A 57,671-nucleotide genomic window follows, 5' to 3' on the forward strand; every position below is an offset into this window, starting at 1 on the left:
TGATCCCTCGGCATGGGCAGCCCCATTATTCGCCATTGTATTAAAACCCTCTGCATGGGATGCAGCTCCGCTAGCTGTTGCTTCTGATCCCTCAGCATGTGAAGCAGGTCCGCTAGCTGTTGTATTAAAACCTTCCGCATGGGATGCAGCTCCACCGACTGTTGTATTTGTAGCAACTCCTTCGGCATGCGAAAAATCTCCTAACGCCTGTGGAGCTGGAAATAAAGTAATATCTGGAGTTCCTCCCTCAGCATGAGAAGCGATTCCATTAGCAACAGTTTGCCTTCCTTCCGCATGGGAACATTCTCCATTTGCGCTGGAATTACATCCTTCAGCATGTGAGGCAAATCCATTTGCAATAGTATTACTTCCTTCAGCTACAGAACATCCATTATTCGGGTCAGTTATAATACAGCTTATTCCTGTTGGACCAGTTGCTCCTGTTGTTCCTGTTGTTCCTGTTGGACCGGTTACTCCCGTTTCACCTGTTGCTCCTGTTTCTCCTGTCGGGCCCGTTGGACCTGTCGCTCCCGTTTCTCCTGTCAGTCCCGTTGAACCAGTCGCTCCCGTTTCTCCTGTCAGTCCCGTTGAACCAGTCGCTCCCGTTTCTCCTGTCAGTCCCGTTGGACCTGTCGAGCCCGTTTCTCCTGTCAGTCCCGTTGGACCTGTTGCTCCCGTTTCTCCTGTCGCTCCCGTTGGACCAGTTGCTCCCGTTTCTCCTGTCAGTCCCGTTGGACCAGTTGCTCCTGTTTCACCTGTCAGGCCCGTTGCACCGGTTTCACCTGTTGCTCCCGTTTCTCCTGTCGGACCTGTTGCTCCCGTTGCTCCCGTCGGGCCCGTTTCACCTGTTGCTCCCGTTTCTCCTGTCGGGCCCGTTTCACCTGTTATTCCTGTTGGGCCTGTTGACCCAATCGGACCAGTTTCACCTGTCGGTCCAGTTCCACCTGTTGCTCCCGTTTCACCTGTCAGTCCCGTTGGACCAGTTATTCCTGTTAGGCCTGTCGCCCCCATCGGGCCAGTTTCACCTGTCGGGCCCGTTGGACCAGTTATTCCTGTTGGGCCTGTAGGGACCGTGAATGGTGGAACTGGAGGTAAAGTAGGACCAATCGAACTTGGATCTAATGCAGCAGCACGTAGAATTTCATTTTCTTCTGACATACATCACCTCCAAAAAGCACTTATCATATTAAATAAATGCGTTACGGAAACATTTATGACAGATTTGGCTCTTTTTCACATTCAATCTGATGAATTGAAGCTTAGAATATTTCCCTTATAAAAAATAAAAAAATTCTTCTATAACTTTCCTAATACAGTCGTAGCTTGATAGCGATGTGACGCTATCCCTAAAAAGGTGATGGTTTCTATGCTTCGCTTTATAATAGTCAGTTTGAAGGTGCGGATGCTTCGTGAGATTAAATAGAAGAAGCTTTCTCAAAGGGTCGTTGCATAACGACCTTTTGGAGAAAGCTTCTTTTGCATGAATAGGTTACTTTTTAGTTTTGAAATTTCTTCATAAATTATACTGTCATCGTATAGAGATATAAAACAAACAATATTCTCTTTCTAGATAACGGTCTTTTCTTCCATACCTGTATCTCTATTTACTAAATTCAAGTAGAAATGCGATACTGTCGTCATGTAATATGGATAGATCCAAAGAAACGGGATACTAAATGTGAAAATTCCTATAATAGCCCCTAAAATAAACCATCCGATAAAACTTAAAGATAGTATGAATAAATCTAATTTATGTCCTTTCATCATTTTTTGGCTCTTTTTAAGCGCTTCACTCGCCGTATATTCTGGATGATCTAACATGATATAGTAAGCCATAGAATAAGAGAAACATTTTATAATACCGGGAACAATTAGCAATAAACTCCATAAAAATACGTATACACCCATTAAGACAGCTAGCTTTATAGATTTAAATACATTCTTTTTTCGAAACCCTTCAAATAAATGATCAATTGTAGTAGATTCTTTTTTCGCTAAACGTAATGTAACATTAAAATACCCATAAGTCATAATGCTTTGTACACCTATTAAAACAATACATATAATAGCGAAAGTAAATAAATAAGAAACAGCGCCTACTGCATTTAACGTCTCTTCTCCTGTAATCGAAGCACTAGCATTCATTGTTTCACTTAATAAGATGCCCAGTAGAAAAAGTGGAAATCCTATAATAAACATAGCAATACCAGACATAGCATAATACAGAAACGATGCCCCTGCTCCCAATCCCCATCTACCTTTTAATGAAGATAAGGCCGCTTTTTTAAAGTCACTGATCATTTTAATCACACCCTTCAATTTATTTGTTATTATTTATATGAATAACAATATTACATAGAGAATAATAGCATTTTTTAACAAGACTAACATTATATATATTTATTTTTATTAATATCCAAATAAAAAAACAGAGCTGTTCCCAAAGTTTTGCTATTCATGCCGAATAAATACCTCTTTCTCTATTCATCTTTACAAACTAAAAGGCCAAAATAAAGGACTAGGTTAATTACAACCCAGTCCCTAACACTACTTGTTCTTACTGTTTTCTATTACGCGACAAACATTTTTCAACAACATGAAACTACTAGCATTCTAGTAGTTTGTTAGTTCTGTCTTTAATTTTTTCTAATTCCGATATAAGCTTTTTCTATATATATTAATCGTATCCTCAATTACTTTTTATTTACCATACAATTCTTCTAACTTAACTAAGCTCTTTTTATGGTTTGATAAACCAACTGTGAAACTATTCGGTTTCATTTCGATTATCCCTTTGTCCTCTTTTAACTTTACAGTGACATTGGATTTAAGGATACCTCTCTTTACACTTACTTTCTCTACTTCATCTAAGTCTAAGTGAGCAATATTTCCAGTAGCATTACCAGTTGCAGGACTTAACTCTATTAGCAAGATTCTCTTATTTGTGAACCCTGCAAGGCAATGTGAATTTGAGCCAATTGCACCAAAACCGTAAGCTAAGTATTCAGAGGGAGATGCCATTTTCATAACGTAAAAGTAATGAACATAAGTCTCACCTTCTATCATTAGTTTGTCGAATATCTTGTCTGCATTTGTATTAGTTAACATCTTTTTATTCTCCTTATATTTTACAAATTTATATGTCAATTTGAACATGCACTCTTTCGCTTGTTTAAGGATGTACAAAATTACTCATTTTCTTATTATCAAGTACATAATTCGAAAGAGAAAACGTTTTATATTACGGCTAGTGATGCGTATGTAACTGTGCATTAATACGAAAAGACCGCCTATTATGGGCGGTCGATTTTTACTAAGTATTTTTTAATGCTTTTTTTAACGTTTTAACTGTTTGTTCAAGCCATTCTAATGGTGTTATTTCTAATCCTTCAAAATATATCCCATCTGCAGAATATCGTATGTACTCATTTTTTTCTTTATTACTATAATCGCTTTGAATAAATTCAGTTAAAAAAATAATAGCATCTTGCAAATACTCTTTTGGTGCCTCTTCTAGTAATTCTTGAAGTGCTTCTTCATAAAATGTGTCTTGATGGAAGGTTCCTGCTAAGAACTGAAAAACTGGATCTTCTGGATTATTTTTTAATAGCATATATTTATTTTCTCCTTTTATTAAAATCTGTTGATAAGGCTCTATCTACATTGTCTTTTTTCTTTAAGTCTAAAACGTTTTGTAAGTCTCTATTTACTATTTCTGTTGGACTTTTTGACAAAATAGATACTTCATTGTGAAATAATGAAGAAAAGCCGATTCCTGACGAGGAGTCGGCTTTAATAAATACCTTACACTAGTTGGAATTACGGTTTTGTAAGTAATTTTCATACTCTGCTAACCATACTAACATCAAGTTCTTTAATTCAATCGTTTCAATTTCGCAAGTATTCTCTTCATCTTCCACATACCGGTGGGTAATTTTTGTGAAATCTGGTTTAACTTCCAAATCACAAGAGTTTCCTCCAAATTCTAGAGAATTCACTTCACCACTCAAAACTTTATTAAGTTCTTCTATCCACTCTTTACCATGAACATCATTCTCTAATAACTCTGAAACTATTTCGATTTCTTTTGGGAGTTTAATCATTAGGACATTAAAAGGTCCTTTAAAAAATTCATATGTATATTTCATAAAAAAAACTATCCTTTCATTTATTAATATTTTGGAAAAGCAGAAATAATACGACCATTTGAGTCAATAAACATTGTAATTTTCATACCGTTTGATGTTGTACCAATATAACTATTTTTTCTTCCTGTATATACTTTATTGTTATAAGCTTCTTTAATTGCTTGTAAGACTTCTACTCTACTCCACTCGTCTGGAAAAAACGTGGAAGTTGGTACTTTTACTACTCCATTCACCGTAACCTTCGCTTCATATACACCATATTTATTAGGTTGTTTTGTGATATTTAAAATTTCTCCTTCACCCATCATACTCACATGATGATAACCACCAGCGCTCCCTTTGCTATTTATATTCCCATGAAAGATATGTTCAACGGTACCATTATTTTTATAAATAGAATTAGGATGGGACTTATATTTATCGAAGAATAAAAAAGTATCCTTTACTTCGTTAAAAGTAGAATAATCAAAAGACCTTAAGTTAAGTCCGTTGGTATCAGCAAAAGCAAGTCGATTTTCTATGTTTAAATCATTAGTTAAACTTGTAAAAGTTTGGTGTAAGCGTGGTGCAGTGATTTCAGTTACCTTTGTGAAATTTGTACCTTTTACTAGCGTAGAGACCTTACTAGCGCCTTTATCCCCCATCCATCCTAATCCAAGTCCCATAAAATTATACGTTATCCATCTTGTACAACTCTCAGCATCACCATTGATTACATCATTAATAAATGAATCTGATAAGGCATTCCACATAGTAGAAACCGTCTCTATGGGGTGACCTATAGCATACTTAATGTTCTCTTTTGTTACTGTATCGTCTAGTGATTTGAATCCTTCTACAATATCCCCAACAGCTTGTCCTGCACCATCCCAAATACCATCACCGATTTTCTCTAATAGGGATTTTTCAGAATTACTATCACTCATTTCAGTTTTAAGTTTCTCAGCTTCACGAGCTTTATTTTCTATAATTTCTTGAATAGGCGCCGTCCAATCCATATTCAATTCTTGTACGCTAAATGTACCGCTTGCGGCATTAAAACCTTTCCCACTTTGAACTTCCGCAAGACCTGTAGCGATGCTGGCAGCTAGTTGGAGTGCTGTATCATAATTACTACTAGAAGTATAATTGAATTCATGCAGATGTTCTAACTTTTCTTGAAGCTTTCGTTTCATCGCATCAAAAATATTCACCATAACTTGCATGCCTGGAAGGGTGCTACTAATTACTTCAATACCTGCTTTCGTTCGCTCAATCTCTCGAATTTGTTCTAGTATTTCTTGTTCAATAACATCTGTTGAAGCTACTTGTGATTGAAAATCATTTGGAAAGGCATTATTTTGACGAATTAATTCTTCACACAAGTAAATAATCCCTTGCGCTAAGGGACGGAAGGTTTGTGCAAAGAATGTTTTTGCACTGTCATAAGTTTGCCCTTGAAGAACTGCATCGCCAACAAAAGCGTCAATCGAATTGATGGCTTGTTCCATTCCTTGAATAGTGGCAACGCAAAAAGCATTCATACTTTGCGATTGGGTTCGCACTTCCCCTAGATACATATTTAAACTCATGACTTCACCTCCTGTGCTAATTTTTGGCGTTGGTGGTAAAGGTCATTTTCTAAATTACTCAGGCTTCGTTTCTCATTTAGCAACGTCTCTTTTTGGTCCTCCAATTCGTGAGTAAGCTTTCGTTCAACTTGTTGTGCATCTTGACGCAGATTATGAAAGAATTGTCCTAGTTCTCTATCGTTATGCCAAGTTTCTAATATACGGTCAAATAGACGATAGCTCTGACCTTTCCATTCATAAAAATCTGCTTCCGTTTGTTCTTGTTTTTGAATAGCGTGTTGATTTTGAGATTGTTCTTCAGATAGACTTCTTAATTTGTAATTCAGTTGATTGATTTGTTTTTCGATATCTTGACTCATCTTTACCCTCCTACTTTTTCGCGTTCGCGTAGGTTGTCATATCGGCTAAAGGGTCTTTCATAAAAGGAGAACCATTAAAATTCTTTTGAAGTTCGTTATCCATACGCTCAAACTCTTGGGCTACAGAATGAATGTTGTTAACCCCTTGTTGAAAGGCGGCATAAAATTGTTTGGTTAAATCTAAAGTTTGTTGATTGGCTTCTTGTGCTTTGGAGTTGACAGATAACGTTGTACGTTCCGACTTGGTTATGGATCTATTTGTCGCACTTTGAATCGTATCAGCAGCTGTCCCCATTTGCGTCGCGATTTGTTCTGCCGTTTGAAAATTACTTTGAAATTGTCCCATCGCTTGGATCCTCTCTATACTTTTCTGTCCAGTCTCTCAGAGTTTGTTCAAAAGTTTGTGGACTTCTTCATTACTTACTAAACTATGAAAATTATACCATATGAAAAAATGAGGGTTTCACAAAAAAACTCCAATTATTGTATATTATTTTTTCTTTTTTGTACCTCCTCAAAGCACTTAACTGTGTTACATATGATAGTTTCCCCGTCCTCTACACAGTCTCTCTGTTGTAGCCTGTCACCATCTCCGCCAAACGCCTCGGCAATGGATAAATAACTCATTGCATAGTTTTAGAGGCTGGATATATTTTCAACTTTAATAGATCTCTTTCTGTGGAGTTCTTATTGTTTAATAATAAAGATTTACGATGATATCATTTCATTGGCTTGTATCATACTTTAAATATGATGGCCGCGCTATCCCTTTGGTGTGCTTATACAAAAAGAGATAGCGTTTTTAAGAACAGAGCATTCTAAGGCTTGAATTATTATGACATAGATGTAGCTTTGAATTAAAATCTGACTGAAAATAGTTTATAAATCCTTATTTTATAACACATAAAAAGAATCCATTTTGAAAAAAGATTAATCAAAATGGATTCTTCTACAACAGATTAAGATATATTTTTTATATAAAAGTTTGCTTAAAAATTATGTAGAAGTCTTGTTTTTATGTATGTAAAATATTTTATGTTTTTAATCGTGTACTTGCATACTAAAAAAATAAATGCCCCTATTCGTTTTAAACATATATTCTTCATAACAGCATGCATAATAATTTTCTGTATCTAATTTAACCCAATAAACTTCTTCTATTTCTTGTTCGAATTCATTCAATAACTGTTCTATTATATATTCCTTCGATGTCAATCCATTTAAATCATATCCATGTGGTATTGTTCCAAACCAAACTGCTTCCCCATCAGGGTATTGGCAAATAAGGAAATCTTTTTCCCATTCTTTCAACTGTATGAGTTCTATTGTGTCATTATTAGTAGCGTGTGTAGCCTTTTCTGCAAGTTCATATATACCTTCCTGCTTATTTTCTGATAAAAGAATAAGCTCATAATAATTACTCACTTGTTGTCCCGCATTAACTTTAGCAAAATCGCTTAAAATTTTATTTATCATTTCCATATTTAAATCTCCTTAAATTTAAAGATTCTTCAGCTAAATGTTAACATATATCTTTGATAGCTAGTTAGACTTGCCCGTTAGTGCAATAAGAAAAAACAAAGTGTAGATAATGCCGATTCATCTTTTTTATAAACGGTTAAACTTTTTTCAAAACGGTACGACTTTGTTTCAAATCGACAGTAGAATAGTATTCTGCGTCATTTTATATCTCTGTTTTATAAAAAATATAAAATAATAAGTGGAAATCTCAAAAAAGAAACCGCCATTGCAGACGGTTTTACTTTACTTATACGTTTACTTTCTCTAACTCCATTGCCATGTCATTTAATACGTTTTCTTAAAAAAAAAGAAACGCTGCTTGCTCTTCTTTCGTCATACCACGAAAATCATGTATTCCATCTAGCAATAACCAACTCGCATCAGCTATGATATTCCGATACCGCTTCCGTTCTATCTCGTTAGGTATTGTTGTGAGCATTTTCTCGACACTAGCGATTGAGAATCTACGCTTTGCCCTATCGATAAAATATACCGAAATGTAATCAATCGCTTTATTAATTTCGAAATAATATGTATTATGACCACGCTTCACTTCTGCAATATGCTGTATTAACTCCTGTCCTTCTGATACAGATATTTTACACTTCGCCAACTGCTTCATTTTCTTCTCTCCTTTACTGTAGCCCCTCTATTACATGTAAAATTTTAGCACTTTAAATTTAACGAAATGTAAATATAGTATAAATTTCCCATTAACAATAATTAAATTTACTTTTTATGTATTGTCAAATGGAAAATAAACAAAATTACTCCTTCTAAAAGAACATAAGTTCGTATATAATAAGAACAAACGTTCTTTTTCTTAGGAGTGATTGCTTTGTATGACTATTCTCTTTTACCAAAACGGAACATCTTATGTGTAGACCTCCGAAGTTTTTACGCTAGCGTTTCCTGCATCAAAATGGGTTTCGATCCGCTGCGTACAAAACTAGCTGTTGTTGGCGATGTGAATAGGCAAGGGTCGATTGTGTTAGCTGCAACCCCTCCTCTCAAAAAAATAGGGGTTAAAAAGATGAGTCGTTTATATGAGATTCCACGGCGGTACGACGTGCTTATTGTCAATCCACAAATGGATACTTATATAAGGTGTTCGAATTACATAACCAAATTAGCTCTACAATACGTTACTTTTGAAGATTTTCACCAATATTCTATTGATGAATTCTTTATGGATGTTACAGCAAGTTTACATCTGTTCGCACGAACTCCATACGAATTTGCTATGAAGTTCAAAAGAGAAATATATCATAAGACACGTATTGATAGCACAATTGGAATCGGTCCTAATGTATTAATGAGTAAAGTTGCTCTTGATGTGGAAGCGAAAAAGAACACTGACGGGATCGCATATTGGAGTTATGACGATGTGCCGGAAAAGCTATGGCCAATCCGTCCACTCAGCAAATTTTGGGGAATATCGAGTAAAACAGAAGCGAAGTTAAATCGAAAAGGTATACATACAATCGGTGATCTGGCCCATTATCCTATCAAGTACCTAAAGGAATCATTCGGTATCATTGGAGAAGAACTTCATTTACATAGTAATGGCATTGATTTTAGTCTAATTTCTGAAAAATATATACCGAATGAGACTTCAATCGGTAAAAGTCAAATACTCATGCGAGATTATAAAATAGATGAAGTTCAGCCAGTTCTCTTAGAACATACCGAAGAAGTTTGTTATAGATTGAGGAGAAAAGGAAAATTAGCAAGGACTATACAGTTTTCCATTGGCTATAGCAAAGACTATCTAGGCGGATTCAAAAAGTCTTGTACATTAGAACGACCTACAAATTTAACTTTAGAAATATACCGTGTTTGTTTAATGTTTTTAAAGCAACTCCATACAGGGGAACCAATTCGTACAATAAGCATTGCACTAACTAATTTAGTGAACGAAGGTGAAGAACAAATTAGTCTTTTTGACGACATACGAATGAGAGAAAGAGAAATTATACTAGCCAGAACGATGGATGAAATACGAACACGGTTCGGTAAGAATAGCATTTTACGAGGTGTGTCTTATACTTCTGAAGCAACAGGAAGATACAGAAATACGCTTATTGGAGGACATAAAGCATGAACAATACAGGAGTACCGAAAATTAAAGGGCGTGGAATGGTGAAATGGCAGCCGTTTGCGTCAATGCCGGAGCAATTCGCTGGTATAAAACAAATCGTTGAAGAACAGACGAAAATACCATGCCCTATTATTACACAAGATACAAAAGAAGAAATCGAAAGAGCACTACTTGAATCAATGAAATTACAAAAAACAATTATGATTTCTTATTACCAAAACGGACAGATTCTACATGAAACAGTCATTACAAAAGTAATTGCACGTCAAACAAGAATGGTATTTTTTCAAGACTTGTTTGGGTTTACATTGCGGTTAAAATTTAATGATATTGTAGGTGTTGATTAGGATCTATTACCGGCTTTTTTAGGTGTATATACGCATCGCTCAAGACATTACCTAGAATTCGTTCTACTATATCACAAAAAAGGCATGAGCTCGGTACAGTACTGAACTCATGCTCAAAATGAGGTACTTCTGTATGGGGAATGCATTGGTTGTAGGATTAATTGAAAAAATGGGACAAAGAATAATGGAAGTAGAAACTAATAATATATGTGAAGATAGGGTAGAATTGTCTAGAGTTTAATCTAGGCAACTTTTTTTAATTCCTTTATACTAAAGACATATATCCCAAAATTGTAAAAAAGTGGTTTATCATCTCTGAACTAGACAACTTTTTAAAGTGTCCCATTTTATATTCAAGTGGACTTAGGTATCCAAGTGTTCAATGAATTCTAAAATGGTTAATGAACATAATCATCTAATTCCAATTTTAATTGTTCTAAGCTTTCAAAGTATCTTCCTTTTACAAAATCCGTCTTAATGATTTTAAATGTTGCTTCGGCTACAACATTATCAAAGTCATTGATATACTATAATTAACAATTGTTGTTCGTTATATTGGAGGAGTGGATTGATTTGAGTAGTGTCTATAATACTAAGGAAAAAGTACATAAAAGAGCATTAGAAGCGGTTGGAAAGACGCTTGGAGAAATTGATGTAAAGAACACTATGAATGTGAAAAATAAATCTTATCCAGGCAATGTAATAGAGCAAGTCTGGTTTGACCACCCTGCAGATAATTACGCCGAACCAGATTTTCCAGAAGCTGGTGTAGAATTAAAAGTTACCCCCATAGATAAACAAACAAAAAATGTTAAAAAGAGAAAAGTCACAAAATTTATTGCTGGGGAGAGACTTGTTTTAAATAAAATTAATTACCAAAATGAATATGGTAAATCATTTGAACAAAGCTCATTTTGGCATAAGAATAAGCTAATTGAATTAATTCAATATTATAGACGTGATGTCTCGCATAAGAAAAAAATTTCTAGCGGAGAAATGATTGAAGATAAGACAAAATTTCGAGTATTATATGCGAATCTACTTTCAATGACAGAGTTAAAAGATTTTGACTTGCCTAAAGACACTGTAATAGAAATACCTGAGAAAGATTTAGAAATCATCAAGCAAGACTGGAAAAAAATATCCGAATATATTAACTCTGGTAAAGCTGAACAATTATCAGAAGGGCTTACAAATTATCTAGGAGCATGTACAAAGTCAACAACTGGTGATGATTTTACAAAACAGAAGCATACAGATGTTCCTGCAAAACCTAGAGCCTATTCATTTAAATCAAAATTCATTAATGAACTCATAAATAATCATATTATTGGACAAGACCATACCGAAGCAATTAATAGTATTGTGAAAGATGTTAGCGAGCTAGAAAAGAAAACTCTTGAGGAAATTATTGTCTCCCGCTTTACTCCCTATTACGGTATGAAACAAAGTGAATTGATTCAAAAACTTGGTATCAAAGTAGGTAAAAGTCAGTCACAAAAAAATATTAATAACATGATAATCCGTGGAATTCTTAATTTGCCAACCACTACAGATGAAGTCACATCAGAAGAAATCGAAAAAGCAGAAATTAGTTTAAAAACGGTTACTTTAAGGAAGTGGCAACCAAAAGAACATTTTAAATTTATGGGAATTCCTTCATTTCTTGAACTAGTTAACGAATCTTGGGAGGAATCAAGAGTTTATGATTTCTTAGAAAGAAAAAAATTTCTACTACTAGTCTTTAATGATTTTAATAAAAAGAAAAAAGGTAGAGATTCGTACGAAACAAACCCTGAGAATATTATTTTTGTAGGCGCTAAATTTTGGAATATGCCAATCCTTGATATAGATGGGCCAGTAAAAAGAGTTTGGAAAACGGAGGTAGAAAAACTAAAAAACGGTGTTGAACTAACCTTTACCAAAAATGAAAATAATGAAATCAGAATAAATAATAATTTCATTAAACCATCTCTTGAAGATGTTTTACATCTTCGCCCCGATGCCCAAGTTGCTCAATACAGATTGAAATACTATAAAGAAGTAATAGTTAAAGGGATTCCTAAAAAGCAATTAACGAATAATTCTAGGAAATTACCTCACCCAGCAAAATGGATAAATCGACCAGAGAGTGAAAAAGAAAATTTTACAGATGATTATATGACAAAACAAGCTTGGTGGTTAAGTAAAGAATATATTTATGAACAAATTAAAGATTTGTTGTAGAATAATGCCTTAATCTAATAAAAAAGCTTACCGATATGGTAAGCTTTTTTATCTACCTTTAATCTATCGACTTTTATGGTAAATAGTAGTCATACTGGGGATTATTATTTTTCAAAGCATCCTATATTATTTTAAGAAATACAAATAAGCTGACTCTGTATTGATACAAAATCAGCCTATTTTAAAAAATTTTCTATTTTGCAGGAGGTACAACTCTCTTTATAAGAACCCATTATAAATTCTTAAAGTAAACTTAGTTGTACCCAACCACCCATTTCTTCCTCTTCTTTATTGATTTCTAAAATCCGTTTACTCATTCGTTCCACCAATCCAACAACAAGTGCATTACCCATACAGAAATATCTGTTTCTCTGTGGCATACCTGTGTTTGTCCAATCCATAGGAAAACCGTTCAGTAATTCGCATTCCACAGGAGTTAAATATCTTAGTCTTCTTGTATATGGATCTTCAATAACATGGGAACTTCTATTACATGTTCCTTCACTTGTTAACATTGTACGGCCTGGTTTTTCTAAATCATCCGGGAAGGCCATACCTCCCTCAGAATAGAAATATTTGTGTCCAGTTGCTTTTGATACTCTTTCTTCTTTTTTCGGACCTTTCAAATACTGAAGCTCTTCAAACTCTGTTCGACCTTTTTTATTCACCTTATCCATTTTTAAATAATAAGATTCATCAGCTGGTCCAAAGTTTTCATATGCTTTTTGAACAACTTCACCTAATGTTTCAGGTTCTTCAGTTACTGGAAGAACTTCTTCAGTATATACTTGTCCATTTCTCATTACACCAGCGTTATAATATTCTGCTTTAAACGTATCCGACACTTCTACAATGTCACTTGGCAAAGTATATTGTCCTCTTTTTTTGTTCTCCAGAGGCGCTTCATGTACATTAAATATCGGTGCAAAGAATCCATTTTTATATAAGATTTCTAACAATTCATTCCCATTTTGAACAGAAGCAAAATGCGATTCGTTTAAATAAGCGAAAATAAATACTCTTCTTCTTCTTTGCGAGAATCCATAATCTGCAGCATTAATCACTCGCCACTCTACCGTATAACCTGCATCATGGAAGCTCGCTAACATAATAGAAAAGTCACGGCCTCTTTGTTTCGCAGGTGACTTCAATAATCGATCCACATTCTCTAATAAAACAAACCTAGGCTTACGGTTATTAACAATGTTCATAATCTCCCAAAAAAGAACACCTTTTTTTCCTTGTATTCCTTGTTCGTTCGATAAAGTACGTGCTACAGAATAGTCTTGACAAGGAAAACCTCCTACTAACAAATCATGTTCAGGTATATCTTGCCAAACTTTAGCTATATCTTCATTTACATGTATTCCTTTATTTTCAAAGTGAGTTGCATAACAATTATATGCATGTTGTGCTTTAGTAGACGGTTCCCACTGATTTCCCCAAAGAACCTCAAAGTCTTCATTTGCTTCAAGACCTAATCTAAAACCTCCTACTCCCGCAAAAAGTTCTACTACTTTCATCATAAATACACGAACATCCTTTCGGTATTTTATTTACCTATGCTTCATTATAATAAAAAGTGAGGAAAAGATCAACTATAATGTTGTCCGAAACAAGGAAAGACAATCTTCTCTTAATATTGTATACATAAGAACACTAGTGCTTTGTTTAGGAACATTATAAACGAAACAAAGCTTCTTGCATAGATCGAAAATAAAAATTATTATATACACATATTTCCTTTTTATATTATTGATATAACAGTTATAAAAAATAAAAAACAGCTTTTCATTATAGCATAATTTTATACATATTGTTTCGTATAAAATATCTATTAATTTAAATAAAACATTTCATATTGGAAAGGAGTTCACAATGGAATTTACTACAGTAGAAGAACTAATGCACAAAGCTAAAGAAGCAGAAGGAAAAACATTCGGGGAAATTGACCTTACTAACAGATTGGCAAATACAAAATCAAAAGGTGGTCTTGGCCAAGTAGTAGAAGAAAGTTTTTTCGGATATGAAATAAACTCAAAAGCAGAAGCTGATTTCAAACACCTTGGCGTTGAACTAAAAGTAACTCCATTTAAACAAAATAAGAATGGTTCCTTATCAGCTAAAGAGCGTTTAGTTTTAAATATTATCAACTACATGGAAGAAGTTGATACACACTTTGAGGCATCAAGCTTTTGGAAGAAAAACGAAAAACTATTGCTTATGTTTTATGAATGGTTAGCAGATGTAGACCGTAAAGATTTTCATATTACAAAAAGTGTGCTTTTCACATACCCAGAAGCTGATTTAGAAATAATTAAACAAGATTGGGAAACAATCGTAACCAAAATTCGCTCTGGAAAAGCACATGAATTATCCGAAGGGGATACAAACTATTTAGGAGCTTGTACAAAAGGATCAAATAAGAATTCTCTTCGTCCCCAACCTTATTCCGAAATACCAGCAATGCAACGAGCATTTTCATTAAAACCGTCTTATATGACGGCACTGGTACGCAGATATATTCAAAATGAAGAACTAATAAGCTTCACAAATGCAAACGAGTTAAAAAGCAAATCTCTAGAAGAAATTCTTTACTCTAAATTTGAATCATATATAGGATTGACTGATAAAGAAATTGCCCAAAAATTATCTGTGGATTACAAACCTAAATCTAAGAGCTTCGTTCCGTCCTTAGTAAGCTCCTTATTAGGTATTAAAGGTACACGTCTTGATGACATTGAAGAGTTTGCTAAAGCAAATATACAATTTAAAACACTACGCTTAGAGCCAAGTGGTAAACCTGAACAAAGCATGTCATTTGAAAATATTGATTTTAATCAGTGGACAAATGAATCATGGGAAGAAAGTTATTTACGTGAAAGATTTTATGAAACAAAATTTTTATTTGTTGTTTTTGAATTTAGACAAACAAAAAATGAAAACCCAAAACGTGAACTTTATTTAAAAGGAATCAAACTTTGGAATATGCCTGCCCATACAATAGAAACTGAAATGAAACAACTATGGGAAGAAGTTAACAGAGTGATAAAAGAAGGAATTCAAATTCAGTATAAGAAACGCGGCGATAAAAAGGTCGAAACAAATAATTTACCAAAGAGTAACTTTAACGGCGTCGCACACATACGGCCAAAAGGTAAAGACGGGTCGGATAAAGTAACATTACCTGACGGAAAGCAAATTACGAAGCAATGCTACTGGTTAAATAATACTTACATAGCTAGTGTTATTAATAGTACAAACTAATCACTTTTTATCTAGATGAGATAACATAGGAATCACCTATTAAACTGTTAGGAATTAAAAATCAAAAAATAAACTTTAATTTTAATCCAAACCAGTTTCAATAGAAAATTAGAAAAATACCTATAAATTAGTTTGTCTTACTATAAATGCAAGCGTATTTCAGCTCTCTGAAAAAGATATAAAATGATAAAAGGCGACTTCCATAATGATTTAGTTATGTGAGTTTTTAAAAGGTTATTTATAGAAAAATTTAAGTATATTATAATTTTAGGTGGAGGTGGTTGAAATTGGATTTAAATGAAGCTATTAAGTATATATTGAACGGGGATGGAGTATTATTTTTAGGTGCTGGATTTTCAAGGGAAGCAACTAATGTTATGGATGGAAATATGTCAGATGCTCAAATGTTTAGTGACGATTTAGCTAAAGAAATGGAATTAGGCGAAACTGATTCACTTGATGTAATTTCAGATATCTATTTACAACAATCAACATCTTCTGAAGATTTATTGCAAAGAAAAATACACTTAATACGTTTAGTTCAAAATGCATTTAGTACGAAAATTGTAACAGATGAACAGAAAGAAATTTCTATCTTACCATGGAAGAGAATTTATACTACTAATTACGATGATGTTGTTGAATTTAGCAATAATTATAAAATTAAATCCTTTACTATGTATTCACCTGTGAAAGAAATTCTTAAAGAAAAGTGTATTGTACATTTAAATGGTTATGTAAGAACTGTGTCACCTGAGAGATTAGATAGTGAATTTAAACTAACTTCAAGAAGTTATTTAATGACAGATTTTATAGCAAGTAAAGCTAAAGAAGCGTTTGATCATGATATTAAAACTGCTAAAGTAATTGTTATTATCGGTACATCTTTAAAATATGATATTGATATCCAAAGATTATTATTTAATATTCCAAATATCAAAGAGAAGACGATTTTTATTGAGCGGAAAAATAAAGAACTATCTGTTGTAGAAAGAAGTAAGAAACAGACTTTTGGTGAAATTTATTCGATTGGGCTTGAGGGTTTTTCTGAGAAAGTAAGAGAAATTAATAACAATTTTAAACCCTTAAGAGAGGATATGAAATTTTTAAGTTTTTCTAAGGTTTCTACCAATTTTAATTTAGAATATGAAAGTATAGATGAAAATAAAATGTGGCAACTTCTTGTTAACGGTGACGTTGATGAATTGCTACTTTATCTCTATAAAGACACTGACAAATATCTAATAAGAAGAGATGTTTCCAAGAATATAATTGAGTCATTAGATAATAAGAACGTTAAAATAGCCATTATTCATTCTTTTTTAGGTAACGGAAAAACAGTATTGTCTAAACAACTATCATATGAATTAACAGGGAAATTCAATGTATATGAATTTAATGGTTACGAAGTAAATTGGGAATTAGAATTAGAAAAAATTTCAAAAGAAGATGTACCAACATTAATTGTAATTGATGATTACCAAAATTCTTTAGATATGATTTTTAAAGCTATTAACATTAGTAGGAATAATTTAAAACTATTGCTGACATCTAGAACATCAATTAATATAAGCGTATATCATAGATTAGAAGATAAATTACCAGCAGATAATATTATTGAAGAATTTGATGTTAACTTATTAACGCATAATGAAATTCTAAAATTATGTACATATTTAAAAGAAAGAAATTATACAGATATTTTCGGAAAAAAAGATGAAGAAATAATTAGATTTTTGAAGCAAGATTGTAGATCTAATCTTGTTAATGTACTCATAGCAATTATTAAATCAAAAAATATTCAAGATAAGTTAAACGAAGTTATCTTACCGATTTTAAATAATCAATCATTTAAAGATATACTTATCACTATTATAATTAACAATGCATGCCAACTAAACTTAAAAGTTGATGAGATTTTTTTATTATTGGATTCTAGATTAAACATTGCTACATTAATAAGGGATAAACAGCTACAAGAGATTATTAGTATTACAGATAATACAATAAGAATGAAATCTTCAATATTATCAAAATATATTTTGAACTCTAACGACCTCAACTCAGATGTAATTAAAGTTGTTAATAAAATTGCTCAAAATGCAGAAATATTAAATGATGAGAAATGTAAAAATGTCAGAAGCAAGTTAATCTCTTTATCCAATATTAGAGAAATAATTGTTCAAACACAAAGACAAAGCGAAAAGGATATTAATCTGAAGATATTATCCTTATATGAAAGTTTAAGAGGTTTTAAAGAGTATAAAGGAAATATTTTTTTCTGGTTACAGTATGCAATGGCTTGTATAGATACTGACTATTATGGAAGAGCTGAGGAATATTTCGGTAATTCGTATCAATTAGCAAAAAAAGCCAATAACTTTAATACCTATCAAATTGATACTCAATATGGAAGATATTTATTGAGTAAATGTATATTCTCTAATAGTAGAACTGAGTCCTTTGATGTATTACAAAGAGTCCAAGCATTATGGTTAGCAGCCATTAGAATGCGTAAAGAAAGATCGGATTATGTATATAGACAATTTGATTTATTATATGAATTTATAGAAAAGTTTTCTGGTGAATGGGATAGTAAGCAATATAAGAATACTGAGTCACTAATCAATTATTTTATTAAAGTAGTTTTGAGTTCTAAAGCTAGAAATTCACTTAAAGCGATAGACACCTTAGAAGAATGTAAAAAAACGTTACTAAAAAATAGATTAATTAGTATAAAAAAATAAATATGGTTTAATATTCAGGTTAATTAAAAGGAACAGACTTAACCTTTTATAGAGTTAAGTCCGTTCCTTTTTTAATAATATAAATGTTTTGTAATAAGGTTTATAGCTTTTTTTATTTTTATCTCTAAGTTCTTTAATTACATGTAGACATACTTTCATTGTTGTGGAAGTATCTTTATGACCTGATATTTCAGTTACTACCAATATATCTATACCTTGATAAATTTATATACTGCCGTATGTGTGACGAGCCCTCTGCATAGTTATTAAGGGAGAAATATTTAGAGTTTTTAGCGCTGTACGCAATGTTTTGTTTACAGAGTTATTCGAAATGATACCATGGATATAATGATAGAAAATTTAATTTAGAGGATTAACTATTCTATGTTGTTCAAATAGTTCTGATCGCTGTTTTTGATGCATTTTTAGTATATCTAAAGTGGTTTCATCAATATAAACATTTCGCTTTGAACTAATTGTTTTCAAATCACCAAATCTAGAATGAGTGTGATATTCATAAGTTTTCTCTACGCTAATTTCTTGATTATTAAAATTAATATTATCGCATGTAAGTCCAAGTAATTCTGCATACCTAAGACCAGTTTGGTAATTACTAAAGAATTCAGTAACAAGATTTTCGTTTTGGGAAGTATCATCAAATCTTAACTTGATTGGTATGGAGCTTTACCCTATAAAACAAAAAAATTTAATAAAAAAATTCCAACTTGCTTCCACCAAGTTGGAGTTTCACCTATCCCTCTATCAACCTATTTTTTCAAGCTTCATCATTCAGACGATGAAATCTGCCCTCCACGATTCACAACTCAACCCTAGTCCCTACCCCATTCTCAACAGCTTTCTCATAAAAATACTTCGCCACTACAATATCCACAACGGCTAGCCCAACAGATTTAAATACGGTAACTTCTTGATTGCTTTCTCTACCAGTTCGTTCACCGCTTATAATTTGTCCGAGCTCTGCGTGAATGTCGCTTTCTTTAAAAAGTCCTTCTTGTATTGGGATTTGGAGATCACCGGTTTCTTCTAGTGCTGCTTCTTTTGATTCGACTACTACTTTATTAGCTAAGGAAATGACATGAGATGGTAGTTCTTGCATCACCAGTCTGAATGAACCGACAGAACTTATGTGAACACCAAGCACCTCACTCGTCTGCCATATCCATCAACAAACCTATAACACCTTGGCATTCCTCTTCATCAAATAACGCATTCATACTATCTAATATTTCCCTCGTATCCGACCAATAATTAATATTACTTGTACTTGTATAAATTCTTGTATAAGAGGCATCTGGATTTTTAGCTCGTGCACTGATTTTCATGCCTTTGTTTTCAAGTTTTGTGAGTAACGCGATTCTTTTATAAGATTCCAGTGGACCTACTTCTATAATAAATTTTAATCGGTTGTCTTTTAGGCGTTCAAACCACATGATAAAGCAATTGTTTAACCACCAATTCCATTGCGGTACTCCGAATTTTTCTTCAAGTAGCCGGAATTCTGGCATAATGAACGATGGCAGTCTGTGATGTATGTTATAACATTCTTCTTGCAGATTATGTTGTGTAACAAACAATTGAAATGCAGCAGCTAAAGTACCCTTATCGACTTGATTACTTTGTATGTAATCAGAATTAGAAATTTCGTTTTCCTCAGTATCTTCCTCATATACGATACTTGTTATTGCCTGAGCTATTGATGAAATTACTTCATTAAAACCATTGCTATTATACATTTTGTTCATTTTACGAAGAATTTCATCTTTATCTGTCCAATTGTAAATTTCTTCATTTGCAGCATAAATTCTAGTATACATAGATTCAGCTTCTTTCGATCTTCCTTTAATAGGTATCCCGTTCTCTTCTAATTTGTTTAATAACTGTAATCTTTTTTCATGTTCTAAGGGACCTACTTCAATAATTAATTTCATCCGGTCTTCTGCTTTTTTCTCAAACCATATAACAAGAGCATTATTTAACCACCAGTCTCCTTTTGGCGTTCCTAGAACATCATCAAGCTGTCTCCATTCCGGGAAAATAAAAGAAGGGATGCGAATATGTTCACGATAACAAGTGTTGGGAATCTTATTTTGATGAACAAATTGTAAGAATGCTTCTCTCATTACACTATTCCCTATTTCATATACGAAATTAATTGTTTCTGCATGAGCGGCATATATTTTCCGGAAAGACTCGCGCTCCCCTGGATTCAACTGATCAATGATGTTTAACATTGCACTATGAGCAGATTTTCCTAACGTCTTTCCTGAATTACCCACAAATAGAAAATCAATTGTATCTTTATGCTTTTTGTACACATTCATTGCCAGTTCAACGTCTTCTTCATCTCGAACAAGTTCACCTTCTAATACATCTAAGTAGTAATAAAGAAAGTCTTGAATCGAATTAGAAATATAGGTACTGTTAATTTCCAAATATGCTTTTAATATGTTCAATATATCTCCGTAATCTAAAATAAAATAATCTGAATGACTTGGAGCAATACCATCCAAACTTAAAAATATTGGAACTATCGTATAACCTTCGTATGTATGATGAACAAATTTTAAATAGTTCTGTAATTGCCCATCTGATTCTGATGACTTATATTTATTTTCAATCAAGATTACAATCTTCTGTGACTCTGATACAGCTAAAATATCAATGCGTTTATTATCCGTTGTTTGCACTTCACGAAGAACTTCCAAATCATGCAGAGCTTGTTTATGTAACTTAATGAAGTCATATTTACCGATTAAATTTTCATTTTCTGCTTTTACAAATACTTTAGAGAGTAGCTTGTTTATAAAAAAAGCCCCTAAATTATGATTACCATTTGGATCAAGCAGCCAAGAAATTATATTCGAATGCCGAATTTCAAATTTATCTACCCTTAATATTTTAAAAGGATTAAAACGATTCAACTTACTATGCAGCTTCTCAAACTCAAATGAATGATCTAAAAGTGATAAAACTTCAAAATTATAGTCCATGTTTGGCACCACCAATATGTATTGTTAACAAATAAGGGAATCTATCCCCATTTTATCTAAACTCCTTCAAAGAAAACATCTTATTTGTCTAAAGAACCAAATTTAAACCCTAACAACTATCATTTCTGTCATGAGTATTTAAACCTTCGAAAATATGCACTACGCTAAGGTTATATAAAACTTCGCCGTTTTTTCTATCGTAGCGTTGTACCCTATGATATGTTTTTATATGAAGATAAATGTTTTTAAAGGAGCGTTTTATTATGCAAGAAAGAAGAAAAAGCATCATAGGATACGAAGGTCTATACGAAATTACAGAAACAGGGAAAATCATAACATTAAGAGAACAAAGACCCATGGTTAGATGTAAAGATGAATACGGTTTTCATGTTGTTCATTTAACAGATAAAGAGGGCAATCGTAAACTCCATAACGTTTTTACATTATGGCAAAAAGCGTTTCCTGAATTAGACAAGCATTCCTTTAAAGGGGCACTAAAACCTAAGTATGGCACTGGATGTAAACTTCTTGATAGAAGTGGAGTCCATTTTGAATAAAGCATGAAAAGAGGACTATCAATAGACAGTCCTCTTTTTGTAATCTTTTAATTAAAGTAAAACTACCACACTTTCTTCGCTGTTTAGGTTGTCTATCATTCACAACTCAACCCTAGTCCCCACCTTATTCTTGATAGCCTTTTCATAAAAATACTTCGCCACCACAATATCCACAACGGCTAATCCGACAGATTTAAATACGGTAATTTCTTGATCACTTTCCCTTCCATTTCGTTCGCCGCTTATAATTTGTCCGAGTTCTGCGTGAATATCGCTTTCTTTGAAAAGTCCTTCTTGTATTGGGATTTGCAAGTCACCGGTTTCTTCTAGTGCTGCTTCTTTTGATTCTACTACTACCTTATTAGCTGAGGAAATGACATGAGATGGCAGCTCTTGCATCGTCGGTCTAAATGAACCGACAGCATTTACGTGAACACCAGGTTTTAATGTGTCTGAGAAAACTGGTGTTAAGGAGTTTGTTGTCGTGACAACGATATCTGCCTCGCGTACTGCTTCATTCGCATCTGCGTATATGCGGACAGGTTTATTAAATTTCTCCTTTATATACTCGGCGAACTCGGTAGCTTTTTGTTCTGTTCGGTTATAAAGCATAATGTTTTCAATATCTCGCACAGCGAGCATGGCCTGAACAAGCCCTTTCGCTTGTTCTCCTGTACCGATGATGCATAAGTTTTTCGCATTTTGACGAGCTAGGTATTTTGTTGCTACACCTGATAAGGCACCTGTTCGAATCATCGTTAAATATGATCCTTCTAAAAGGGCGAGCGGTTCTCCTGTTTGAAAATCTGATAGCATGACAACCCCGTTGATTGTTTTCTTTCCTATTTTAGGGTTATTGGGAGCTACTGTTACTACTTTTAATCCAAGTGCACCAAGGTCTTCAGCTACAGAAGGCATCGTTAATGCGGTATTTTGCGAATTCGCAAATGGCAAAGAGTAGCGAATCGGAGTGATCGTTCTTTCTGCAGAAAACTCTTGTAAAGCAATCGCCGCGTGTTCAATTACTTCATTCATATCTACTAAACTTCTTTGTTCAGCTGCATTTATAACTAACATATTTATCTCGTCCTTTCCTGAATCTTTTTCCAATGCTTGTCGCCAATATAGTAGTTATTCCACCACTTTATCTTCATTCCCTCTTACAAAAAGAGTTGTTTTCTAAACAGAAAACAACTCTTTATACAAACATTACGCCAATAAAAAACCTTGTTTTAACGGATTTCTTGGATCCATTACAAATTGGTGAAATCCTGTAATAAATGCCTGACCAGTAACTTTTGGAATGATTGCCTCGTATTCGCCTACTTTTGTCGATGACAACACTTCTCCAACAAATTGTCCGTCAGTAATGCATTCATGAACGAAACTTCCGCCTTCTTGTAGAACTCCATGTTCAACAAGCGTTGCCAGTCTAGCTGAAGTACCCGTGCCGCAAGGAGAACGATCTACTTGCCCATCAGAAAAGATAGTTACATTTCGTAGCGTCGCATCTTTTCCATTTGGTTCATCTGAAAAGATAACGCCGTATATTCCCTTCAAATCTTCTTCGAGAGGATGTTTTACTTCCATTTGACTTTCAATGTAATGTTTAATTTTCCCGCCCCATGTTTGAATAGCAGATAAATCTTTAAAGTTTACTTTTAAGCCAAATTCTTTACTGTCTACAACAGCATAGAAAGCTCCGCCAAAAGCAATGTCCACTTGAAATTCATAACCATCAATTTTTACAGGAACATCCTTCTTGTAAACGAAAGAAGGAACATTTTCAAATGTCACAGATTCCACTTGGTTTCCACTATATTTTGCATACGCGATAACCTCTCCTGCCGGGCTATCAATAATGAATTTTTGTTCTTCTCCTGTCACTTCGAACATACCAGTTTCAATTCCTACTGTGATTACAGCTACAATTCCATGGCCGCACATTGTACTCCAGCCTTCATTATGCATAAACAATACCCCAAAATCAGCATGCGGGCTTGCCGGCGGCGTAATAATACAACCGTACATACCATGATGTCCTCTCGGTTCATACATCAAAACTTCGCGAAGATGATCCAAGTGCTCCATACAATAAGCTCGTCGTTCTAATTGTGTTTTTCCTTTTATCACCGGTAATCCGCCTGTAATAATACGTAACGGTTCTCCTGCTACATGTGCGTCGATTGTTGTGTACATTTTGCTAATATTCATTTCTTGTCCCTCCGTTAATTGTATTCTCATATGAGATGCTTGTTATTTTAAAAGTTTCCTATATTTTTTATTAGCAAATATTGTGCCGGAATTTAGGAACTGAATATTATCAATAACCAATCAATTGTATTTGCACTTTTTCTAAAAAATTTTACCTTTTCCATAACAAATTTTTATACACATGTATACTTTCTTTTACACTATTTCATCTTCTCGTTTTGAATTTATAGCGAAAGAATGGCGTTTTTTTCGTTTTTGGAATATGATTTTTTCTTACCTTGATGGGCATGTGGCGATACTCCAGTTAGAACAAATGATGACACTGGAAAATAAAGAATAGTATAATTTTAACAATTCTAGGAATCGTATATTGCTTTGTTATTAAAGAGGAGATGATAAATTTGCAAAAGAAACGAATAGTATTTCTATGTTTATTTTTTTCTATTCTTTTAATATTTTATATTTCTCAAAAAGGGTACAGTGGAAAATATATACAATGGGGTGACACTGTAGAAACTGTTAATACAGATCAACTTGAAAGAAATAACATTCCATATAAAGTTAAAAATAATAAAGTATATATTCCTGAAGATGCCTTTGACAAGGCGATAATGTGTTGTTCATAAAATCATAAATAATATTTAACTACAATTACATTCCGTTTTCAGGATGTGAAAGGTGGAGATGTAATTTGGCTCAAGAATACAAGCTAATGGAAATACAGGCAGATGTATTATTTACATATGATAATTCGGGCAGAATGACAGAAATAAATGAGCCTGGAGGTCTTGTTGCCCCTTTATTTTTCCTTGGTCGTACCAAAGAAGGAAATGTCATTCGTTTCAATAAAATTTTCCCAAATCCAAAGATGGATAAAGTGTTGCAAGTTATTAATAACAATGAGCATATCGTTGACCTTAAAAACTTAATTGTTATTTTAAATGAGATAAGACCGATAAGTAGCATATGGATAGGTCCAGCTTACGTTTTTCCCGAAAATTTTAATATGACTTCAGACGCAGTTAGAGTAACAAATGAAAATAAGGAATTACTAAAAATGGATTTCCCAAATCTATTTGAGGAGTTTGAATGGAGACAGCCTTGTTTCGCTATTATTCAAGACGGTATTGCAGTTTCTGTATGTTGTAGTGCGAGAAAGAGTGCAAAAGCAGCAGAGGCTAGTGTGGAAACTTTGGAAGCCTATAAAGGAAACGGATATGGAACAAAAAGTGTTATTGCTTGGGCAAACGAAGTCAAGAAAGAAGGGTTATATCCTCTTTATAGTACAGCGTGGGATAATTTCTCTTCACAAGCAATAGCTAAAAAATTGGGTCTTCATAGATATGGAGTAGACTTTCATATAAGTTAAGTTTTTTGTAATTAGCATCTAATTATCTTATTGGGGCCTTGACGCATGCCCCTCAAGTTAAAGACTTGAAATTACCCTAAAACAAGGATTTTGTGCATGTAAGTATTCAAGATGACCACCATATCGAATAAACCATGCCCCCAACAAAAAGCACTAAACCTAAAGCAAAAACAACCAAAGCGAGTATTGCATTTTTATTATTTTCCATAAAATTGTCTCCTTGTAATTTTTTATTTTGTTTCATTTTTTATACTAAAAAACCTTTAGTTGTAATTATGGCTAAAGGTTGCGATCATCATACTTCTCAGTTGATAAAAATTTCATATTTATAACTCTTTCATGCGGAGTCTCCTTTCCTGCAAGCTTGAATAAGTGCAGTGATTTGTTCCCAATAATCCAGTTTCTTCTCTAGTTCCTGCTTTCCAGCCACAGTAATACAGTAAAATTTCCTCCTACAATGAAAGAGCCCGTCACTTGACGGACTAATAGAATTAAACAGACTTATTTTCGTTTTTCTTTATGTCAATACCTAATTGATCTTGCAAGGCTTTTTTACCGTTGTTTGTAAGATGGACTGCTCGACTTTTTTCTTCTTTTATAATCCATCCCTGTTCAAAAAAAAGATTAGCTATTTCAGATCCTAACCAACCCGCAATATGGTAACGTCTTTCACTCCAATCAAGACAAGGTTTTGCAAATATCCTCCTTTTTGTATTAGCCTTTTCGATATTAATCCCAAACTTTAAAAACCACTTTTTCCCTTGCTCAGTCACAGCGTATTCTCCATCTTCTAGAGTTAGAAGTTGTCTATCAATTAGTCCCTCAGCTATCTTTACACCAAGCTCCCCTGCAAGATGATCATAACATGTTCGAGCATTGCGAACTTTTTTTAATTGATCGGACTGCCTCAAAGAGCGAACCGGAACAGTTGGTGCAATCGTACCTAATTTTTCAAGAACTTCTGCTACCTCTTGATTAGCAAGTCTATAGTACCGATGTCTACCATGTTGTTCAACATTAAGGAGATTACCCTCGACCAATTTAGAAAGATGGGAACTGATTGTTGGATGTGACACTTTTGCCATATATGCTAATTCACTAGCTGGTAAAGCCTGACCATTCATTAAACACTCTAAAATTATTGCTCTTGTAGGTTCAGCAATTAGTTTTGCTATATATGAGATATTCGGATATACATTCATATTTCGATGATACCCTAATTATCTATTTGATACAATTATCTTGAATCTACAAGCAAGGAGGAGTTTATAATGAATGCAATTGAGCTTTGTATATTGAATTTAAAGGAAACAAGAAGGCGCTCTATCAAATTGTGGAGGTCTCTTCCTGATAGCTTGCTTTCTTGGAAACCTGACAACGAAGCAATGTCTTTTGGGGAGATGATTCGTCATGTGTGGAGTGCAAGTTTCCATTATCATATGCTCTTAAGGAACAATGGATTGATAAAGACAGAAATACATACCCCATACGATGAAGAACCAATCACTTCTGTTGAAAAAGAGATAGAGTTATCGCAATCATATTTTTCCGATTTTATAGAATATGTTGAATCCATATCAACGGAGGAACTAGAATCAAGACTTATTGATAGAAGTGATGTAGGCTACCAACGATATTTGGGTGACATGCTTTTAAGAATTGCCTATCATGATGCCGTTCATACGGGTCAGTTTTTACAATACTTACGAATGGTAGAGTTGGAAAGACCCCTAATATGGGATTAACCTTAAATAAAGATTTTGTGAGGAAAGCCCAATTGCCATCAAGCTTAGATTAAGTAAAATTTCGTTCGACTAGATTTTTTCTGTTTTCTAAAGATGAAAATAGGTTTATGTGTAATGCTTATAGCATTTGTTGGATTAAGTTTTATTCAAGCCCATTGGTCATCGTATATAATGGCTAGCCTATTATTTCTATATGGAATTGGGGGAGGGATATTTCAACCAGCTAATATTGCATCAGTTATGGCGTCTGTATCCAAAGAAAAACAAGGTGCGATTGGAGCTGTACAATGTATGTTACAAAATGTCGCAATTGCATTTGGTGCTGCAGTTGCTGCAACATTTATGAGTTCACAAGACGACATGGAAACATACAAACTTATTCAAGCTTTCCGATATTCGTGGTACATCGCAGGAGGATTACTATTATTTAATCTTCTATGTTTTTTAGGCTATCGGAAATCTTAAAAAGAAGAAGCAGGCCGAACCTGCTTTCTTCTTTGAACTCGGATTGATTGTATTACACCCACCACATTTGCGAAGGCGTTTCTTCTATTAATACGCTTTTCAAATTCGTAACCGCGCGTTTAAATCCTTCTTCAATCGACATGATTGGATCTTCATGTTCGATGCTTATTACGTAGTCATATCCGTACGTACGAAGTGCACTCATCATATTTGACCACTCTTTCATATCATGGCCGCATCCCACTGATCGAAATGTCCAAGCGCGCGTTTGCACTTCTCCGTACGGCTGCATATCTGTTAGGCCATACATATTAATATTGTCTTGATCTAAGTACGTGTCCTTTGCATGAAAATGATGAATCGCATTTTCTTTTGCTAAAATTTTAATGGCTCCGACAGGGTCAATCCCTTGCCACCATAGATGACTTGGATCTAAGTTGGCGCCAATTGCTTTGCTTGTTTTTTCACGCAGTTTTAATAACGTATACGGTGTGTGTACTAAAAATCCCCCGTGCAATTCTAAACCAATTTTCACGTTATGTGTTTCTGCGTATTCCCCGAGCTCTTTCCAATAAGGAATCAGCTTATGTTCCCACTGCCAAGTTCGTACATCCGCATATTCATTTGGCCACGGGGTAACAGGCCAATTTGGATATTTCGCTCCTTCGTGATCCCCTGCTGTTCCGGAAAAACAGTTTACGACCGGCACGTTTAGCAGCGATGCTAATTGAATCGTTTTACGAAGTGTATCGTCAGACTCTTTTGCAAAGCCTTCTTCTGGTGAGATTGGATTGCCGTGACAGCTAAATGCACTAATGATTAGGCCTCGATCCGTTACTTTTTTTAGATACGCTTCTCTTTTGTCCTTATCTTCAAGCAGTTCATCTAATGGGCAGTGATGATTTCCAGGATAACAGCCCGTTCCAATTTCAACGGCGTGAAGACCTGCTGCTTGTACTTTATCTAACATCTCTTCAAATGAACGATCTGCAAATAAAACGGTAAATACACCTAGTTTCATTTTATTTCCCCCCTATTTGACTCGTGTCATATATTTCATCGATAATAGCTGATACTTGAAGCGCTTCTTCCGGTTTTACCACTAACTCAGCCTTCCCTTTGCAGGCATCAATGAAATTTTTAGCCTGCATGAAACTATAATCCTCTTCTCCCTCTATCCAAGCTGCCTTACTGTTCATCAGCATGCCGTTTTTCGTTGTGTAAAGTTCAAGTGGAAAAACGTTAATCCCTCCGTCTACACCGGAAATGCTAACATGTTCTTCGTCATCTTCAATATTGGCAGACCAAGACGTTTCCAGCAGCAATGAAGCACCGTTTTCGAATTTCATATAAGCGGTTACATGATCATCCACATGAAATGTCTCATGATCAAATGTTCCCCATTGATTTAACTGACCAGGTGTTTTACTTAATTCGTTGTACGCACTTCCTAGAACCGCTGTATGTTTTGGGTTTCCCATTAGCCAAAGAGATAAATCAAGTAAATGACAACCATAATCTATTAAACTTCCTCCGCCTTGCAGTTCTTTATTCGTAAATACTCCCCACCCAGGAACTTTGCGGCGCCGCATCGCTTTTACGCGCGCTACGAGAGGACGGCCTACTTCTGTCATCATTCTTTTTGCTGCTTGTGCTTCTTTCATAAAACGATAATGATAGGCAATCGCTAGTTTTCTATCAGCTTTTTTTGAAGCTTCCAGCATATCTTCGCACTGCTGCTTACATAGTGCCATTGGTTTTTCACATAATACATGAACGCCTGCTTTCAAAGCCTCAACTACAAATTCAGCATGGAATTTATTCGGCGTACAAATACATACGGCATCTACTTCTTTCAGCATATCTTTATAGTTGGTAAATACTTGCGGGATATGATGCTCGTTCGCAACCTCTTTCGCTCTTTCACTATTAATATCGCTCATACCCCAAATGACGCATTCATTACCTAGTTGTTTAAAAGCTGGAATATGCCGCCCAGTGGCAATTCCTCCTGCTCCAATTATGCCAATTCTCACGGTATTCACCTCTTATACGCGGGTAATTTGTTTTGTTTGGCTTGATTGTAAAGCTGCTAAAATGACAGAAAGAGATTTAAGTCCTTCTTCACCTGGGACAGCTGGTTCTTCATCATGCAAAATTGCTTGTACAAATTGTTCAATCACGTGAGAATTATTTTGTCCGCCTTCATCATTCGACTGAATTTTCCCTAGTTCATAATTAACAACTTCTCCTGTCGCATATTGAACGATTAATGAATAGACTGGATGTTCTTCTAGACGAAGAATTGCTTTCTCACCGTAAATAATCGTTGAGTTATCTTCTTTACCCTTATAAGCCCAGCTTGCTGCAAGTGTTCCAATGACACCACTTTCCGTTTTTAATACACATACTGCGTTATCATCAACAGTAGCGAAATCTTTCGCATTATTTTCAACAAACGCGCCAACTTCTACAAATTCTTCTCCGAGTAAGTAACGAAGTAAATCTGTTTTGTGAACGCCTAAGTCTCCCATCGCACCAATAAACGCTTCTTCTTTTTTAAAGAACCAGCTGTCTTTGCCGTCCGCACTCCATCCTTCTGGTCCGCCATGGCCAAAAGCTGTGCGGAAGCTATAGATTTTACCGATTTCTCCGCTTTGAATCAGCTCGCGCGCTTTTTGATGAGATGCGACAAAGCGCTGGTTGTGTCCGATCATTAGTTTTTTACCGTTTGATTTTGCTGCTTCAATCATTGCTTTTGCTTCTTCTTCCGATGTGGCCATCGGCTTTTCACATAATACATGAATGCCGCTGTTTAAAGCCGCAATCGAAATAGGCGCATGTAGATAGTTTGGTGTACACACACTCACCGCATCCACAGTGCCGCTGGCTAACAGCTCTTCGTAATTTGTATACGCTTTTGCGCCATATTGCTTTGCTGCGCTATTTACACGTTCTTCATTTACATCACAAACTGCGACCAGTTCTACATTTTTATTGAATTGATACTCTGGTAAATGACGATACTTTGCGATGCTTCCACAACCAATAACCGCTACTTTTATTTTCCCCATGACCTTTATCCCCTTCGTTTCAGTTTACTTATTCGCTTTTACAACAATTTGTTCAATCGGCTTGGCATTACCGTAGACAGGACGTTTTCTTTCTACTGGTTTTGCCCATTGAATTGCATTTATGATCACGCGTTGAATCTCTTTATTATGGTACGTTGGGTATGTTTCATGCCCTGGTCTAAAATAGAACACTTTTCCATTCCCTCTTTTATATGTGCAGCCGCTTCTAAAAATTTCCCCGCCTTCAAACCAGCTTGTAAATATCAATTCATCCGGCGCCGGAATATCAAAGTGTTCACCATACATTTCTTCACGTTCAAGTTCAATGAATTCTGAAATTCCTTCTGCAATTGGATGGCTTGGCTCTACAACCCATAAACGTTCTTTTTCATCCGCTTCACGCCACTTTAAATCGCAACTTGTACCCATTAACGTTTTGAAAATCTTCGAGAAATGACCTGAATGTAAAACAATTAATCCCATTCCGCCTAATACACGTTGTTTGACCTTTTCAACGATTTCATCCGCTACTTCTTCATGTGCCATGTGTCCCCACCATACTAATACATCCGTTTGATGTAATACTTCATCTGTTAATCCATGTTCTGGTTCATCTAAAGTAGCCGTTTTTACTTCGAACCCTGCTTTCGTTAAAAATTCTGCAATTGTGCCATGAATCCCATCCGGATATATTTCACTTACAACAGGATTTATTTGTTCATGTCGATTTTCATTCCATACAGTTACTTTTAACATTGTGACAACACCCCTTTTTCGTTTATCCCGCATTAACGGGCAGTAAGCCCCCCCACTGATGGAAGTTTCACTGTATTTGTGATTAGTATAGAAAAGATAAGGAATGAAGGATATGCTTAATTTAGCTGTCTTTTTATTCAAAAGTGTCATCATTTTTTGGGTTGTTAAAAATCGAAAGAGAAAATAAGAAGAATTATGATATGTTTTATTTACAAAAGTGGCATGTTCTAAAGGGGAGAAATTGCGTATGACTTTAATAGAAAACGATTTAGAAGTTATTAATGAAAAAGTCATTTATCAAAATCCGTTGCTGTTTCTAAAAATATGGGAAATTAATATGAAAAAACATCATTTCAGTACGATAGAGAAACACCCTTGGCATTATCATAAAGAAGTAGAATTTATTGCCGTCGTTGAAGGTAACTTGGGGATTCAAAGTAAAAACGAGTATGTTGTAATGGGCCCGGGCGATGTCATCGTTTTAGGGGCGTCCCAACCACATCGTTCTCATAAACCACTGATGGATGATTTACGATATGTAGTGTTTCAAATCGATTTAGGGAAACACTTCGATGAAAGTATCATGCCGTACATATACTGTTTCTCTGAACAAACGAAACCTTTAAATGAAATAAACTATATTTTTGAAGAAAAACAAGCTGTAAGAAATGAAATATATACTCTAATCATGGAAATCTTTCAAGAATCACAAACACAAATGAGAGGATATGAAATTGCTATTAGTTCTGCTATTAAGCGAATGATGCTATTACTCTTAAGAAATGATACACGCAACATATTAAACTATACAGAGGGAATTGGTCTGAACCGATTACGGCCAGTTCTTGAATACGTAGACAAACATTTGGAAGATAAAATTACTGTAGAAGAAGCTTGCTCATTACTAGGGCTTAGCTACCATTATTTCATAAAATACTTCAAAAAAATTATCGGTACTTCATTTATTGATTACGTTAATTATAAGCGAATAAAAAAAGCTGAATGTTTATTAATGACAAGTGATCTTAGTATTACAAATGTTGGTTATGAGGTTGGCATCTCTAACATGGCTCAGTTCTATAAGCTTTTTAAAAGGTATAATCAATGCTCTCCAAAAGAGTTTAAGCAACGCATGCAAAATGAGTTGGAAGCTAAAAAAGAATAAACAAAGTGCGTTAGATTCGTTAGACTTGCCATTTCAGTTTCTACTAGCTTAACAGTAGGGTATGCATATTGTGTGCAATCAGGATAGCTCACAGTTTGTCCTTTCTTATTTGTATACACCTAAGTTCCATCCTCATCTTTTTTATCCATTTCTCTGGAATAGGTGAGTGTGGTGGTTTAGTAGCAAGCTGTTCCTTTGTTAAATTTACCTCTAACGCATCCTTTCCCGTACCCTTTGTTTAATCTTAAGATAAAAAGCACTTGTTGCCCTATAGGAGACAATCAAGTGCTTCAAGTTTATAAATTTTATCGCGTTAGAGTGACCGTATGACATCTTTTTTTCTCGTAAATATCAATCATATTTTATCCCCTTTATCGAAAAATTGGCAAGAAAACCCCACCTTCAAAACGTGTAGGGCATAGTCCAGTTTAAGGTGGGGATGAATTGCCGTCGTATTTGTAAAAATATTTTCACACCAATACGAATATACGTTCTTTTTTTGGTGTTTTGTAGTATCATGAAGGAAAGAAGGGGGTGAAAATGATGACGAAAGAAAAGGAATATGCAACCTATCAAATTTGGATCAAGAAAGGTCATAAGTTATACTCTTACTTCCTAGACATGTGCCAAAATGCAAAAAATCTCTACAATACAACAAACTTCTATATTCGCCAAGTGTATACGGCCTTACGTACTGATCAACCATTACAGCCACTTCAACAAGAGGTCCTCCATACATTACAAATGTACATCGAAACCATGAATGAAAATCAACTTCGTGCGTACCAAAAACGTGTGCAAAAACAGAAAGAAAAACCTGTTAAAGAACAGAAAGACATAAAATGTAACTTGTTTATATTACCGACAAAAGAGAAATCGTTCCTATCGTATCATTTCTTAGATTGCTTATTTAAAACAATGAAACAACAAGATTATATGAACTTGCCAGCGCAAACGAATCAAGCAGTTATGAAGAAGCTATATCAAAACTGGAAATCATTCTTCGCTTCCATCAAGGCATACCAAAAACATCCTTCCACTTTTACGGGCAGACCTCGCATTCCCAAATATATTAAATCACCTATGAAAGAAATTGTATTCACGAATCAAGTATGTAAACTCCAAGAGAAGTACATTCGTTTTCCAAAAACAAGCATAAAATTAAATATCGGTAAATTGTTTGGGCGGATTGGCAATCTCAAAGAGGTACGTGTTTCTCCTGCTTATGGGAAGTTTAAGGTGGAAATTGTGACAGAACAATCTGAGCTATCACCTGAGTATGTAGACAATCACCGCTACATGAGTATTGATTTAGGAATTAATAACATTGCAACTATCACAACTAATACAGGGGCTGCTCCTGTATTAGTAAAGGGCAATGTCATCAAAAGCATTAATCAATACTACAACAAGCAAAAGGCTCATTTACTGGGGATTCTTCGTCATGGAAAAGAACCAAAAGAAGGACCACACACATCAAAGCGTTTAGAGAGGCTTCATGAGAAACGGTTTCTCAAAATAAAAGATCTCTTTCATAAAATGAGTTATCACATTGTCCAGCTGGCGATTCAACAAGAGATTTCTATGATTATGATTGGAAAAAATACATCATGGAAACAAAATAGTGATATGGGGAAACAACAGAATCAGTCCTTCTGCCATATCCCACACAATCTATTCATTGAAATGATCACCTATAAGGCGAATCGACAAGGTATTACTGTACAAGTAGTGGAGGAATCGTATACAAGTAAAGCATCCTTTCTAGACAATGATGCAATCCCCAATTACGGTGGGAAAAACATTCCTCTATTCAGTGGAAAACGGATTACACGTGGATTGTATCGTACGAAAGAGAATCTTCTACTAAACGCAGATGTGAATGGTTCCTATAACATCTTAAAAAAGGCAGTTCCAAAGGCGTTTGTCGATGGAATAGAGGGGTTGTGCCATCAGGCAGCTGTGTCAACTCCACTCGTGTTAAGCATCTTTTGAAGGTGATACACGAGAAACCCCCACTTCAAGATCCGAAGGAGATAAGTGGCGGGAGTTTTCATCACATAATTCGTACAATGTACCATATGTTGATTTTGGATGAATAAAAGCAATTTGCGCGCCTTGTGCACCAGTTCGAGGTAATTCATCAATCATCTGTATTCCATTTTGCTTTATATACTGAATTCTTTGTTTAATCGATTGGACTCCAAATGCTATATGATGAATACCCTCACCACGTTTTTGAATAAATTGTGCAATTGCACTTTTGTTACTTAGTGGTTCTAACAATTCTAGTTTACTTTCTCCTACTACTAAAAAAGCTACTTTTACTTGTTGTGATTGTACTTCTTCTATTCCTAAAAGTTTCAATTTTAATATCTCTGTATAAAATGGCAAAACTGATTCTATAGATTGTACCGCAATTCCGATATGGTCAATTTTCTCAATCACTTACTATCCTCCTTGTGAATAACTCCTTCTTATCCACCTTCCGGTCTGATTGAAGAAGGGGCTTCCTGTTTCATTGACTGTTGCATAGTGGGGTGTCCCATAAGCAAACGAAACCAACTTATGGAACAGCCCTTTTATTTTAAATATCTATTAATCATGTAATTTGTTTAAAAACTCAGTGAAGTCACTTGCCACATAAAATACATTTTCTCTTGCACGTTCTTCCACTTGTTCTTCTGTTAATCCTTCTTCTCGCATCAACATTTCTTTTTCACCAGCATTTTCATGTTCCCAAAATACCACAACAGGGTTATTTTTGTCATTTTTATAGTCAAAACATATTAAATTTCCTGCTGGGTCAAAAGCAAAAGGAACTAATTCTGCCGGGAGTGTATCCTTGTAATCATTAAATAATTCTATAATATTTTCATCATCATCCATATCGTAAGTTAGTAACGTTCCAAAAACCTTTCTTTTCCCTTCAACTTCAAACACCTCTGGACTAACATGCGCTCCATTATTCTTCATCACACATTCTATATAATCTAAAGGAAAATTAATGCCTAATTCCTGTTCAACATTCTTTACATCTTCTCGTATAATTGGTTCATCCGGTGATCTCCATTGTACCTTACTCATCTGATTCCATCCCCCCATAACGTATTTCCACCTAAATGGTTAACTTTATGCGTTTTAGTTTCATGCTCCAATCGTTCAAATATACTGCTTTTTAACTAATCTTATGCTAAAAAGCAAAAAAGCACTTATCGTCTAAAAGACAATCAAATGCTTTTTGTTTGTTTTATAGTAATTCCTGATAAGTCTAAATTTTACCAAACAATCTTGTTTGAATTTGTAAGGTATTAATTCGTTTACTGTAACAATACTTCGAACGTTTATATGGTGTTAAATAAAAAGTCCACTCCCTCATCAACGATTTCTTTCCTAAATTGAAATATTGATATAAAGCTTTCGTTATAGACAAAATTATCACCATACAACTCTAATCCACCGTAAGTTCATAAAGTTGATAGTAGTTAAATCAATATTTGTAAATCCCTCAAAACTTCAGTCCTCAAATCACTCGTAATATCCTCATTCTTGTACTTAGTTAATAAAGAATTTATTCGCAGAATATAACTGTCTGAATCCTCTATACATTTTTCAAAACAATCAATAAAATGATCTACCAATGTGTCATCTACTAAAGCAATTGGTTCTGGATAATAATTTACACCTTCTCTTTCAAATGCTTTTCGACTTGTATAAGCAACTGCATCAATAATACAGTTCCATGCTATCATATCTACTTCATTGTCTGACATCTCTTGAATTATAGTTATACCATTTTCCTCATTATCCAATAAATCATACAGAATATCCCCTATATTATCTTTATCCCTCAACCACACCCAACATTTACCAATGACATCCAGAGCAACTTTTTGGTCTTCCTTACGAGAAAATACCGATAAAACTACTTCTGAAAGTCCAAGAAAAAATATCACTTTACTGTCGTCTGTATAAAAGTCAAAGTTTGTATTAGCCATATTAACCTCCAACTAATCAATATACTTTCCATTTACTATCTTTAGATTAAGCCTCCCTGTTACTTTAATGCTTTCATCAATCTCCGATGTAACTTCGATTTCAGTTTTACCAACATCAATCTTACTCTCTTTACCCGTACCTTATGTTGTAATCTTAAAATAAAAAGCACTCATCGCCTATAGTAGACAATGAAGTGAACCCAAAAAGTTAGACGCATATTTTAAGCAGCTAATGAGGAATGAGTTCTGTATTGTACAGGGCTCATTCCTTTTAGTTTTGTTTTGATTCGATCATGATTATAGTAGTGAATATATTTTTCTAATTCTAATTTAAAGTGTTCCATACTTTCGAACTCTTGTAAGTAGAGTAATTCAGACTTTAATAAGCCAAAGAAATTTTCGATGACTGCGTTATCTAAACAATTCCCTTTACGAGACATACTTTGTGTAATTCCTTTTTCTTTCAAGACATTTTGGTATTGCTTCATTTGATAGTGCCATCCCTGATCCGAGTGGAGGATAGGAATTTCACCATCTTTTAATTGTTGAAAAGCCTTATCCAGCATCTTTGAGACTAATGGATAAACAGGACGCTTCTCTACGTTATACGCAATAATTTCACCATTATATAAATCAAGTATTGGGGATAAATACAACTTCTCACCATGTATGTGGAATTCTGTCACATCTGTAACCCATTTCTCATTTGGTTTCGTTGCTCTGAAATCACGTTTTAGAATGTTTGGTGCAATATTACCAACTTTTCCACGATATGAGCGATACTTCTTCATACGGACAAGAGATTTTAAATTCATTTCGCTCATTAAGCGACGAACTGTTTTGTGATTTAATATGATACCTTGATTGCGTAATGTCCATGTAATACGACGATAGCCATATCGACCTTGGTGCTTATGAAAAATCTGTTGGATCATTTCTTTCACTTCGTGATATTTATCTGGGCGATTCATTCGTTTCACCCAGTAATAATATGTACTACGCGGAATATCAGCGACTTTTACTAAGTCAATGACTTTAAATTCGTGCCTCAACTCATAAATTATTTGCGCTTTGTCTTGTTCTGTGACTTTTCCTTTTCTTGAATTAAGGCATGTAACTTTTTTAAATACGCATTCTCCATACGTAATCTCTCAATTTCCGCTTTTAATGCTTCTTCTGACCCTTCTACTTGTTGATTTTCCCCTGGCTTCTTTTTCATAGGTGGACGCCCCTTTTCCTTTGGTTGAAGAGCGTCAATCCCTTGTGTTTCAAATAAATGTTTCCACTTCCATACCGTGCTAGAACTAGAAATGTTAAAAACTGTAGTAGCTTCTGCGATGGACGCTCCCATCTCGTTTATAAATTTAAGTACGTCCATTTTAAACTCAACAGAGTAATTTGTATATGTCTTTTGAAGACCTGCCAATCCATGTCTTTGAAACTTAGCTACCCATTTTTTTAACATCGTCATATCTACACAATGCTTTTGAGCTATATCTTTAAAGGATTCTACGTTGTTAAGATAATCGGTAACGGCAGATAACTTGGTTTCTAAAGAGTATTTCGTCATAAAAAAACTGCACCTCCAATTGTTAGACTGTGTCTAACAATTGGGGTGCAATTCATTCTGCGGGGCTTTTAGTTTTCTAATCCAAGTGATTTATTATTACGATCGATTATGCGCTGTAAGTGATGTTCGTATAATGGTACCTCGTCTATTGTAAGCTGTGACGGTGTTAATTGTGGTGTAAAGTGCTGTAATGTTTGTAAAAGGCGCATCATCAAATCTTGTACGGTAATTTCTTTACCAAGTAGTTCTGATAAGGAAGCCATTGTACTTGGAATAATTTCAGGATAGGTAAACTTTGTTTTCTCTCCTTGAATGGCCAAGTTGTAAAAATCACGAACAAGTGCAGCTCGCTGTGAACCGCTATTTGTGGCACATAAATAAATTTGTACAGCAACGCCTCCACGAATGCGGCGCTGTGAAATACCAGCAAACTTTTTATCGTCAATGCTTAAATCATAGCTGCCAGGACAGTAAGAGCCGACGATTTCTTTTGCTTCAATATTGACATCATAATCTTTTAGCATTTCTTTAATTAAATGCCACATTGTATCATAGCCAAGATCGATATCAATGCCTTTTTCTGTTTCTTGGAATAGAAGAGAGACGTTCAGAACACCCTCATCTAGCACAACAGCGAGTCCGCCTGAATTGCGGACAATGACATTGAAACCTTTACTTTTTAAAAATTCAATTCCCTGCTTTAAATAAGGTAATCGTGTATCTTGAATGCCAAGAACAATTGTATTGTGATGAACCCAAGAGCGCATTGTTGCAGCAGATGTACCGTTTCCGACTGTTGTACATAACGTATCATCCATTGCGAAAGACTGCAGCGCATGGAATTGCGGACCTAAGCTTGATTGGTCAACAATGCGCCACTCTGGTTGAGATAAAATCGAACGAGAATCGCTCATGTAAATAACCCCTTATCTATAAAATGACAATATTTATCCCGCTATTCGCGGGCAGTAAGACCCCCACCTCAAGATTCAGAGAAAAGCGAAGAAGATAGGTGGGGGATAACTGCCCGTAAAAGCCCGATTGGGCGGGCTTTCCATCAGTGGGGGATGAAAAAAAACCCCACTGATGGAAGTTTCACTTTATTATAGCAAAAAAGAGAGAGTAGAGAGGAAGGTTGTGAAGAAGAACCTGAAAGGATGAAAAAATCTAGAAAAAACTAGAGTTAAAAGAAAATCTGAAAAAAGAGAGTTATCCCGATGTACGTAGAGAATCTAAGATGGAAGAATTTTAAACGGTGAATGAAACCATAATAAAAAGGATGCTATCATAGCATCCTTTTCATTCCGCAATCTTTTCTAGATTTCCGTTTCGATCCATGCGAAACGAGGTTTGTGTACGCTCTTCGTCGTCCATTAATGCAAGTTTACGCGCACGGTTCATAATTTTCATCAGCGTCTCGTAATCTTCCTGAACTGTAGTTGATTGCTGTTCTAGTTTTTCCACTTTCGTTTCTAATTCAGCATTTCTTCGCATATACTCGGCAATTTCTTGTTTCAATCTCTCATTCTCTCTTTCAAGCGCGGATACTTTTACATTAGAAGTTCCGAGTGACTGTAGAAAATGGATAACGTCGTGCATAGCAATGGAAGAAGTTGTTGACGTTACTTGTGCAGTTTGAACAGGTTGAACAGTTTGAACAGTTTGAACAGTTTGAACAGGTTGAGCAGTTTGAATAGGTTGTTCAATTTCGATAGCTATATTTTCATCAGTTGTTACAGTAGATGAAATCGGCGGTGTATATAGAAGGCGTTTTTTCGCCTGTTCGCCGCCATTTGCACGCATTTTATCTTTACGATGCTTTTTCGCAAGTTGTAATGCTTGATCGTAACTATAGCGCACCACAGCATTCCAACGAAATCCACAAGCTGCTGAGGTACGATTTAATTTATCGCCAACTTCTTCAAAGGCGTTTAATTGTGTACTTCCTTCGCGAACGTGGCGCAAAACGGTTTCAGCAAGAAGTAAATCATCTTCTTCAGTCCAAGCATCTTGTCTTACTTTCATAGATTCATCTCCCTTTCTTTTTATCAATATCTTATTTTTAGAATGGACAAAATAAACCCCTTTTATACAAAGCTTTTAAAATTATGGTAGATTTTGAGCGGAAGTGTGTTTGCAAGTTATATTTGCCGTGCGAAAAAGCGAGAGTATGTGATTGATTTGGCATGAAACCTAGCAGGAAGAAAACTTGCATCACATTGAAAAGAAAGGTAAAATACCATTTAGTGTTTATTGTTATATGTACTTGAGAAAAGTTTCAAAATAGAGGAAGTGTTATATAAAATGGGAAACGAATTTCGTGTGTGTGATGATTGTCAGGCAACGAATATTAAGACGTTAGTACCGCGTTTAAAAAAAATAGATGAATGTGCGGATATTCAAATCGGATGCCAATCGTATTGCGGTCCTGGTCGTAAGAAATCATTTGCATTTGTAAATAACCGTCCAGTTGCAGCACCAAATGAAGATGAGTTAATTCAAAAAATTGAAGCAAAGTTAAACAAGTAAAAAGATACGATGTCGTATCTTTTTTCGTTTTTTTAAGGTGATTTGCTTTTTATACAGTAATATACAGTCTTTCATTTCTTTCTGTTTCGCCTTTCGTTTATAATAGAGATAAGAATGTATAATGGAGGGCGGTGAATTTTAATGGCATATGTAAGTGACAAATTAGATGAAACGAAAGTGTTTAAAGACCCAGTGCATAAGTATGTGCATGTGCGCGATCGCGTGATTTGGGATTTAATCGGGACGAAAGAGTTTCAACGTCTGCGCCGCATTAAGCAGCTAGGGACGACATTTTTTACATTTCACGGTGCGGAGCATAGTCGCTTTACTCATTCATTAGGTGTCTATGAAATTATCCGCCGTATGATTGATGATGTGTTTGATGGAAGACCAGATTGGAATGCTGAAGATCGTTTGCTGTGCTTATGTGCAGCACTCCTGCATGATGTAGGACATGGTCCTTTTTCGCATTCATTTGAAAAAGTATTTGAACTAAACCATGAAAAGTTTACACAAGAAATTATTGTAGGCGATACAGAAATTCACGATGTATTAAGCCGTGTTGATCGTGAGTTTCCACAAAAGGTAGCAGACGTCATTGCAAAAACATCTCATAATAAATTAGCAATTAGTATGATTTCTAGCCAAATTGATGCGGATCGTATGGACTATTTATTACGAGATGCGTACTTTACAGGTGTGAAATATGGAAACTTTGATATGGAGCGGATTTTACGAGTAATGCGTCCATTTAATAATCAAGTTGTGATTAAATATAGCGGAATGCATGCTGTAGAGCATTATATTATGAGCCGCTATCAAATGTACTGGCAAGTGTATTTTCACCCAGTAACGCGCAGTGCGGAAGTAATTTTAACGAAAATTTTGCACAGGGCGAAAGCATTGCATGAACAATACTATACGTTTAAATATCATCCAGTGCATTTCTATTCTTTATTCGAAGGAGAAGTAACGGTAGAGGATTATTTAAAGTTAGACGAGAATGTGATGTATTATTACTTCCAAGTATGGCAAGACGAAGAGGATGCTATTTTAAGTGATTTATGCCGCCGTTTTATGAACCGTAACTTGTTCAAATGTGTAGATTTCACAGAAAAGCACGGGCTAAACAATTGGGTAGAATTAAATAGTTTATTTAAGAAAATTGGGCTTGATCCAGAATATTATTTAGTAGTAGATTCCACATCAGATCTGCCGTATGACTTTTACCGTGCAGGTGAAGAGGAAGAACGTTTGCCAATTTTACTGCTTATGCCGAATGGAGAGCTCCGTGAATTATCTCGTGAGTCGGATATTGTTGAGGCAATTACAGGTAAAAAGAGAACTGATCAAAAATTGTTCTATCCGCATGATTTACTGTATGAAGACGGACGAAAAGGAAAAGTAAAAGAAAAGATTATTCGTTTATTAGAAGGGAAAGAGTAGGAGAAGCAGCCGGGCTGCTTCTCCTGTATCAAATATTATTCTTGGTCGCTTAAGCGTTTTCCGCCGACTGCGTAATGGTTTTTAGACATTTCTTCGATGAATACAACGATTTTGTCTTCTGGAGCACCAGTAGTTTCGCTTACTGCAGCTGTTACTTTTTCAGCAAGGGCTTTCTTTTGCTCTTCTGTGCGACCTTCTAGCATTTTTACTGTTACGTATGGCATATGTATCGCTCCTTTTATGTAGATTACAGTACTATTATAACGGATTCTTGAAGAGAACAATCAGAAAAAGAAATTTTTTTTAACATAATGAAGAGGGAGAGGAAGTATGGAACACTTTTTTGCATATCCGCTGCAACAATTACCGTTATTGGCAATGGCTGTTGTAATGGCGCTGTCGGTACACGAATTCGCACATGCTTATGTTGCGTATAAATTTGGAGATGATACAGCCAAAAGGCAAGGTCGTTTAACGTTATCTCCGCTGGCACATTTAGATATAATCGGGCTTATTGCTGTATTATTAATCGGATTTGGTTGGGCACGTCCAGTACCGGTCAATCCTTATAATTTTAAAAGACCACGTCTTGCTGGTATTCTTGTTTCAATTGCTGGGCCAATTAGTAACTTACTATTAGGAGCCCTTGGGCTTATTGCTTGGTATAGTTTGTTGAAATTTGGAATTATTGATGCAGTTCCAATAGCAGTAGGAGAAACACTATTTCAGTTCTTTCAAATTTTTATCGGGATTAATATAGTTTTATTTATTTTTAATTTGTTACCAATCCCGCCATTAGATGGTTACCGTGTTGTGGAAGATTTAGCACCGACAAATTTACGTGCGAAAATGACGCAATATGAAAAATACGGTTCAATCTTTTTATTAATTCTTGTGATTACACCGTTAGATCGATATACGATTCAGCCAATTTTCCAAGTCGTCATTCCGCATGTTTTAGGTATGCTGCATAGTATAATTGGACCATTATTTGGATTGTATTAGAAGAGAAGGGGAGGCTTTCTTATGGCAGAGAAAAAGAAACAAATCGGTTTTAATATTATTAAAAATGACTCCACAGATGGACATGGCGGTTTTGGAGTTGGCGCATTAAGTCTAGAAAATATTTCTCCTGTTATTATTGATGTAACAGAAGGAACGGCAGTTGTTGATATTGGTGCGCTGCATGCACGCAGTGCTGTTGAAAAAGGAATTAAATTTTTAACTAATAAAGAAGAAGTACCAAATGCAAAACCATATTGGCTCGTTTGGGTAACAATTGAGCGCACTGCAAACGGCGCATATTATGCCGGTGTAACTGCATGCGAAATGACAGTAGACCGTGAAATTCGCCGCGGCTATAAATCATTACCTGAGCATGTAAATAAAATGGACAAATCATTAAAACGTTACATCATGGTTGATCATATGGATGAACCTTCTAAAAAAGTGCTTGGTACGTTCTTAAAAGAACATAATGAGGAGCTATGGAATCTTTCTAGTGAGAAATTACGTAGTGAATTGTTAGGAGAGTAATAGGAAATCCCTTTCTTGGTGAAAGGGGTTTTTTTATTTGCTCTGAAATAGGTTTGTGGTGAAATATCAGTAACTGTATTTTATATGCAGGAAATAAAGAATCTTGTCAGAAGACATATTTTATAAAGAGTATGAGAGGGAGGATACATTTTGAAATTGAAGGGAAATAGTATTTTTGTGAAGATTCTTGAAGAGAGTGATGCAGAAAAATTGCTAGATTTGGAATTGAAAAACCGAGATTTTTTTCAACTGTATACAGCGTTACGAGAGGATGATTTTTATACGTTGGAAGGTCAACTGAATCGAATTAGGGAGAACAAGGAAAAGAAAGATCTTGATCAGCTATACTCATTTGGTATTTACGTAATCGAAACAGAAGAACTAATTGGGAATATTACCTTGACAGAAGTACTACGCGGACCTTTACAAAGCTGCTTTATTGGATATGCCTTAGATAAAAATCATAATGGGAAAGGATATATGACAGAGGCTGTTAAGTTAGTAGTGTCTTACGCATTCGATGAGTTAAAGCTTCACCGAATTGAAGCGGGGGTTATGCCGCATAATATCGGATCGATAAAAGTTTTAGAGAAATCCGGTTTTCATAAAGAGGGCATTGCAAAGAAAAATGTAAAGATAAATGGAAGATGGGAAGACCATCAAGTGTTAGCCATCGTAAATGATAATGCTGAATAGGAGATAGTACTTATTTTGCGCTGTTTAAGAAAGAAAAGGGAGCAGAAGAATTACTGCGCCCTTTTGGAGATGCAATCTTTGAGTGATTTCATTACATTCATTACGTAAAAGTGTAATTGGTCCAACTGATCAAAGTTTCATTTTATAAGTTTTTGTTACCATGGGAAATATTTTTTCCACCAACTTGGTTTATTCTTCTCTTTGTCTTTTAGCACCGCCTCAAATTCGTCCTTTTCATCAATATGATCCATACAATATTCTGTTGGCTCAGTACCTTTTACAAAATACATTTTGACAGAAGTAGGACAACCTTTCGTTGCGATTTTCCCATTTTCAGGGTTAATGTTTAATGCGACAACATTGGCCGGCTTTTTAAAATCTTTTTTCGGGCTTTCCTCTAAATCTTGCTCCATAATGGTTGCCCACATATTTTTCGCATAAGATTGCTCAGCGGGGTTAGAAATCGTCTTTTGTTTATCGTAGCCGACCCAAATACCTGTTATGAGCTGCGGTGTAAAGCCAATCATCCAACTATCTGTCTCAGTTGAACCTGATTTTCCAGCGTATGTGCGGGATAACTTTGGAATAAGGTTTTGTCCAGTGACAGAGGCGTAGCTGCTTAATTTTTTATTAAACATGCCTGTCATCATTTCTTCCATCACAAAGGCATTATTCTCATCAAGAATTTGTTTATTTTCTAAATGAGCATCATATAAGATGTTTCCATCATGATCGACAACACGCCGAATAAATGTTGGTTTGACTTGTTTTCCGCCGTTAGCAAACATGCTGTAAGCATTTACCATTTCGAGCGGTTTTACAGGAGATGTTCCAAGCGCAAGTGATGGAACATCTTTTAATGCGCTTGTAATCCCAAATTGCTTCGCCGTTTTTACAAGTGATTTTTCACCTAAGAAAAGATGTGTTTTCACAGCGTACACATTATCAGAAACAGCAAGTGCTTGCATCATCGTTATAAAGTCATCTGCATAGTAGTTTTTATAATTCGCTGGGTTATATTTGGAAACACCATCACCTAATGTGAATACGGTATGCTCACTTTTTAAGCGAGTTGCTGGTGTAAAGCCTTGCTCAAGAGCGGCGTAATATAAAAACGGTTTAAATGTTGAACCTGGCTGCCGGTACGCTTGCGTTGCTCGGTTGAATTGACTCTTCTTATAATCACGTCCGCCAACAAGGGACATTACTTCGCCTGTTTTGGGATTCATGGATACAATAGCCGTTTCTATTTCTGTTGTACTTGGGATGGTTTCTTTTACTGTACTTTCCGCAATTGTTTGGAGCTTTGGATCTAGCGTTGTATATACACGCAGGCCGCCGCGTCCTACTGTTTGTTCATCGAGACCAGCATCATTGATAAGAGAAGCTCGTACAGCATCTTGAAAATAAGGTGCCATTTCTGCTACTTCTTCTTTTTCAAGAGGAGCCAAGGTGAGTTGTTCTTTTTTGGCTGCTGCTGCTTCTTTCTTCGTGATATACCCCTGTTCTACCATTTCACCTAAAATGAGAACTTGTCTTTCTTTGGCCCGATTTTCATGTAAGTAGGGAGAATACAAACTTGGGCCTTTTGGAATGCCAGCAAGCATACTTGCCTCGGCTAAATTTAAATCTTTGGCACTTTTATTAAAGTAGAGACGAGCTGCTGCTTCAATGCCATACGCACCATGCCCGTAGTAAATTGTATTTAAATAACCTTGTAAAATATTGTTTTTATTGTAATTCACTTCTAGACGAACGGTGTACATTGCTTCTAACAATTTTCGTTTCCATGTTTTATCGTGATCCAAATATAAATTTCGAGCGTATTGCTGCGTAATTGTACTTGCACCTTGTACTTTTGCCATCGCTTTGATGTCAGCAATTACTGCTCCGCCGATGCGCTTTACATCAAAACCATGATGTTTATAAAAGCGCTGATCTTCAATAGAAAGTGTCGCTTCTCTCACGTAAGGTGAAATATGGTCGAGTGACACATTATAGCGTTCCTGCGCGCCATGACTTTGCCCCATAACAGAGTCATCATTTGCATAAAAGATAGTGGTTTGCGGAACTGCAACAGGTGGCGGTCCTGCAATTTTTGCAACAAGTAAGATAGTGAAAATAGTAGAAACAAAGAAAATAACACATGATAACAGTGCAGTGAGGAAAAAGCGTATATATTTTGCTTGTTTTTCATTTGTTGTAGGTTCCATTTTTTGTCACCCCTCATAGCATACTTTTACTAGTATTGAGGGTTTTGGCTGTTTTTAAACTAAAAAAGAGCTTCTTATTAAGAAAGAAGCTCAAAAGCGCGTGTTGGCCAATCGGTAATGATTACATTGACGCCGTAATCTATCATCTTTTGTAAGTCTTTGTATTCATTAATTGTATAAGGGCGGAATATATATCCTTGCTGCTGAGCCGTTTGTACAAACTCTTTTGTAAGTAATTCAAATTTTGGATGAAGACCATTTGCCTGTCTTTTCTTTGCTTCAGCAATTGGATCGGCGAGCGGTTCATCGTATAAAATCGCGCGGGGAATCTCTGGTGCTAAAGCTGCAAGCAGGGCAACGGATTCATGATTAAACGAAGAAAATACAATTTGATTAGATAGATGAAATTCGCGAACAAGGTTGACGACTTTTTCTTCTATAAGAGGATAACGAATAACATCTGTTTTTAATTCAATATTTAATTGCATTGTTGTTGTAGAAAGCCAAATAAGCACTTCGCGGAGCGTTGGGATTTTTGCTTCATGAAAAGAAGGATCTTTGTAACTGCCGGCATCGAGTGCTTGCAATTGCTGGACAGTTTGTTCATATACAAGACCTGTTCCATTTGTAGTTCGGTCCACAGTTTCATCGTGAATGACAACAATTTCGCCATCTTTTGATATATGTACATCAAGCTCGATGCCATGTGCACCGACACGCTCTGCCTCTTGAAAAGCAATCATTGTATTTTCTGGGTGTGTACTTCTTACACCGCGATGCGCAAAAATAAGTGGTTGTTTCATAACAAATTCTCCTTATGGTTCATTTTATCGGGCAGTAGGACCCCCGCCTCATGATTCAGAGAGAGGCGAAGAAGATAGATGGAAGATGAAAAAATCCCGACTGATGGAAGTTTCACTTTGCTTCAATTATGAAACTGAGCAATCCAAAATACAATGCTGGTAGAAAAAATTTACAAAAGTGTAATGATTGCACAAAAGTTAACGTTAACGTAAAATGTGATATTGTTAGGAAGGAGGAATATAATTGTATAAAATCGATGAAGTTACAAAGCAAACAGGCTTAACAAAGCGAACCCTTCGTTATTATGAGGAAATTGGTTTAATTCATCCACCAGAACGCAGTGAAGGAAATATTCGTCTATATACAGATGAAGATGTGGAGAGAATTAAAAAAATTGTAGAAGCGAAAGAAGTACTAGGTATAACGCTTCAAGAAATGCAGTACTTCTTATCACTTAAAGAACGTATGGAGCAAAGAAAAAATAGTGATAACCCGCGCGAACGGGAAGTAATTCAAGAAATAGCACATATGCTGACAAGTCAAATCGAGACGCTAGATAAGAAAATGCTGCAAATGAAGCACGTGAAAGAAGAATTAGAACATAGCTTGGAAAGAGCAACGAAGTTTTTAGAAGAAACAAAGGGAGAGTGATTTATATGGAGAGTAAAAAACGGCTTGGAAGACTCATTACAGTAATCGCTACGTTTCTTGCCTTTTCTGGTATTGGAGTAGTCGATCCAATTTTGCCAATCATTGCAGAGAAAATTGGTGCAACGCATTGGCAAGTCGAGATGTTATTTACAGCCTATATTTTTACGATGGCAATTATGATGTTGCCAGCTGGGCTTTTTGCAGCAAGATTTGGTGATAAGCGTATGATGACAATTGGTCTTGCAATTGTAACGGTATTTGCATGTATTTGCGGATTATCACAAACAATTACGCAGTTATCCATTTTTCGCGCTGGCTGGGGCTTAGGGAATGCGATGTTTTTTGCAACGGCAATGACATTATTAATTGCACTGAGCAAAGAAGTGCATGAAGCCGTTGGATTGTATGAGGCAGCAATTGGTTTAGGTATGGCGGGAGGTCCGCTGTTAGGTGGTTTATTAGGTGGATATTCTTGGCGTTATCCATTTTTTGCGACAAGTGTTTTAATTGGTCTAGCATTTATTCTCGTTTTCTTTTTTGTAAAAGAACCAGAGCGCAAAGTGAAACGCCAGTCAGCAGGATTGAAAGAATTGATTAACCTGGTGAAATATAAACCTTTCATACAAGGTGCCATTTCCGGAATGTTATATTACTATGCTTTCTTTGTTGTCTTGGCATATTCACCGCTTATTTTACATTTATCTGCCATTCGGCTTGGGTTTGTCTTTTGCGGCTGGGGGCTTGCATTAGCGTATGGCTCTGCTGTGCTTGCACACCAATTAGAAGGAAAATACGAACCGAAAATGTTACTGCGCTATAGCTTACTTGTATTTGCAATCTTTTTAATACTATTGTTCTTCGTACAAGTTATGTGGTTACAAATTGTACTGATCATTTTATCAGGACTAGCGTCTGGTCTTAATAATGCATTATTTACAAGCTACGTAATGGATATCTCACCTTATGAAAGATCTATTACATCAGGTGTATATAACTTTGTTCGTTGGATGGGCGGGGCAATTGCACCGATTTTATCTGGAATTATTGGTCACGTGGTTTCACCGCAAAGCCCGTTTTTAGTAGGAGGAATTGTTGCGCTAGTTGGATGTGTGATGATTTGTCTACCGATTCGAGAAAATGAGAGCAAAACCCTTTCCTAGGAAAGGGTTTTCTTACTGTTTTATACATAATTGACTAAATATACGAACGAAAACGACTCGTTTACAATATATTTACGTTCTTTTTTATATTTTTAACTATACATTTTCCATGTTTTGTTTTATTTTTGTTAGGGGACATTAATGGTGTCCACATTATAATTTGCAACGAAAGGCGTGATTGTACAATGGAACTATGGTTCACTGAGAAACAAACAAAGCATTTTGGAATTACAGCGCGTATTAACCGCACTTTACATACGGAGCAAACAGAATTTCAAAAGCTAGATATGGTTGAAACTGAAGAATTCGGTAATATGCTTATTTTAGATGGCATGGTTATGACAACACAAAAGGATGAATTCGTATATCACGAAATGGTAGCGCACGTACCATTATTCACACATCCAAACCCTGAAAACGTTCTAGTTGTTGGCGGCGGAGATGGCGGCGTTATTCGTGAAGTATTAAAACACCCAAGCGTGAAAAAAGCAACGCTTGTTGAAATCGATGGAAAAGTAATCGAGTACTCTAAAAAATACTTACCAGAAATTGCTGGCGAGTTAGAAAATCCACGCGTAGACGTAAAAGTAGGCGATGGTTTCATGCACATTGCTGAAAGCGAAAACATGTATGATGTAATCATGGTTGATTCTACAGAGCCAGTAGGCCCGGCTGTAAACTTATTTACAAAAGGATTCTACGCTGGAATCTCTAAAGCGTTAAAAGAAGACGGTATTTTCGTAGCGCAAACAGATAACCCTTGGTTCACACCAGAATTAATTTCAAACGTGTTTAAAGACGTAAAAGAAATTTTCCCAATTACACGTCTATACACAGCAAACATTCCAACTTACCCAAGCGGACTTTGGACATTCACAATCGGATCTAAAAAGCATGATCCACTAGAAGTAAGTGAAGAGCGTTTCCACGAAATCGAAACGAAATACTACACAAAAGAACTTCACAAAGCAGCATTCGTATTGCCTAAATTCGTTGGGGATTTAATTAAGTAAGAAAAGCGAAGCTGACTGTTCAGACCCGGTGGCTAAGGTTCTTTCCCGTAGAAGGCACTTTTTGCTTTCTCGTGGGGAAGATTCTTAGATGCAAGGGTCTAGGAGACAAAGTTAGCCACTGACGTTTCACTGTAATAAAAGTAAGTAAATTTCTTCTCGACTAATTGGGTTGAGAAGAGTGTGGTAAATCGATAAAGAGGAGCAAAACAGCTCCAAATTTGAGACAAAATGAAAGGTTGGGATACCTTCAGTTCCAGATAGGAGGAAAAAGAATATGCGTTTTGATGAAGCTTATTCAGGTAAAGTATTTATTAACAGTCATCCAAGTTTTGAAGATGCTGAGGCTGTTATTTATGGGATGCCGATGGATTGGACAGTAAGTTATCGTCCTGGTTCTCGTTTCGGCCCAGCACGTATTCGTGAAGTATCAATTGGACTAGAAGAATATAGTCCATATTTAGATCGTGAATTAGAGGAAGTTAAATATTTTGATGCGGGTGATATTCCGCTTCCTTTCGGTAATGCACAGCGCAGCTTAGACATGATCGAAGAATATGTAACAAAACTATTAGATGCTGGTAAGTTTCCACTGGGTCTTGGTGGTGAGCACCTAGTGTCTTGGCCAATTTTTAAGGCGATGGCCAAAAAATATCCAGATTTAGCAATCATCCACATGGATGCTCATACAGATTTACGTGAGTCGTATGAAGGCGAGCCTTTATCTCACTCTACACCAATTCGTAAAGTGTGCGATTTAATTGGTCCAGAAAACGTATATTCTTTCGGTATTCGTTCTGGTATGAAGGAAGAATTTGAGTGGGCAAAAGAAGTTGGCATGAACTTATACAAATTTGATGTATTAGAACCATTAAAGAAAGTATTGCCAACACTTGCAGGACGCCCAGTCTATGTCACAATTGATATCGACGTATTAGACCCAGCGCACGCTCCTGGTACAGGAACGTTAGAAGCTGGCGGTATCACGTCAAAAGAACTACTAGATTCCATTGTTGCAATTGCAAATTCAAATATAAACGTAGTTGGAGCAGACTTAGTAGAAGTAGCTCCTGTATATGATCACAGTGACCAAACACCAATCGCAGCAAGTAAATTTGTGCGCGAAATGTTACTTGGATGGGTGCAAAAATAAAGTTAGGCTACCGGTCATTCTAGCCACTAAAGCTAGATGAACAGTAAGCAAAATAAAAAGGCTATTTCGATATAATTCGAAATAGCCTTTTTATTTTTATTAAATATTCCAGTTTACTTTCCTTACAATGATGTAAGAGAAATGTAAGGGAAATCGATAGAGACTATTTTTGGTAGATTTTATACTCAATGAAGCATTATACAATGATACATGTTAGAGGTGGAAAGATTCATGCGTATGATATTAAAAGTTACAGCAGTACTTGCTATTTTAGGCGGTGCAGGTGTCTTTTACTTACAATCAAAAACAGAAGGTGTGCAAGCCTTTGTAGATAATTTTTTCTCAAGTAAGGAAGTAAAGGAATATTATACTGTAACAAATCAAGGTGAGAAAAAAGGTGATAAGTATTTGTACACATTTACTGCTTATGATAGGGATGGAAATGAGCAGGTTGTGAAAAAAGTGATAAATCGTGAACTTCGCCAAGGAGCATACTTGAAAATTTACGCAAAAGGAAGCCAAGGGAAAGGATGGGCAGAGCTGCGAGAGAATGAAGTGCCAGCGAAAGTGCTAGAAAAACTGAAAAAATAATGAAAAACCCAAGTTCATACTGCACTTGGGTTTTTATGTTTTACAAGGATGATATAACCATTTTTATAAATTGTTTTTTTGGAACTACATCTTTCAATAGGTTTCCTAATATTTCAGCAGACAGGCACTGCTCTTTTTTGATATGATAGGAAAAGTGATTTATTATAAACTATATGTAATATCTATAACATTTTGAAAGGTGTGCAAGACGTGGAGAAGCAACTTGCAGGCTTACCAGTACAAGTTCACTTTGTAACGGAAATTCGTGAAGGGGCGCGAAAGGAAACTATTGCTTTTGACGCAAATGGTCTATACTATGTAAAGGGTCAAAGTACATATGTAACGTTTCAAGAACCGAATGAACAAGGCGAAGTGAAGACAATTATTAAAATTCAAGATGATCAAGTTCTCATTATGCGTTCGGGCGCTGTTTCTATGCGTCAAACTCATAAAAAAGGTGAGTGGACAACAGGAACCTATATGAGTGAACTTGGGACGTTTGCATTGCAAACGAAAACAGATAACGTCCTTTTTAAATGGTCGGAAGAAAAGAAAAAGGGACAACTCTTTCTAACGTATGCATTGCTTCTAAGTGAACAAGAAGCAGGCCGATATACAATTACCGTTAATCTCAAGGAGGGACAATAATGAACTCTTTAGAACAAGTAAAAGAACTCATTAAAGAGGAAATTAAAGCTGCTGTAGTAAAAGCAGAATTAGCAACAGAAGAACAAATTCCAAACGTTGTATTAGAAACGCCAAAAGATAAAACACACGGTGATTTCTCTACAAACATGGCGATGCAACTTGCACGCGTAGCGAAAAAAGCACCGCGCATGATTGCAGAAGAATTAATTGCAAACTTCGATAAAGCAAAAGCTTCTATTGAAAAAATTGAAATTGCGGGACCTGGCTTCATTAACTTCTACATGGATAACAGCTACTTAACAGATCTAATCCCAACAATTATTACAGCTGGCGAAGCTTACGGTGAAACAAATACTGGTAACGGTGAAAAAGTACAAGTTGAGTTCGTATCTGCAAACCCAACAGGTGACCTTCACTTAGGACATGCGCGCGGCGCAGCAGTTGGTGATACGTTATGTAACGTATTAGCAAAAGCGGGCTACGATGTATCTCGTGAATATTACATTAATGATGCTGGTAACCAAATTCATAACTTAGCGCTTTCTGTTGAAGCTCGTTACATGCAAGCGTTAGGTTTAGAAAAAGAAATGCCAGAAGACGGTTACCACGGCGCAGATATCATCGGAATCGGAAAACATTTAGCAGAAGAGTTTGGCGATCGTTATGCAAAAGCTGACGCAAAAGAAAGCTATGAATTCTACCGTGAGTACGGTTTAAAATATGAACTAGCGAAACTTCAAAAAGACTTAGAAAGCTTCCGTGTTAAATTTGATGTGTGGTTCTCTGAAACATCATTATACAAAAACGGTAAAATCGATGAAGCTCTTGCAGCGTTAAAAGAGCGCGGAGAGGTATTTGAAGAAGAGGGCGCAACATGGTTCCGTTCTACAACTTACGGCGATGATAAAGACCGTGTATTAATTAAAAACGATGGTTCTTACACATACTTAACGCCAGACATTGCGTATCATCGTGATAAATTAGAGCGCGGTTTTGAGAAATTAATTAACATTTGGGGTGCTGACCACCACGGTTACATTCCACGTATGAAAGCAGCAATTCAAGCGCTTGGATACGATAAAGATACATTAGAAGTAGAAATCATCCAAATGGTACAACTATACCAAAACGGTGAAAAAGTAAAAATGAGTAAACGTACAGGTAAAGCTGTTACACTTCGTGAGCTTATGGAAGAAGTAGGCGTAGACGCAATGCGTTACTTCTTTGCAATGCGCAGCGGTGATTCTCATTTAGACTTTGATATGGACTTAGCAGTATCAAAATCAAATGAAAACCCTGTTTACTATGCACAATATGCACATGCACGCGTATGCAGTATCCTTCGCCAAGGTGAAGAACTTGGATTAACCGCAGGCGGAGATGTTAACTACAAACTTGTTGCTTCTGAGAAAGAAGTAGACTTATTAAAGAAACTGGGTGAATTCCCAGCGGCAGTTGCAGAAGCAGCACAAAAACGTTTGCCACACCGCATTACAAGCTATGCATTTGACTTAGCGGCGGCGCTTCATAGCTTCTACAATGCAGAAAAAGTATTAAACCAAGATAACTTAGAGTTAAGTAAAGCTCGTTATGACTTAATGCGTGCAGTACGCATTACACTTCAAAATGCATTAGCATTAGTTGGAGTATCTGCACCAGAGAAGATGTAATAAAGTGAAGCTTCCATTAGTGGGGGTCTTACTGCCCGTTAATGCGGAATAAAGAAAAGTGGAAGTGGCTCGTTTAGAATGAGAGGGAATGGCGCGAAGTCATTAAGCATTCTAGCTGCTGGCACTAGATAATAAAAAAGCCGGATGCATGGAAATTTTTCCATGCATCCGGCTTTTTTTATAGCTCTGTTAAAATAATTGGTTCACCGCGTGTTACAACAATTGTATGTTCACATTGAGCAACAAGGCTTTTATCTGGTGTTACAAATGTCCAGCCATCGCCAAGTTCCACGATGTGATCCGCATTCATAGATATGAAAGGTTCTACGGCTAAGACAAGTCCATCTTTTAAGAGGGCGCTATCCATAGGATCAAAATAGCTTAAAATATGATTTGGTGCTTCATGTAAGCTAAGCCCAATGCCATGTCCTGTTAAGTTTTGAATCACCGTGTAACCATTTTTACGCGCATCATTGGAAACCGCACGACCAATTTGATTTTGTTTTGCGCCGGCTTTTACTTTTTTCATAGCTGCCCAAAATGCACTTTCAGCAGCAGCGCAAAGTTTTTCTTTTTCTTCATCTTGTCCAAGAACAAACGAAATACCTGTATCTGCGTAGTAACCGTCAAGTGCCGCAGATACGTCTACGTTTATTAAGTCGCCTTCTTTTAGGACGCGATCTCCTGGAATGCCGTGAGCAACTTCTTCATTGACACTAATGCAAGTTGTGCCTGGAAAATCATATTCTTTTTCAGGTGCAGAAATGGCACCGTGCTCATCTAATACTTTCTTACCGATTAAATCAAGCTCTTTCGTTGTCATGCCTGGCTTCGCTTGTTTTTTCATTTCCTCGCGAGCAAGCGCAACGATGCGGCCGATTTTTCGTAAGCTTTCTAAATCTTGTTCATTACGAATAATCATGAAAACCACTGTCCTTCCTCGAATGTACATCTCACATGATTGTATCATGTTTGTTTTTGTCCTGCTACTTGCGTGGTAAGCCTCTCATCTCAAGATTTCCTGACATTTGTCATATTCATGTCATGACGTCTTTTACTGTTTTCCATATCTTCCAATTTATACAATATAAATGTAAGTAACGATGGAGGTGGAGAAATGGAACAAATAATTGAAGTGAATAGTGTTTCAAAAACATTTAAACATAAAAAAGCAGTAAATAACGTTTCATTTACAGTAGCGAAGGGGCAAATTGTTGCATTACTTGGACCGAATGGAGCTGGGAAAACAACAACGCTTTCGATGATGCTTGGATTAAGAGATCCTTCGGAGGGGAATATTTCTATATTTGGCAAGGGCCCAAAGCACCGGGACGTTCGAAATCGCCTTGGGGCAATGCTGCAAGAAGTGAGCGTAATTGATAGTATCTCTGTGGAAGAGGCAATTGATTTGTTTCGTAGTTATTATACGAATCCAATCAAAAAAGAAACACTGCTCCAACTATCCAATTTAGAGTCAGAAAGAAAGCAAAGGTGTGAAAAGCTATCTGGTGGTCAGAAAAGGCGTTTAAATTTTGCGCTCGCACTTGCTGGAAATCCAGATTTGTTATTCTTAGATGAACCAACAGTAGGAATGGACATCACGTCTAGAAAAAGCTTTTGGGATACAATTCGAAAATTAGCAGGAGAAGGAAAAACGATTATTTTAACAACGCATTATTTAGAAGAAGCAGATGCACTAGCAGATCGAATTTTATTATTTGCAAATGGAAAAGTGATTGCCGATGGAACACCAGATGAGATGAAAGCAACAATTTCTCAAAAAACAATTTCATTTTATGCAAAAGAGGAAATGCCAACAAGTATGCTTCGGAGTTTATCTCATGTTACAAGTGTCCGGTGGCATGAAAAACGTGTGGTGCTAACAACAGATGATACGGATGCTACACTCCGAGACATTTTTAAGAAAAACTTGCCTGTCATGGATATTGCTGTTGAGCGCGGCAGCCTGGATGAAGCCTTTGAACAGTTTGTTGCAAATCAGAAGGAGGGAATTGCATGAGAGCGTTTTGGATGCAATGTAAAATAGAAATATTACGTACGTTTCGCAATAAATTATTTATCTTTTTCTCGTTATTAATGCCGGTCATGTTTTATTACATTTTTACAAATGTCGTGTCAGTGCCGGGCAACGGAGATGCATGGAAAGCACACTATTTAATTTCAATGGCTACTTTTAGTATTGTAGGAACAGCACTTTTTAGTTTTGGCGTTCGTCTTTCACAAGAAAAAGGGCAAGGGTGGACACAGCTTTTACAAATTACACCGCTGCCAGAAGGGGCGTATTTATCTGCAAAAATTGTTGAGCAAACGCTTGTAAATGCTTTTTCAATTGTAGTTATTTTCATCGCAGGTATAGTCATTAATGATGTACAGTTAACGATTGGACAGTGGGTTAGTGCTGGATTATGGTTATTAATTGGTGTTACACCATTTTTAGCGATTGGGACGGTAATTGGTTCGATTAAGAAAGCTGATGCGGCTGCTGGGCTAGCAAATATTTTAAATATGTGTTTAGCCATTCTAGGTGGATTATGGATGCCAATTGAAGTATTACCAAAGGCGTTAAGAAGTATTGGGGAATGGACACCAACATATCGCTTCGGAAGTGGGGCTTGGGATATTGTCGCTGGCAAGGCCATTGGCTGGGAGAATATTGCAATATTAGGAGGTTATTTTATCGCTTTTGTTATACTATCAATATATATAAGAAAAAGACAGGAAGCGGTATAAAATGATCGAAAAGAAGCAGTTTGAAATTTTTCCAAAACATATGGGGTTGTTCCCTTATATATGGCTCGTGTACTTGTTATTTCCTCTTTATTACTTGATGGGGCAATCAGGTTGGAAATTGATAGTAGGAGGCGGTATGCTCATACTCTTTGTTATTGCATACCGCCAGCTTTATTTTGTGAAAAAAACATTTGTTATGTGGGCATGTATTCAATTTGTGATTACATTTCTATTTAGTGCATTTTATGAACCATATATGATTTATTTTGGATTTTATACAGCAAATGCAATGGGGTTTACACCGACAAAAAAACAATTTCGATTGTTGTATTTCCTTTTGATCGTAATGATTGGTTCTTTTATGTTGCTGCATATGAATGAGCTTACAAAAACGTCTTTTATAATGGCGATTCCGATGTTTATTTTAATGATTCTTACACCATTTGGCATGCGGAATTTTAATCAAAAAAAGATATTAAAAACACAATTAAGTGAAGCAAATGAACAAATTCGCGATTTAGTGAAGCGAGAAGAACGCCAGCGCATTGCGAGAGATTTACATGATACATTAGGACATACGTTATCGCTTATTACGCTAAAAA

Annotated in this window: 54 protein-coding genes and 4 pseudogenes (2 of these 58 cut by a window edge); 27 read left to right on the top strand and 31 right to left on the bottom strand. The window is 35.7% G+C overall.

All coding sequences use genetic code 11. The features are described 5' to 3' along the window. From LRP84_RS22425 to LRP84_RS05870, 10 genes and pseudogenes are all read right to left on the bottom strand, one after another. Window positions 1-1,158, bottom strand: partial view of a peptidase G2 autoproteolytic cleavage domain-containing protein gene (locus LRP84_RS22425; RefSeq protein ID WP_302850574.1) — the beginning only. It extends 1,950 nt beyond the left edge of the window; 1,158 of the gene's 3,108 nt are visible here — the first part of the coding sequence; it begins with the start codon at window positions 1,156-1,158; its stop codon lies off the left edge, out of view. 408 nt (window positions 1,159-1,566) lie between these two features. After that, on the bottom strand, window positions 1,567-2,301 hold the full coding sequence (locus LRP84_RS05830) for a DUF975 family protein (protein ID WP_230574215.1): 735 nt from the start codon (window positions 2,299-2,301) through the stop codon (window positions 1,567-1,569). A gap of 399 nt (window positions 2,302-2,700) precedes the next feature. Beyond that, window positions 2,701-3,108, bottom strand: coding sequence for a PH domain-containing protein (locus LRP84_RS05835; RefSeq protein WP_230574216.1), 408 nt, complete (start codon window positions 3,106-3,108; stop codon window positions 2,701-2,703). A gap of 205 nt (window positions 3,109-3,313) precedes the next feature. Further along, window positions 3,314-3,613 carry a contact-dependent growth inhibition system immunity protein gene (locus LRP84_RS05840; protein WP_230574217.1) on the bottom strand — a complete coding sequence of 100 codons (300 nt, stop codon included), beginning with the start codon at window positions 3,611-3,613 and terminating at the stop codon, window positions 3,314-3,316. Window positions 3,614-3,809: 196 nt separating this feature from the next. After that, window positions 3,810-4,148: a hypothetical protein gene (locus LRP84_RS05845; RefSeq protein WP_230574218.1), complete on the bottom strand. Its 339-nt coding sequence runs from the start codon at window positions 4,146-4,148 to the stop codon at window positions 3,810-3,812. Window positions 4,149-4,171: 23 nt separating this feature from the next. Next, the gene (locus LRP84_RS05850) at window positions 4,172-5,719 is read right to left on the bottom strand and encodes an EndoU domain-containing protein (RefSeq protein WP_230574219.1); all 1,548 of its coding nucleotides are present in this window, start codon (window positions 5,717-5,719) and stop codon (window positions 4,172-4,174) included. Further along, a complete protein-coding gene (locus tag LRP84_RS05855) occupies window positions 5,716-6,078 on the bottom strand; it encodes a DUF3958 family protein (RefSeq protein WP_230574220.1) in 363 nt (120 codons plus the stop codon). The genes LRP84_RS05850 and LRP84_RS05855 overlap by 4 nt, the downstream gene beginning before the upstream one ends. 76 nt (window positions 6,079-6,154) lie before the next feature. After that, a pseudogene (locus LRP84_RS05860) lies at window positions 6,155-6,424 on the bottom strand (TIGR04197 family type VII secretion effector); the annotation flags it as partial. A gap of 695 nt (window positions 6,425-7,119) precedes the next feature. Continuing rightward, window positions 7,120-7,560 (bottom strand): hypothetical protein, encoded by a 441-nt coding sequence (locus LRP84_RS05865; protein WP_230574221.1) that lies wholly within the window; start codon window positions 7,558-7,560, stop codon window positions 7,120-7,122. 337 nt (window positions 7,561-7,897) lie between these two features. Next, window positions 7,898-8,221 carry a hypothetical protein gene (locus tag LRP84_RS05870; protein WP_230574222.1) on the bottom strand — a complete coding sequence of 108 codons (324 nt, stop codon included), beginning with the start codon at window positions 8,219-8,221 and terminating at the stop codon, window positions 7,898-7,900. Window positions 8,222-8,437: 216 nt separating this feature from the next. On the opposite strand from LRP84_RS05870, the gene LRP84_RS05875 reads away from it, so the two are divergent. Both LRP84_RS05875 and LRP84_RS05880 read left to right on the top strand, forming a co-directional pair. Further along, entirely contained in the window at window positions 8,438-9,703 is a 1,266-nt protein-coding gene (locus LRP84_RS05875; protein ID WP_230574223.1) for a Y-family DNA polymerase, read from the top strand. Further along, complete coding sequence (locus LRP84_RS05880; protein ID WP_230574224.1) at window positions 9,700-10,047, top strand: YolD-like family protein; 348 nt, start codon at window positions 9,700-9,702, stop codon at window positions 10,045-10,047. Before LRP84_RS05875 ends, LRP84_RS05880 begins: the two co-directional genes overlap by 4 nt. 379 nt (window positions 10,048-10,426) lie before the next feature. On the opposite strand, the pseudogene LRP84_RS05885 reads toward LRP84_RS05880, so the two are convergent. After that, window positions 10,427-10,562: pseudogene (locus tag LRP84_RS05885) on the bottom strand (IS3 family transposase); the annotation flags it as partial. Between the two features lie 58 nt (window positions 10,563-10,620). Here LRP84_RS05885 and LRP84_RS05890 point away from each other — a divergent pair. Beyond that, a complete protein-coding gene (locus LRP84_RS05890) occupies window positions 10,621-12,273 on the top strand; it encodes a Sau3AI family type II restriction endonuclease (RefSeq protein WP_230574225.1) in 1,653 nt (550 codons plus the stop codon). A 242-nt stretch (window positions 12,274-12,515) separates the two neighbouring features. Here the strand turns inward: LRP84_RS05890 and dcm are convergent, their stop codons facing one another. Further along, window positions 12,516-13,799, bottom strand: coding sequence for a DNA (cytosine-5-)-methyltransferase (gene dcm / locus LRP84_RS05895; RefSeq protein WP_230574226.1), 1,284 nt, complete (start codon window positions 13,797-13,799; stop codon window positions 12,516-12,518). Window positions 13,800-14,151: 352 nt separating this feature from the next. On the opposite strand from dcm, the gene LRP84_RS05900 reads away from it, so the two are divergent. Together LRP84_RS05900 and LRP84_RS05905 are read left to right on the top strand one after the other, a co-directional pair. Further along, window positions 14,152-15,540, top strand: coding sequence for a Sau3AI family type II restriction endonuclease (locus tag LRP84_RS05900; protein WP_230574227.1), 1,389 nt, complete (start codon window positions 14,152-14,154; stop codon window positions 15,538-15,540). Window positions 15,541-15,827: 287 nt separating this feature from the next. Further along, window positions 15,828-18,287 (top strand): SIR2 family protein, encoded by a 2,460-nt coding sequence (locus LRP84_RS05905; protein WP_230574228.1) that lies wholly within the window; start codon window positions 15,828-15,830, stop codon window positions 18,285-18,287. Window positions 18,288-19,104: 817 nt separating this feature from the next. Here the strand turns inward: LRP84_RS05905 and LRP84_RS05910 are convergent. Together LRP84_RS05910 and LRP84_RS05915 are read right to left on the bottom strand one after the other, a co-directional pair. Then, window positions 19,105-19,443 (bottom strand): annotated as a pseudogene (locus LRP84_RS05910) (ornithine cyclodeaminase family protein); the annotation flags it as partial. 7 nt (window positions 19,444-19,450) lie between these two features. Further along, entirely contained in the window at window positions 19,451-21,298 is a 1,848-nt protein-coding gene (locus tag LRP84_RS05915) for a PDDEXK-like family protein (RefSeq protein ID WP_230574229.1), read from the bottom strand. A gap of 263 nt (window positions 21,299-21,561) precedes the next feature. On the opposite strand from LRP84_RS05915, the gene LRP84_RS05920 reads away from it, so the two are divergent. Then, window positions 21,562-21,855: an NUMOD4 domain-containing protein gene (locus LRP84_RS05920; protein WP_230574230.1), complete on the top strand. Its 294-nt coding sequence runs from the start codon at window positions 21,562-21,564 to the stop codon at window positions 21,853-21,855. A 99-nt stretch (window positions 21,856-21,954) separates the two neighbouring features. Here LRP84_RS05920 and LRP84_RS05925 read toward each other — a convergent pair whose 3' ends face one another. Together LRP84_RS05925 and LRP84_RS05930 are read right to left on the bottom strand one after the other, a co-directional pair. After that, a complete protein-coding gene (locus tag LRP84_RS05925) occupies window positions 21,955-22,932 on the bottom strand; it encodes an ornithine cyclodeaminase family protein (RefSeq protein ID WP_230574231.1) in 978 nt (325 codons plus the stop codon). Window positions 22,933-23,064: 132 nt separating this feature from the next. Beyond that, entirely contained in the window at window positions 23,065-24,069 is a 1,005-nt protein-coding gene (locus LRP84_RS05930) for a proline racemase family protein (RefSeq protein WP_230574232.1), read from the bottom strand. A 392-nt stretch (window positions 24,070-24,461) separates the two neighbouring features. Here LRP84_RS05930 and LRP84_RS05935 point away from each other — a divergent pair, with 392 nt between their 5' ends. Both LRP84_RS05935 and LRP84_RS05940 read left to right on the top strand, forming a co-directional pair. Then, window positions 24,462-24,695 (top strand): hypothetical protein, encoded by a 234-nt coding sequence (locus tag LRP84_RS05935; RefSeq protein WP_437438764.1) that lies wholly within the window; start codon window positions 24,462-24,464, stop codon window positions 24,693-24,695. A 65-nt stretch (window positions 24,696-24,760) separates the two neighbouring features. Next, complete coding sequence (locus tag LRP84_RS05940) at window positions 24,761-25,438, top strand: GNAT family N-acetyltransferase (RefSeq protein ID WP_230574234.1); 678 nt, start codon at window positions 24,761-24,763, stop codon at window positions 25,436-25,438. 491 nt (window positions 25,439-25,929) lie between these two features. On the opposite strand, the gene LRP84_RS05945 is transcribed toward LRP84_RS05940, so the two are convergent. Continuing rightward, window positions 25,930-26,640, bottom strand: coding sequence for an ArsR/SmtB family transcription factor (locus LRP84_RS05945; RefSeq protein ID WP_230574235.1), 711 nt, complete (start codon window positions 26,638-26,640; stop codon window positions 25,930-25,932). Window positions 26,641-26,709: 69 nt separating this feature from the next. Between LRP84_RS05945 and LRP84_RS05950 the strand changes: the two genes are divergently transcribed. Further along, window positions 26,710-27,183: a DinB family protein gene (locus LRP84_RS05950; RefSeq protein ID WP_230574236.1), complete on the top strand. Its 474-nt coding sequence runs from the start codon at window positions 26,710-26,712 to the stop codon at window positions 27,181-27,183. Between the two features lie 93 nt (window positions 27,184-27,276). After that, complete coding sequence (locus LRP84_RS05955; RefSeq protein WP_302850575.1) at window positions 27,277-27,648, top strand: MFS transporter; 372 nt, start codon at window positions 27,277-27,279, stop codon at window positions 27,646-27,648. 52 nt (window positions 27,649-27,700) lie between these two features. Here LRP84_RS05955 and LRP84_RS05960 read toward each other — a convergent pair whose 3' ends face one another. The 4 genes from LRP84_RS05960 to LRP84_RS05975 are packed head-to-tail and all read right to left on the bottom strand — an operon-like array spanning window position 27,701 to window position 31,478. Continuing rightward, window positions 27,701-28,669, bottom strand: coding sequence for a sugar phosphate isomerase/epimerase family protein (locus LRP84_RS05960; RefSeq protein WP_230574238.1), 969 nt, complete (start codon window positions 28,667-28,669; stop codon window positions 27,701-27,703). Between the two features lies 1 nt (window position 28,670). Next, the gene (locus LRP84_RS05965) at window positions 28,671-29,684 is read right to left on the bottom strand and encodes a Gfo/Idh/MocA family protein (RefSeq protein WP_230574239.1); all 1,014 of its coding nucleotides are present in this window, start codon (window positions 29,682-29,684) and stop codon (window positions 28,671-28,673) included. 12 nt (window positions 29,685-29,696) lie between these two features. Continuing rightward, the gene (locus LRP84_RS05970) at window positions 29,697-30,722 is read right to left on the bottom strand and encodes a Gfo/Idh/MocA family protein (protein ID WP_230574240.1); all 1,026 of its coding nucleotides are present in this window, start codon (window positions 30,720-30,722) and stop codon (window positions 29,697-29,699) included. Between the two features lie 24 nt (window positions 30,723-30,746). Then, complete coding sequence (locus LRP84_RS05975; protein ID WP_230574241.1) at window positions 30,747-31,478, bottom strand: ThuA domain-containing protein; 732 nt, start codon at window positions 31,476-31,478, stop codon at window positions 30,747-30,749. A gap of 247 nt (window positions 31,479-31,725) precedes the next feature. On the opposite strand from LRP84_RS05975, the gene LRP84_RS05980 reads away from it, so the two are divergent. Together LRP84_RS05980 and LRP84_RS05985 are read left to right on the top strand one after the other, a co-directional pair. Further along, window positions 31,726-32,643, top strand: a complete 918-nt coding sequence (locus LRP84_RS05980; protein ID WP_230574242.1) for an AraC family transcriptional regulator — start codon at window positions 31,726-31,728, stop codon at window positions 32,641-32,643. Between the two features lie 543 nt (window positions 32,644-33,186). Beyond that, entirely contained in the window at window positions 33,187-34,638 is a 1,452-nt protein-coding gene (locus tag LRP84_RS05985; RefSeq protein WP_230574243.1) for an RNA-guided endonuclease InsQ/TnpB family protein, read from the top strand. Here the strand turns inward: LRP84_RS05985 and mce are convergent. The 6 genes from mce to LRP84_RS06015 form a co-directional block, all read right to left on the bottom strand. Continuing rightward, window positions 34,624-35,091, bottom strand: a complete 468-nt coding sequence (gene mce, locus LRP84_RS05990) for a methylmalonyl-CoA epimerase (protein ID WP_230574244.1) — start codon at window positions 35,089-35,091, stop codon at window positions 34,624-34,626. The genes LRP84_RS05985 and mce overlap by 15 nt on opposite strands. A gap of 150 nt (window positions 35,092-35,241) precedes the next feature. Continuing rightward, on the bottom strand, window positions 35,242-35,730 hold the full coding sequence (locus LRP84_RS05995) for an SMI1/KNR4 family protein (protein ID WP_230574245.1): 489 nt from the start codon (window positions 35,728-35,730) through the stop codon (window positions 35,242-35,244). A gap of 398 nt (window positions 35,731-36,128) precedes the next feature. Further along, window positions 36,129-36,641: an Imm6 family immunity protein gene (locus LRP84_RS06000; RefSeq protein WP_230574246.1), complete on the bottom strand. Its 513-nt coding sequence runs from the start codon at window positions 36,639-36,641 to the stop codon at window positions 36,129-36,131. 221 nt (window positions 36,642-36,862) lie between these two features. Continuing rightward, a protein-coding gene (locus LRP84_RS06005; protein ID WP_230574247.1) for an IS3 family transposase occupies window positions 36,863-38,211 on the bottom strand; the annotation gives its coding sequence in 2 pieces (ribosomal slippage) (window positions 36,863-37,755 and window positions 37,755-38,211; 1,350 coding nt in all). Between the two features lie 68 nt (window positions 38,212-38,279). Continuing rightward, the gene (gene lipL, locus LRP84_RS06010; protein ID WP_230574248.1) at window positions 38,280-39,125 is read right to left on the bottom strand and encodes an octanoyl-[GcvH]:protein N-octanoyltransferase; all 846 of its coding nucleotides are present in this window, start codon (window positions 39,123-39,125) and stop codon (window positions 38,280-38,282) included. 385 nt (window positions 39,126-39,510) lie between these two features. Beyond that, entirely contained in the window at window positions 39,511-40,236 is a 726-nt protein-coding gene (locus tag LRP84_RS06015) for an RsfA family transcriptional regulator (RefSeq protein ID WP_230574249.1), read from the bottom strand. 279 nt (window positions 40,237-40,515) lie between these two features. Here LRP84_RS06015 and LRP84_RS06020 point away from each other — a divergent pair, with 279 nt between their 5' ends. Both LRP84_RS06020 and LRP84_RS06025 read left to right on the top strand, forming a co-directional pair. Next, window positions 40,516-40,740 (top strand): YuzB family protein, encoded by a 225-nt coding sequence (locus tag LRP84_RS06020; RefSeq protein WP_020059743.1) that lies wholly within the window; start codon window positions 40,516-40,518, stop codon window positions 40,738-40,740. A gap of 141 nt (window positions 40,741-40,881) precedes the next feature. Further along, complete coding sequence (locus tag LRP84_RS06025) at window positions 40,882-42,186, top strand: HD domain-containing protein (protein ID WP_230574250.1); 1,305 nt, start codon at window positions 40,882-40,884, stop codon at window positions 42,184-42,186. Window positions 42,187-42,221: 35 nt separating this feature from the next. On the opposite strand, the gene thmT is transcribed toward LRP84_RS06025, so the two are convergent. After that, entirely contained in the window at window positions 42,222-42,410 is a 189-nt protein-coding gene (gene thmT, locus LRP84_RS06030) for a 2-hydroxymuconate tautomerase (RefSeq protein ID WP_230314828.1), read from the bottom strand. Between the two features lie 106 nt (window positions 42,411-42,516). Here thmT and LRP84_RS06035 point away from each other — a divergent pair, with 106 nt between their 5' ends. The 3 genes and pseudogenes from LRP84_RS06035 to LRP84_RS06045 all read left to right on the top strand — a co-directional run. Then, the gene (locus LRP84_RS06035; RefSeq protein ID WP_098310071.1) at window positions 42,517-43,191 is read left to right on the top strand and encodes a site-2 protease family protein; all 675 of its coding nucleotides are present in this window, start codon (window positions 42,517-42,519) and stop codon (window positions 43,189-43,191) included. A gap of 21 nt (window positions 43,192-43,212) precedes the next feature. Then, a complete protein-coding gene (locus LRP84_RS06040) occupies window positions 43,213-43,722 on the top strand; it encodes a YwhD family protein (protein ID WP_230574251.1) in 510 nt (169 codons plus the stop codon). A 150-nt stretch (window positions 43,723-43,872) separates the two neighbouring features. Then, a pseudogene (locus LRP84_RS06045) lies at window positions 43,873-44,406 on the top strand (GNAT family N-acetyltransferase); the annotation flags it as partial. A gap of 167 nt (window positions 44,407-44,573) precedes the next feature. Here LRP84_RS06045 and LRP84_RS06050 read toward each other — a convergent pair. After that, window positions 44,574-46,631, bottom strand: coding sequence for a transglycosylase domain-containing protein (locus LRP84_RS06050; protein WP_230574253.1), 2,058 nt, complete (start codon window positions 46,629-46,631; stop codon window positions 44,574-44,576). A 77-nt stretch (window positions 46,632-46,708) separates the two neighbouring features. Further along, window positions 46,709-47,434, bottom strand: coding sequence for a glycerophosphodiester phosphodiesterase (locus LRP84_RS06055; RefSeq protein WP_230574254.1), 726 nt, complete (start codon window positions 47,432-47,434; stop codon window positions 46,709-46,711). 244 nt (window positions 47,435-47,678) lie between these two features. On the opposite strand from LRP84_RS06055, the gene LRP84_RS06060 reads away from it, so the two are divergent. The 7 genes from LRP84_RS06060 (at window position 47,679) to argS (ending at window position 54,318) form a co-directional block, all read left to right on the top strand. After that, on the top strand, window positions 47,679-48,086 hold the full coding sequence (locus LRP84_RS06060) for a MerR family transcriptional regulator (protein WP_230574255.1): 408 nt from the start codon (window positions 47,679-47,681) through the stop codon (window positions 48,084-48,086). Between the two features lie 5 nt (window positions 48,087-48,091). Then, window positions 48,092-49,246 (top strand): MFS transporter, encoded by a 1,155-nt coding sequence (locus tag LRP84_RS06065; protein ID WP_230574256.1) that lies wholly within the window; start codon window positions 48,092-48,094, stop codon window positions 49,244-49,246. A 185-nt stretch (window positions 49,247-49,431) separates the two neighbouring features. Next, a complete protein-coding gene (gene speE, locus LRP84_RS06070) occupies window positions 49,432-50,259 on the top strand; it encodes a spermidine synthase (RefSeq protein ID WP_230574257.1) in 828 nt (275 codons plus the stop codon). Between the two features lie 274 nt (window positions 50,260-50,533). After that, window positions 50,534-51,409: an agmatinase gene (gene speB, locus LRP84_RS06075; RefSeq protein WP_098310063.1), complete on the top strand. Its 876-nt coding sequence runs from the start codon at window positions 50,534-50,536 to the stop codon at window positions 51,407-51,409. A gap of 231 nt (window positions 51,410-51,640) precedes the next feature. Next, window positions 51,641-52,000 (top strand): YxeA family protein, encoded by a 360-nt coding sequence (locus tag LRP84_RS06080; RefSeq protein WP_230574258.1) that lies wholly within the window; start codon window positions 51,641-51,643, stop codon window positions 51,998-52,000. A 210-nt stretch (window positions 52,001-52,210) separates the two neighbouring features. Beyond that, complete coding sequence (locus LRP84_RS06085; RefSeq protein WP_230574259.1) at window positions 52,211-52,648, top strand: YwiB family protein; 438 nt, start codon at window positions 52,211-52,213, stop codon at window positions 52,646-52,648. Further along, window positions 52,648-54,318 carry an arginine--tRNA ligase gene (argS, locus tag LRP84_RS06090; protein WP_230574260.1) on the top strand — a complete coding sequence of 557 codons (1,671 nt, stop codon included), beginning with the start codon at window positions 52,648-52,650 and terminating at the stop codon, window positions 54,316-54,318. Before LRP84_RS06085 ends, argS begins: the two co-directional genes overlap by 1 nt. A 178-nt stretch (window positions 54,319-54,496) precedes the next feature. On the opposite strand, the gene map is transcribed toward argS, so the two are convergent. Then, window positions 54,497-55,288 (bottom strand): type I methionyl aminopeptidase, encoded by a 792-nt coding sequence (gene map, locus LRP84_RS06095; protein WP_230574261.1) that lies wholly within the window; start codon window positions 55,286-55,288, stop codon window positions 54,497-54,499. Window positions 55,289-55,435: 147 nt separating this feature from the next. On the opposite strand from map, the gene LRP84_RS06100 reads away from it, so the two are divergent. The 3 genes in view from LRP84_RS06100 to LRP84_RS06110 are tightly spaced (at most 1 nt apart) and all read left to right on the top strand, a layout consistent with a single transcriptional unit that may run on beyond the window. Beyond that, window positions 55,436-56,338, top strand: a complete 903-nt coding sequence (locus tag LRP84_RS06100) for an ABC transporter ATP-binding protein (protein WP_230574262.1) — start codon at window positions 55,436-55,438, stop codon at window positions 56,336-56,338. Further along, complete coding sequence (locus LRP84_RS06105) at window positions 56,335-57,069, top strand: ABC transporter permease (protein WP_230574263.1); 735 nt, start codon at window positions 56,335-56,337, stop codon at window positions 57,067-57,069. Before LRP84_RS06100 ends, LRP84_RS06105 begins: the two co-directional genes overlap by 4 nt. Window position 57,070: 1 nt before the next feature. Beyond that, window positions 57,071-57,671, top strand: partial view of a sensor histidine kinase gene (locus LRP84_RS06110; protein WP_230574264.1) — the 5' portion only. 527 nt of this gene lie beyond the right edge of the window; 601 of the gene's 1,128 nt are visible here — the first part of the coding sequence; the start codon lies at window positions 57,071-57,073; its stop codon lies beyond the right edge, outside the window.

It is taken from the genome of Bacillus rhizoplanae (genome assembly GCF_917563915.1).
Classification (GTDB): Bacteria; Bacillota; Bacilli; order Bacillales; family Bacillaceae_G; genus Bacillus_A; species Bacillus_A rhizoplanae.

What these genes read in the sequence shown, in the direction of transcription:
- LRP84_RS05830 (WP_230574215.1), bottom strand. Translation starts at nt 2,301, where the DNA reads ATGATCAGTGACTTTAAAAAAGCGGCCTTATCTTCATTAAAAGGTAGA.
- LRP84_RS05835 (WP_230574216.1), bottom strand. Translation starts at nt 3,108, where the DNA reads ATGTTAACTAATACAAATGCAGACAAGATATTCGACAAACTAATGATA.
- LRP84_RS05840 (WP_230574217.1), bottom strand. Translation starts at nt 3,613, where the DNA reads ATGCTATTAAAAAATAATCCAGAAGATCCAGTTTTTCAGTTCTTAGCA.
- LRP84_RS05845 (WP_230574218.1), bottom strand. Translation starts at nt 4,148, where the DNA reads ATGAAATATACATATGAATTTTTTAAAGGACCTTTTAATGTCCTAATG.
- LRP84_RS05850 (WP_230574219.1), bottom strand. Translation starts at nt 5,719, where the DNA reads ATGAGTTTAAATATGTATCTAGGGGAAGTGCGAACCCAATCGCAAAGT.
- LRP84_RS05855 (WP_230574220.1), bottom strand. Translation starts at nt 6,078, where the DNA reads ATGAGTCAAGATATCGAAAAACAAATCAATCAACTGAATTACAAATTA.
- LRP84_RS05865 (WP_230574221.1), bottom strand. Translation starts at nt 7,560, where the DNA reads ATGGAAATGATAAATAAAATTTTAAGCGATTTTGCTAAAGTTAATGCG.
- LRP84_RS05870 (WP_230574222.1), bottom strand. Translation starts at nt 8,221, where the DNA reads ATGAAGCAGTTGGCGAAGTGTAAAATATCTGTATCAGAAGGACAGGAG.
- LRP84_RS05880 (WP_230574224.1), top strand. Translation starts at nt 9,700, where the DNA reads ATGAACAATACAGGAGTACCGAAAATTAAAGGGCGTGGAATGGTGAAA.
- dcm (WP_230574226.1), bottom strand. Translation starts at nt 13,799, where the DNA reads ATGATGAAAGTAGTAGAACTTTTTGCGGGAGTAGGAGGTTTTAGATTA.
- LRP84_RS05900 (WP_230574227.1), top strand. Translation starts at nt 14,152, where the DNA reads ATGGAATTTACTACAGTAGAAGAACTAATGCACAAAGCTAAAGAAGCA.
- LRP84_RS05915 (WP_230574229.1), bottom strand. Translation starts at nt 21,298, where the DNA reads ATGGACTATAATTTTGAAGTTTTATCACTTTTAGATCATTCATTTGAG.
- LRP84_RS05920 (WP_230574230.1), top strand. Translation starts at nt 21,562, where the DNA reads ATGCAAGAAAGAAGAAAAAGCATCATAGGATACGAAGGTCTATACGAA.
- LRP84_RS05925 (WP_230574231.1), bottom strand. Translation starts at nt 22,932, where the DNA reads ATGTTAGTTATAAATGCAGCTGAACAAAGAAGTTTAGTAGATATGAAT.
- LRP84_RS05930 (WP_230574232.1), bottom strand. Translation starts at nt 24,069, where the DNA reads ATGAATATTAGCAAAATGTACACAACAATCGACGCACATGTAGCAGGA.
- LRP84_RS05935 (WP_437438764.1), top strand. Translation starts at nt 24,462, where the DNA reads ATGATAAATTTGCAAAAGAAACGAATAGTATTTCTATGTTTATTTTTT.
- LRP84_RS05945 (WP_230574235.1), bottom strand. Translation starts at nt 26,640, where the DNA reads ATGAATGTATATCCGAATATCTCATATATAGCAAAACTAATTGCTGAA.
- LRP84_RS05950 (WP_230574236.1), top strand. Translation starts at nt 26,710, where the DNA reads ATGAATGCAATTGAGCTTTGTATATTGAATTTAAAGGAAACAAGAAGG.
- LRP84_RS05955 (WP_302850575.1), top strand. Translation starts at nt 27,277, where the DNA reads ATGAAAATAGGTTTATGTGTAATGCTTATAGCATTTGTTGGATTAAGT.
- LRP84_RS05960 (WP_230574238.1), bottom strand. Translation starts at nt 28,669, where the DNA reads ATGAAACTAGGTGTATTTACCGTTTTATTTGCAGATCGTTCATTTGAA.
- LRP84_RS05970 (WP_230574240.1), bottom strand. Translation starts at nt 30,722, where the DNA reads ATGGGGAAAATAAAAGTAGCGGTTATTGGTTGTGGAAGCATCGCAAAG.
- LRP84_RS05975 (WP_230574241.1), bottom strand. Translation starts at nt 31,478, where the DNA reads ATGTTAAAAGTAACTGTATGGAATGAAAATCGACATGAACAAATAAAT.
- LRP84_RS05980 (WP_230574242.1), top strand. Translation starts at nt 31,726, where the DNA reads ATGACTTTAATAGAAAACGATTTAGAAGTTATTAATGAAAAAGTCATT.
- LRP84_RS05985 (WP_230574243.1), top strand. Translation starts at nt 33,187, where the DNA reads ATGACGAAAGAAAAGGAATATGCAACCTATCAAATTTGGATCAAGAAA.
- LRP84_RS05995 (WP_230574245.1), bottom strand. Translation starts at nt 35,730, where the DNA reads ATGAGTAAGGTACAATGGAGATCACCGGATGAACCAATTATACGAGAA.
- LRP84_RS06000 (WP_230574246.1), bottom strand. Translation starts at nt 36,641, where the DNA reads ATGGCTAATACAAACTTTGACTTTTATACAGACGACAGTAAAGTGATA.
- lipL (WP_230574248.1), bottom strand. Translation starts at nt 39,125, where the DNA reads ATGAGCGATTCTCGTTCGATTTTATCTCAACCAGAGTGGCGCATTGTT.
- LRP84_RS06015 (WP_230574249.1), bottom strand. Translation starts at nt 40,236, where the DNA reads ATGAAAGTAAGACAAGATGCTTGGACTGAAGAAGATGATTTACTTCTT.
- LRP84_RS06020 (WP_020059743.1), top strand. Translation starts at nt 40,516, where the DNA reads ATGGGAAACGAATTTCGTGTGTGTGATGATTGTCAGGCAACGAATATT.
- LRP84_RS06025 (WP_230574250.1), top strand. Translation starts at nt 40,882, where the DNA reads ATGGCATATGTAAGTGACAAATTAGATGAAACGAAAGTGTTTAAAGAC.
- thmT (WP_230314828.1), bottom strand. Translation starts at nt 42,410, where the DNA reads ATGCCATACGTAACAGTAAAAATGCTAGAAGGTCGCACAGAAGAGCAA.
- LRP84_RS06035 (WP_098310071.1), top strand. Translation starts at nt 42,517, where the DNA reads ATGGAACACTTTTTTGCATATCCGCTGCAACAATTACCGTTATTGGCA.
- LRP84_RS06040 (WP_230574251.1), top strand. Translation starts at nt 43,213, where the DNA reads ATGGCAGAGAAAAAGAAACAAATCGGTTTTAATATTATTAAAAATGAC.
- LRP84_RS06050 (WP_230574253.1), bottom strand. Translation starts at nt 46,631, where the DNA reads ATGGAACCTACAACAAATGAAAAACAAGCAAAATATATACGCTTTTTC.
- LRP84_RS06055 (WP_230574254.1), bottom strand. Translation starts at nt 47,434, where the DNA reads ATGAAACAACCACTTATTTTTGCGCATCGCGGTGTAAGAAGTACACAC.
- LRP84_RS06065 (WP_230574256.1), top strand. Translation starts at nt 48,092, where the DNA reads ATGGAGAGTAAAAAACGGCTTGGAAGACTCATTACAGTAATCGCTACG.
- speE (WP_230574257.1), top strand. Translation starts at nt 49,432, where the DNA reads ATGGAACTATGGTTCACTGAGAAACAAACAAAGCATTTTGGAATTACA.
- speB (WP_098310063.1), top strand. Translation starts at nt 50,534, where the DNA reads ATGCGTTTTGATGAAGCTTATTCAGGTAAAGTATTTATTAACAGTCAT.
- LRP84_RS06080 (WP_230574258.1), top strand. Translation starts at nt 51,641, where the DNA reads ATGCGTATGATATTAAAAGTTACAGCAGTACTTGCTATTTTAGGCGGT.
- argS (WP_230574260.1), top strand. Translation starts at nt 52,648, where the DNA reads ATGAACTCTTTAGAACAAGTAAAAGAACTCATTAAAGAGGAAATTAAA.
- map (WP_230574261.1), bottom strand. Translation starts at nt 55,288, where the DNA reads ATGATACAATCATGTGAGATGTACATTCGAGGAAGGACAGTGGTTTTC.
- LRP84_RS06100 (WP_230574262.1), top strand. Translation starts at nt 55,436, where the DNA reads ATGGAACAAATAATTGAAGTGAATAGTGTTTCAAAAACATTTAAACAT.
- LRP84_RS06105 (WP_230574263.1), top strand. Translation starts at nt 56,335, where the DNA reads ATGAGAGCGTTTTGGATGCAATGTAAAATAGAAATATTACGTACGTTT.